This window comes from Pedobacter sp. MC2016-15 (assembly GCF_026239695.1).
Lineage (GTDB): Bacteria > Bacteroidota > Bacteroidia > Sphingobacteriales > Sphingobacteriaceae > Pedobacter.
This window is the reverse complement of the sequence record NZ_JAPIVS010000002.1, coordinates 171834-229504: the sequence shown is the minus strand read 5'-3', so window position 1 is coordinate 229504 and position 57671 is coordinate 171834. Positions and strand designations below refer to the sequence as shown.

The 57671-nt window shown below is 43.8% G+C and carries 41 protein-coding genes and 1 tRNA gene (2 of these 42 cut by a window edge); 22 read left to right on the top strand and 20 right to left on the bottom strand.

The window, feature by feature from the left end:
- The 3 genes in view from OQY15_RS05710 to OQY15_RS05700 are tightly spaced (at most 57 nt apart) and all read left to right on the top strand, a layout consistent with a single transcriptional unit that may run on beyond the window.
- A protein-coding gene (locus OQY15_RS05710) for a RagB/SusD family nutrient uptake outer membrane protein (protein WP_265788841.1) crosses the window boundary here: on the top strand, positions 1 to 695 show its 3' portion. The gene continues 940 nt to the left of window position 1, outside the view; 695 of the gene's 1635 nt are visible here — the last part of the coding sequence; the start codon falls outside the window, past its left edge; it ends in the stop codon at positions 693 to 695.
- A 57-nt stretch (positions 696 to 752) separates the two neighbouring features.
- Positions 753 to 1430 carry a basic secretory protein-like protein gene (locus OQY15_RS05705; RefSeq protein WP_265788839.1) on the top strand — a complete coding sequence of 226 codons (678 nt, stop codon included), beginning with the start codon at positions 753 to 755 and terminating at the stop codon, positions 1428 to 1430.
- A 14-nt stretch (positions 1431 to 1444) separates the two neighbouring features.
- A complete protein-coding gene (locus OQY15_RS05700; RefSeq protein ID WP_265788837.1) occupies positions 1445 to 3733 on the top strand; it encodes a GH92 family glycosyl hydrolase in 2289 nt (762 codons plus the stop codon).
- Positions 3734 to 3806: 73 nt separating this feature from the next.
- Here the strand turns inward: OQY15_RS05700 and OQY15_RS05695 are convergent, their stop codons facing one another.
- Positions 3807 to 5612 (bottom strand): glycosyl hydrolase family 65 protein, encoded by a 1806-nt coding sequence (locus tag OQY15_RS05695; RefSeq protein WP_265788835.1) that lies wholly within the window; start codon positions 5610 to 5612, stop codon positions 3807 to 3809.
- Between the two features lie 137 nt (positions 5613 to 5749).
- Here OQY15_RS05695 and OQY15_RS05690 point away from each other — a divergent pair, with 137 nt between their 5' ends.
- Positions 5750 to 6757, top strand: a complete 1008-nt coding sequence (locus OQY15_RS05690) for an SDR family oxidoreductase (RefSeq protein ID WP_265788833.1) — start codon at positions 5750 to 5752, stop codon at positions 6755 to 6757.
- Between the two features lie 87 nt (positions 6758 to 6844).
- On the top strand, positions 6845 to 8257 hold the full coding sequence (locus tag OQY15_RS05685) for an MATE family efflux transporter (RefSeq protein WP_265788831.1): 1413 nt from the start codon (positions 6845 to 6847) through the stop codon (positions 8255 to 8257).
- An 80-nt stretch (positions 8258 to 8337) separates the two neighbouring features.
- Here the strand turns inward: OQY15_RS05685 and OQY15_RS05680 are convergent, their stop codons facing one another.
- Positions 8338 to 9792 carry an RtcB family protein gene (locus OQY15_RS05680; protein WP_265788829.1) on the bottom strand — a complete coding sequence of 485 codons (1455 nt, stop codon included), beginning with the start codon at positions 9790 to 9792 and terminating at the stop codon, positions 8338 to 8340.
- 95 nt (positions 9793 to 9887) lie between these two features.
- Here OQY15_RS05680 and OQY15_RS05675 point away from each other — a divergent pair, with 95 nt between their 5' ends.
- From OQY15_RS05675 to OQY15_RS05665, 3 genes are all read left to right on the top strand, one after another.
- Positions 9888 to 10937: a WYL domain-containing protein gene (locus OQY15_RS05675; protein ID WP_265788827.1), complete on the top strand. Its 1050-nt coding sequence runs from the start codon at positions 9888 to 9890 to the stop codon at positions 10935 to 10937.
- A 75-nt stretch (positions 10938 to 11012) separates the two neighbouring features.
- Positions 11013 to 11732 (top strand): GDSL-type esterase/lipase family protein, encoded by a 720-nt coding sequence (locus OQY15_RS05670; RefSeq protein ID WP_265788825.1) that lies wholly within the window; start codon positions 11013 to 11015, stop codon positions 11730 to 11732.
- Positions 11733 to 12108: 376 nt separating this feature from the next.
- The gene (locus OQY15_RS05665) at positions 12109 to 12777 is read left to right on the top strand and encodes a DUF6624 domain-containing protein (RefSeq protein WP_322973295.1); all 669 of its coding nucleotides are present in this window, start codon (positions 12109 to 12111) and stop codon (positions 12775 to 12777) included.
- A gap of 552 nt (positions 12778 to 13329) precedes the next feature.
- Here OQY15_RS05665 and OQY15_RS05660 read toward each other — a convergent pair.
- From OQY15_RS05660 to OQY15_RS05650, 3 genes are all read right to left on the bottom strand, one after another.
- Complete coding sequence (locus tag OQY15_RS05660; protein ID WP_265788821.1) at positions 13330 to 14592, bottom strand: HipA domain-containing protein; 1263 nt, start codon at positions 14590 to 14592, stop codon at positions 13330 to 13332.
- The gene (locus OQY15_RS05655) at positions 14592 to 14882 is read right to left on the bottom strand and encodes a helix-turn-helix transcriptional regulator (protein WP_265788819.1); all 291 of its coding nucleotides are present in this window, start codon (positions 14880 to 14882) and stop codon (positions 14592 to 14594) included. Before OQY15_RS05655 ends, OQY15_RS05660 begins: the two co-directional genes overlap by 1 nt.
- Before the next feature lie 361 nt (positions 14883 to 15243).
- Positions 15244 to 18294 carry an ATP-binding protein gene (locus tag OQY15_RS05650; protein WP_265788816.1) on the bottom strand — a complete coding sequence of 1017 codons (3051 nt, stop codon included), beginning with the start codon at positions 18292 to 18294 and terminating at the stop codon, positions 15244 to 15246.
- A 438-nt stretch (positions 18295 to 18732) separates the two neighbouring features.
- Between OQY15_RS05650 and OQY15_RS05645 the strand changes: the two genes are divergently transcribed.
- Together OQY15_RS05645 and OQY15_RS05640 are read left to right on the top strand one after the other, a co-directional pair.
- Positions 18733 to 19053 (top strand): type II toxin-antitoxin system RelE/ParE family toxin, encoded by a 321-nt coding sequence (locus OQY15_RS05645; protein ID WP_265788814.1) that lies wholly within the window; start codon positions 18733 to 18735, stop codon positions 19051 to 19053.
- A 53-nt stretch (positions 19054 to 19106) separates the two neighbouring features.
- Entirely contained in the window at positions 19107 to 20213 is a 1107-nt protein-coding gene (locus OQY15_RS05640) for a HigA family addiction module antitoxin (protein WP_265788812.1), read from the top strand.
- A gap of 106 nt (positions 20214 to 20319) precedes the next feature.
- Here OQY15_RS05640 and OQY15_RS05635 read toward each other — a convergent pair.
- A tRNA-Arg gene (locus OQY15_RS05635) sits at positions 20320 to 20391 on the bottom strand.
- A 6-nt stretch (positions 20392 to 20397) separates the two neighbouring features.
- On the bottom strand, positions 20398 to 22506 hold the full coding sequence (metG, locus tag OQY15_RS05630) for a methionine--tRNA ligase (RefSeq protein WP_265788810.1): 2109 nt from the start codon (positions 22504 to 22506) through the stop codon (positions 20398 to 20400).
- A gap of 40 nt (positions 22507 to 22546) precedes the next feature.
- Between metG and OQY15_RS05625 the strand changes: the two genes are divergently transcribed.
- Positions 22547 to 23449: an LD-carboxypeptidase gene (locus OQY15_RS05625; RefSeq protein ID WP_265788808.1), complete on the top strand. Its 903-nt coding sequence runs from the start codon at positions 22547 to 22549 to the stop codon at positions 23447 to 23449.
- A gap of 47 nt (positions 23450 to 23496) precedes the next feature.
- Here the strand turns inward: OQY15_RS05625 and OQY15_RS05620 are convergent, their stop codons facing one another.
- From OQY15_RS05620 to OQY15_RS05590, 7 genes are all read right to left on the bottom strand, one after another.
- The gene (locus OQY15_RS05620) at positions 23497 to 25125 is read right to left on the bottom strand and encodes a RagB/SusD family nutrient uptake outer membrane protein (RefSeq protein WP_265788806.1); all 1629 of its coding nucleotides are present in this window, start codon (positions 25123 to 25125) and stop codon (positions 23497 to 23499) included.
- Between the two features lie 11 nt (positions 25126 to 25136).
- Complete coding sequence (locus OQY15_RS05615; protein WP_265788804.1) at positions 25137 to 28277, bottom strand: TonB-dependent receptor; 3141 nt, start codon at positions 28275 to 28277, stop codon at positions 25137 to 25139.
- 251 nt (positions 28278 to 28528) lie between these two features.
- Complete coding sequence (locus OQY15_RS05610) at positions 28529 to 29848, bottom strand: SusD/RagB family nutrient-binding outer membrane lipoprotein (RefSeq protein ID WP_265788802.1); 1320 nt, start codon at positions 29846 to 29848, stop codon at positions 28529 to 28531.
- Positions 29849 to 29889: 41 nt separating this feature from the next.
- A complete protein-coding gene (locus OQY15_RS05605) occupies positions 29890 to 33141 on the bottom strand; it encodes a SusC/RagA family TonB-linked outer membrane protein (RefSeq protein ID WP_265788800.1) in 3252 nt (1083 codons plus the stop codon).
- Between the two features lie 243 nt (positions 33142 to 33384).
- Complete coding sequence (locus OQY15_RS05600; RefSeq protein WP_265788798.1) at positions 33385 to 34851, bottom strand: SusD/RagB family nutrient-binding outer membrane lipoprotein; 1467 nt, start codon at positions 34849 to 34851, stop codon at positions 33385 to 33387.
- A gap of 15 nt (positions 34852 to 34866) precedes the next feature.
- Entirely contained in the window at positions 34867 to 38091 is a 3225-nt protein-coding gene (locus tag OQY15_RS05595; protein ID WP_265788796.1) for a SusC/RagA family TonB-linked outer membrane protein, read from the bottom strand.
- A gap of 390 nt (positions 38092 to 38481) precedes the next feature.
- Entirely contained in the window at positions 38482 to 40959 is a 2478-nt protein-coding gene (locus tag OQY15_RS05590; protein ID WP_265788793.1) for a M14 metallopeptidase family protein, read from the bottom strand.
- Between the two features lie 102 nt (positions 40960 to 41061).
- Here OQY15_RS05590 and murF point away from each other — a divergent pair, with 102 nt between their 5' ends.
- On the top strand, positions 41062 to 42363 hold the full coding sequence (gene murF, locus OQY15_RS05585; protein ID WP_265788791.1) for a UDP-N-acetylmuramoyl-tripeptide--D-alanyl-D-alanine ligase: 1302 nt from the start codon (positions 41062 to 41064) through the stop codon (positions 42361 to 42363).
- On the opposite strand, the gene OQY15_RS05580 is transcribed toward murF, so the two are convergent.
- Genes OQY15_RS05580 through OQY15_RS05570 form a run of 3 tightly spaced genes read right to left on the bottom strand, consistent with a single transcriptional unit; the run spans position 42364 to position 45453 of the window.
- Positions 42364 to 42852: a gliding motility lipoprotein GldH gene (locus OQY15_RS05580; RefSeq protein ID WP_265788789.1), complete on the bottom strand. Its 489-nt coding sequence runs from the start codon at positions 42850 to 42852 to the stop codon at positions 42364 to 42366.
- Positions 42839 to 44302 (bottom strand): regulatory iron-sulfur-containing complex subunit RicT, encoded by a 1464-nt coding sequence (gene ricT, locus OQY15_RS05575; protein WP_265788787.1) that lies wholly within the window; start codon positions 44300 to 44302, stop codon positions 42839 to 42841. The genes OQY15_RS05580 and ricT overlap by 14 nt, the downstream gene beginning before the upstream one ends.
- A gap of 2 nt (positions 44303 to 44304) precedes the next feature.
- Positions 44305 to 45453 (bottom strand): hypothetical protein, encoded by a 1149-nt coding sequence (locus tag OQY15_RS05570; RefSeq protein ID WP_265788784.1) that lies wholly within the window; start codon positions 45451 to 45453, stop codon positions 44305 to 44307.
- Between the two features lie 39 nt (positions 45454 to 45492).
- On the opposite strand from OQY15_RS05570, the gene ruvX reads away from it, so the two are divergent.
- The 9 genes from ruvX (at position 45493) to OQY15_RS05525 (ending at position 53446) form a co-directional block, all read left to right on the top strand.
- On the top strand, positions 45493 to 45909 hold the full coding sequence (ruvX, locus tag OQY15_RS05565; RefSeq protein WP_265788782.1) for a Holliday junction resolvase RuvX: 417 nt from the start codon (positions 45493 to 45495) through the stop codon (positions 45907 to 45909).
- A gap of 7 nt (positions 45910 to 45916) precedes the next feature.
- Positions 45917 to 46552, top strand: a complete 636-nt coding sequence (locus OQY15_RS05560) for an O-methyltransferase (protein ID WP_265788780.1) — start codon at positions 45917 to 45919, stop codon at positions 46550 to 46552.
- Positions 46553 to 46556: 4 nt separating this feature from the next.
- Positions 46557 to 47267 carry a glucosaminidase domain-containing protein gene (locus tag OQY15_RS05555; protein WP_265788774.1) on the top strand — a complete coding sequence of 237 codons (711 nt, stop codon included), beginning with the start codon at positions 46557 to 46559 and terminating at the stop codon, positions 47265 to 47267.
- The gene (locus OQY15_RS05550) at positions 47267 to 48103 is read left to right on the top strand and encodes a glucosaminidase domain-containing protein (protein ID WP_265788752.1); all 837 of its coding nucleotides are present in this window, start codon (positions 47267 to 47269) and stop codon (positions 48101 to 48103) included. Before OQY15_RS05555 ends, OQY15_RS05550 begins: the two co-directional genes overlap by 1 nt.
- A 50-nt stretch (positions 48104 to 48153) precedes the next feature.
- Positions 48154 to 48906 carry a hypothetical protein gene (locus OQY15_RS05545; protein ID WP_265788750.1) on the top strand — a complete coding sequence of 251 codons (753 nt, stop codon included), beginning with the start codon at positions 48154 to 48156 and terminating at the stop codon, positions 48904 to 48906.
- Positions 48903 to 49226, top strand: coding sequence for a hypothetical protein (locus OQY15_RS05540; RefSeq protein ID WP_265788748.1), 324 nt, complete (start codon positions 48903 to 48905; stop codon positions 49224 to 49226). Before OQY15_RS05545 ends, OQY15_RS05540 begins: the two co-directional genes overlap by 4 nt.
- 89 nt (positions 49227 to 49315) lie before the next feature.
- The gene (locus tag OQY15_RS05535; RefSeq protein WP_265788746.1) at positions 49316 to 50338 is read left to right on the top strand and encodes a DUF3078 domain-containing protein; all 1023 of its coding nucleotides are present in this window, start codon (positions 49316 to 49318) and stop codon (positions 50336 to 50338) included.
- Positions 50339 to 50445: 107 nt separating this feature from the next.
- The gene (ffh, locus tag OQY15_RS05530; protein WP_265788744.1) at positions 50446 to 51786 is read left to right on the top strand and encodes a signal recognition particle protein; all 1341 of its coding nucleotides are present in this window, start codon (positions 50446 to 50448) and stop codon (positions 51784 to 51786) included.
- A 121-nt stretch (positions 51787 to 51907) separates the two neighbouring features.
- On the top strand, positions 51908 to 53446 hold the full coding sequence (locus OQY15_RS05525) for a YifB family Mg chelatase-like AAA ATPase (protein ID WP_265788742.1): 1539 nt from the start codon (positions 51908 to 51910) through the stop codon (positions 53444 to 53446).
- A gap of 3 nt (positions 53447 to 53449) precedes the next feature.
- On the opposite strand, the gene OQY15_RS05520 is transcribed toward OQY15_RS05525, so the two are convergent.
- Both OQY15_RS05520 and OQY15_RS05515 read right to left on the bottom strand, forming a co-directional pair.
- Positions 53450 to 53710, bottom strand: coding sequence for a hypothetical protein (locus tag OQY15_RS05520; protein ID WP_265788740.1), 261 nt, complete (start codon positions 53708 to 53710; stop codon positions 53450 to 53452).
- A gap of 12 nt (positions 53711 to 53722) precedes the next feature.
- On the bottom strand, positions 53723 to 54304 hold the full coding sequence (locus tag OQY15_RS05515; RefSeq protein ID WP_265788738.1) for a TlpA disulfide reductase family protein: 582 nt from the start codon (positions 54302 to 54304) through the stop codon (positions 53723 to 53725).
- A gap of 81 nt (positions 54305 to 54385) precedes the next feature.
- On the opposite strand from OQY15_RS05515, the gene OQY15_RS05510 reads away from it, so the two are divergent.
- Positions 54386 to 56464, top strand: coding sequence for a S9 family peptidase (locus OQY15_RS05510; protein ID WP_265788736.1), 2079 nt, complete (start codon positions 54386 to 54388; stop codon positions 56462 to 56464).
- 58 nt (positions 56465 to 56522) lie between these two features.
- On the opposite strand, the gene htpG is transcribed toward OQY15_RS05510, so the two are convergent.
- Positions 56523 to 57671 carry the 3' portion of a molecular chaperone HtpG gene (gene htpG, locus OQY15_RS05505; protein WP_265788733.1) on the bottom strand. 741 nt of this gene lie beyond the right edge of the window, so only the last 1149 of its 1890 coding nucleotides appear in the window; its start codon lies off the right edge, out of view; its stop codon occupies positions 56523 to 56525.

Sequence of the window (57671 nt, the reverse complement as noted above, 5' to 3'; positions counted from 1 at the left end):
GTGGCCGCAATGGAAACAATGGTGTAGTAGTCGTACCGGGAAATTATACAAAATTTGAAAATACTGACCTTCGGAAAACTACCTGGTTAAGCATTGGCCCGCAGGTAAAATTTGTAGATGGGAAATCTCCGGTTTTAGCTTCTGAAGAATATAATGGACTTCAATTAACCTTTGTTGACAACATCCAGAAGAATAAAAATAACTCTACGCTGTCAAATATGAGCGAAGGTGAAGAGAACAGCGGTGTACGCTTTAACAAATACAAATTGGGAAATCAGTTTGCCGGCCCTGGGGGAGTTCCTGCAATTGATCCGCAGTATAACAATACTGACTGGAACGTGTACCGCCTAACCTGGATCTACTTCGCAAAAGCTGAAGCCTTGATGCGCAAAAACGGTGGTACGGCCACTGCCGATGCACTGGCGCTGATCAATACTTCAAAACAACGCGCTTATACTGCCGGAACTTATGTTCCTTACACTGCAGCTACGCTGACAATGGATGAGCTACTGACAGAACGCGGTCGCGAGTTTATCTTCGAAGGATTCAGAAGAGATGATATGATCCGCTTTGGTAAGTTCACTACAGGCACCTGGTGGGATCATACCGCATCAACAGCTACAAAAGCACTTTATCCAATACCACAGCAGCAAAGAGATTTAAATGTCAACCTGCAGCAAAACCCAGGTTATTAATTTTACAGGAGAGGCCTTTCCAAGGGTCTCTCCTTTTTTTATGATACGTTAATTGATATGAGAAAAAGAACCCGTTTATCGCTCCTGGCATGCTTAGGCCTGGCCCTTACAGGCACACAAATCCATGCCCAGGAAGTTATTAAAAAAGGAAAGTACACGCTTACTTATGAGAGCAATGATCAAACTTTTGATCCGGCACTCAAACAAAGGTTAATCGCCACATTTTTTGAAGTATATCCCAAACTGGCTAAAGAGTACAACCCAAATACCCTGAAAGAAGTAAAATTCTTTATTGACACCGCCTATAAGGGCGTTGCCGCTACTTCGAATGGCGTCATCGTTTACAGCCCTGTCTACATGAGTAAACATCCTGGCGACATAGATGTAGTTACCCACGAGGGAATGCATATTGTTCAGAATTACGGAAGAAGCGTAGGTCCGGGATGGCTTACAGAAGGTATCGCCGATTATGTACGATACAAATTTGGAATTGATAATGCCGGTGCCAAATGGACACTTCCTGAGTTGAAACCAGAGCATAGTTATAAAAACAGTTACCGCATCACTGCCAGGTTCTTTGTCTGGATGGAGAAAACGGTTAAACCAGGAATCATTAAAACGATAGACAAACAACTGCGCGACCATACTTATACTGCTGAAAGCTGGAACAAACTCACCGGAAAAAACCTGGATGAGCTTTGGGCGGCGTATGTGCAGAATCCTTCAATTAGTTAAACACATAACACACAATGAAAAAATTAGTACTGGCATGTTTGAGCATTGCTTTTTCCTCTGCTTTTGCCCAAACGGCAAAAACGATCAGCGATCCCGTTGAGTACGTTAATCCAATGATGGGCACAATGTCCAAGCCCAGCCTCTCCACAGGAAATACCTATCCTGCAATTGGCTTACCCTGGGGAATGAACATCTGGACACCCCAGACAGGAAAAATGGGCGACGGATGGGCTTATACCTATGACGCTGATAAGATCCGTGGTTTTAAACAAACGCATCAGCCTTCGCCATGGATGAATGATTACGGGGCATTCAGTATCATGCCTGTCACCAAATCTCTGAAGTTTAAAGATGATGAACGTGCCAGCTGGTTTAGCCATAATGCCGAAATCTCCAAACCATACTATTACAGCGTTTATCTGGCAGATGCCGATGTAACAACAGAAATTACACCTACAGAACGCGCTGCACAGTTTAGGTTTACGTTCCCTCAGACAGACAGCGCATTTGTAGTGGTAGACGCGCAAAACAAAGGTTCTTATATCAAGATCATTCCAAATGAGCGCAAGATTATCGGTTATACCACCAAGTATGCCAGAGGTCCGCTTCCTAAAAACTTCAAAAACTATTTCGTCATCACTTTCAATAAGGACTTTGTGCTCACAAAGACATTTGAAGGTGCTGCACTGAACAACCAGCTGGAGCTCACCAGTGATCATAGTGGTGCCGTAATCGGGTTCAAAACAGCCAAAGGTGAAAAGGTAGTTGCTAAGGCAGCCTCATCTTTTATCAGTTTTGAGCAGGCAGAACTCAACCTGCAAAGAGAACTCGCAGGCGATTCTTTTGATGCTACAAAAGCCAAAGGTAAAGCGATCTGGAACAAAACCTTAAGCAAAATCTCCGTAGAAGGTGGCACTACAGATCAACTCAGAACTTTTTACTCCTGCCTCTACAGAACATTGTTTTTCCCTAACAAACTCTACGAGCTTGACAAGGATAACAAAATCGTTCACTGGAGCCCTTACAACGGAAAAATACTGCCGGGATACATGTTCGCAGGCACAGGCTTCTGGGATACCTTCAGGGCCTTGTATCCATTCCTGAACCTGGCTTATCCTTCCATCAATAAGGAAATGCAGGAAGGACTGATCAATGATTATAAAGAAGGCGGCTGGCTGCCTGAATGGAGCAGTCCGGGTTATGCCAATATCATGGTTGGAAATAACTCCGCTTCGGTAGTTTCCGATGCGTATATCAAAGGCCTGCGTGGCTATGATATCAATACCCTCTGGGAGGCGCTTAAACACGGTGCGAACAATGAAGGCCCGATGGAAGCTGTCGGACGTGACGGGGTAAAGTATTACAATGAACTGGGTTACGTTCCTTTTGATGTAAAAGTAAGGGAAAATGCAGCCAAAACATTGGAATATGCTTATGACGACTTCACGATCTACCAGTTAGGTAAGGCTTTGGGCAAACCAGCTTCAGAGACTGATATCTACAAAAAAAGGGCAATGAACTATAAAAACCTGTTCGACCCGGCATCAGGTCTGATGCGCGGAAAGAATGAAAATGGTACTTTCCAAACACCATTTAAACCATTTTTATGGGGCGGTGCCTTTACTGAAGGTAACAGCTGGCACTATACCTGGTCGGTATTCCACGATGTGGACGGACTGGCAAAGCTGATGGGCGGATCTCAGAAGTTTGTACAGAAACTGGATTCTGTATTCTCTATGCCTCCGATATTCGACGAACAAAACTACCGCAGTGTCATCCATGAGATCCGCGAAATGCAGATCGCCAATATGGGTCAGTATGCGCATGGTAACCAGCCTATCCAGCATATGATCTACCTGTACAATTATGGTGGTGCGCCCTATAAAACGCAGTACTGGGTTAGAGAGACCATGAACAGGATGTACAAAGCTATCCCGAACGGCTATTGTGGCGATGAGGATAACGGACAGACTTCGGCATGGTATATTTTCTCGGCCATGGGCTTCTATCCTGTAACGCCGGGTGTAGACCAGTATGTGCTTGGTGCTCCATTATTCAAAAAGGTGACGATCTCACTTGATAATGGTAAAAAAGTGGTCATCAATGCTCCGGCTAACAGCGATGATAACCGTTATGTGCAGTCGCTGCAGATCAATGGCAAAGACTATTCTAAAAACTGGATCAGCCATAGCGGATTGCAGAACGGGGCTGTGTTGAACTTTAAGATGTCAGCAACGCCAAACAAAGCAAGAGGTGCAGAACCTTCCGCATATCCATATTCATTATCTATAAACGACAAATAACCTGTCGCAAAAATTTTTGGTGTCGTAGTTGTGGCCAATAGTTGTAAAAGACTATTGGCTTTTTTTATCATTATTACAAAGAGATCTCCAGTCCATCGGATAAGTTTTCGGTACTTCCTGCCAGCTTTTGGTCTACCCACACACAGAGTTTGCTTTGGTCTCCCGGCTCATCCGGCATCCAGTCCTTTTTCCAGATGATATCAATGTCGTGACCGTGGTATCTGATGTTGCCCAGGTAAAAGTGATCCCATTTGTTTTGGGGCAACAGCGGTTTGATGCTAAACTGGTTGTTATGCATCGATTTGAAACCCAGCAGGTCTTCGATAATGATATCAGGGAAGGTAGAATGAAAGTAGTCAGATTCTCCCCCAAAGTTCTTCCCATTGCTGGGGATATACCATTCGCCAATATTTGGCTGCTCACCATGCATCTTTGCCAGCTTATCAATGTAATCATACAGCAGTTCTTTCTCTGCTGCGCTGCTTGTCTTTTTATAATCCCGCAGATAGTTCGCATATCCTTTGTAGACGATGGAGTTTTCAAATGGCCATCCGCGTCCGTTCCAGGCATAGGCCTGCTCATTGTAATAGGGATGCTGCTGCTCTGCCGTGGTCATGCCGGAGGTATGATAAAAACCTTTGCGGGATGATAACATCTCCCATGACTTGCTGTAGTTTTTATATTCTCCTGCAGGGATCATATCAAAATACCACGGTGTATAACCTACAGATTCCCTCACTCTGGCTTCATAATCCTGGATGCCATATTCATTATCCCCGGCACTATAGGTATTAAAAAAATTGTCCTGTTTGTTCCAGAGCAGTTTCAATGTCTTTTGTTGTATCGCTGTCGCCTTTGTTTGATACGCCTGTGCTTTATTGGGGTTATCAAGTTTATATAGATTGGCCAGTGATTGCAGGTTTCCGAAGGCATAGCTGTTGATCGACGGCCTTACCAGGTAAAAGTCCGGATATCCCTTGCGGAAAGCTTTCGGAAAGTCTTTAGCTTGTTGCGATTTCGCGGCATTGTCGGTCGTTTCCCAGCCCAGGTAGTTTTTTCTCCAGCTGTCCTTGGTATACAGGCTATATGCTCCTTTGCTCTCAATCAGCCCCAGCACGGCCGACAAACTAAATTCCATCCCGTCGTACAGGTCGAGGATTTTATACATGCCCTGTGTTTTTGCAGCTGGGTTTTTTACGGTAAATAAGCTGTCCCACACTTGCTGATGTTTCTCCATCGCTGGCAGCATCTCATGGAGCCACTGTTGATCAGGATGTACTTTTAGAAATGCTTCGACACCGTTTACCATCCAGCTTGAAAAGTGGTGACTTTCCGGGCGACTGAGGTAGGTCAAAAAGTTCCCATTCTCCCGCTGGTTTAACCTGGATGCTGAACCACGCATGAAATAATCTGCGTATGACTTCAGGTATTTATCGTCTCTGAGCCAGCGCACATCATAAAACTGCTGACCAGCGGGACAAGTGATCGCTCCACTCAGCGAAGCCCAGGGTTTTACACCAAAAAATTCCGTTACTACCCAATAGTTCTTTTTATCCTGCGGATCGTAGTATTCTTTCAGGTGCTTGCTGATCATCCACCAGCGGTAGTTATACACTTTGTTGATCATGCTGTCAGAACTGGAAAACAAAGGAGCGTTTTCCAGCAGAAATGCCTTGTTATTGGATGAGTTATAGGGTCCGTCAGAAGCCGGACGATTTTTATAGCTGTTAAATTCATCAACCTGCGCTCCCAGCTGTGTGCCTGCATCAGCTTTTACCTTTTTAAGTTCAGCATCATATACTGACGATTTCGTACCCGCACAGGAATTGAGAAGTGATACGATTGTTATGATGGAAAAGCCTTTGATAATTTTTTTCATAATTATTGCCCTCTTAATTTATACCTGGTGCATTTCAATAATTAAAAAGCAAGATATCAATTTCTGGGCTGTCTTTTTTAAATAGTGAAAACCATAGTAAAAGGAGGAAGTTATAACTATACCTAGAAAAACATATCATGAATGAGAACAACAAAATGAGCAGAAGATCAGCTCTCAGCGGTCTGAGTCTGGCAGTGGCGACAGTTGCAGCCGCACCGATTTTAGGCAGAGCGTCTACAACTGAAGGAACTTTTTACGGACCTACAGATTTACAGGACCCTACGACCAAATACCCTGGTCCCCCGTTTATACATCAAAACCAGCCATGGCCTGCACTGGCAAATAAAATGGACCCTAAGCCAGACCATGGTGAACAGAGCTACAAAGGTTCCGGTCGGCTGCAGGGCAGAAAAGCATTGATCACCGGCGGTGACTCCGGAATGGGCCGTGCTGCTGCTATTGCCTATGCAAGGGAGGGTGCCGACGTGGCTATCAACTACCTGCCCCAGGAGGAATCTGATGCCAAAGAGGTGGTAGAACTGATTAAAAAAGCAGGGCGGAAGGCTGTTGCCATACCGGGCGATTTGAGGGATGAAAGCTTCTGTCAGAAACTGGTACAGCAAGCGGTGAAAGAACTTGGCGGACTGGACATCGTCATCAGTAATGCTGCCCGCCAGCAGTCTAATGCCTCGGTTCTTGATATCACCAGCGAGCAGTTTGACTGGACCATGAAAACTAATATCTACGCGCCATTTTGGATTATCAAAGCAGCATTACCACACCTGAAACCAGGCTCTTCAATTATTGGCACTACATCCGTTCAGGCAACAGATCCATCGCCTGATCTGTATGATTATGCGCAAACCAAAGCCGCTACAACGAATTTCGTGAAGTCTTTGGCGAAACAACTCGGACCAAAAGGAATCAGGGTGAACGGTGTGGCACCAGGCCCCATCTGGACACCTCTTCAAATGGGCGGAGGCTCAACACCGGAAAAACTCAAAGAATTTGGTAAAATGACACCTCTGGGAAGACCAGGTCAACCAGCAGAACTCGCCTCTATCTATGTTCAGCTTGCTGCTAACGACGCCAGTTATTCTACAGGACAGATTTATGGTGCAGCAGGTGGAAGCGGTCAGCCTTAATTTTTGATTAGCAATTCAAGGATTTGTGTACATTTATAATTAAAGTTATACTGTCACCAATTTTTGTCACCGAGACGCACCACCGTTATGCCCTTATCTGAAAAAACGCTGTCCTTTTTCTCAGTTCTGAAAGAATCCTTAAGTGGTCGGGAAGTAGATCTGACTTCGATCAGTATCAAGCGGGCAATCGTCCTGCTGGCGATTCCTATGATGCTGGAAATGGCCATGGAGTCTGTTTTTGCACTGGTAGACCTTTATTTTGTGGGTCACCTGGAAAATAGCAGGGTGGCTATTCAGACTGTGGGACTGACAGAATCGGTGCTTACAGTAATCTATTCGCTGGCAATTGGCTTAAGTATGGCTGCTACAGCTGTCGTTGCCCGGCGCATTGGTGAAAAAGATCCTGCAGCCGCAGCAAAGGCCGGAATGCAAACGATTATTATCGCTTTGGTGATCAATATCGTGATCAGTATTGCGGGCTTTCTGCATGCCAGGGATATCCTGCTGCTGATGGGCGCGTCCACAGAAACGGCCGATCATGGAACTGATTTTGTACGCATCATGATGAGCGGAAGCATCATCATCGTCCTGTTGTTTTTAATCAACGGAATCTTCAGGGGCGCCGGCAATGCTGCCATAGCCATGCGCAGCTTGTGGATAGCGAACATCGCCAATATCATTTTGTGCCCGATCTTTATCCGCGGACTGGGGCCAATACCCGCCTTTGGCTTAACAGGTGCAGCAATAGCCACCACCATTGGGCGCAGCCTGGGTGTAGGTTATCAGATTTACTGTTTGTTTAATGGCAGGAACATTTTAAAGATCCATCTCAAATATTTTATCCCTGAATGGGAACAGATCAAAGCAATCGCAAAAATTGCAGCGCCCGGAATCTTACAGTTTGTGATTGCAAGCTGCAGCTGGATTTTCCTGGCGGAGCTGGTGGCTACTACAGGTGGAGATACAGGTTCTGCAGGATACCAAACCTCGCTGCGGCTCATGATGTTCTTCCTGCTGCCAGTATGGGGCTTAAGTAATGCTGCGGCAACATTGGTTGGCCAGAATTTAGGCGCCGGTCATGTAGACAGAGCTGAGCAGTCGGTTTATCAAACAATAAAATACGCAGTGGTATTCTTAGCTGTGGTAAGTGTCTTATTCTTAACCTGCGGACAGTTATTTGCTTCATTTTTTACAGAGGACCAGGGGGTGAAGGAAGTTGCGTCGCTCTCTTTGAAGATCTTAAGCTTTGGCTTTATCATCTACGGGATGGGGATGGTGCTGACGAGTGCCTTTAACGGTGCCGGGGATACCTCTACACCCACTAAAATCAACCTGTTTACGTTCTGGGTGTTTCAGATACCTTTTGCCTACCTGTTAGCCAAATATTTTGAAATGGGACCCAAGGGTGTTTTTATTTCCATTCCCACCGCAGAGATTGGCCTTGCTATCGCTGCGTATATTCTATTTAAAAGAGGAAAATGGAAAAAGACACAGGTGTAAATCAGAAAGCTATGAATACACAAAAGCTCAGTAGTACCTAACTACTGAGCTTTATGGTAATCGGAGAGTTACCATCTTTATTAATCTTCAGGTTTCTCCCTTGGATCTGCCATTCTCACAATCCTTGGCTCAAACTTCGCGAGTACCTCAACGAGATCACCTTGCGCAGCCATTACAGCATGGATATCCTTATAAGCCATTGGCGCTTCATCCATATCGCTCCCCATGAGGGTAATACGCTTGTCGATCAGGTTAGCGGCAATCGCAGCCTTATCCAATGTCTTAAAAGCTGCACTCCGGCTCATTAACCGTCCCGCACCATGACTCGCAGAGTTAATGCTGGTCATGTCACCTTTTCCACGCACCACAAAGCCCGGCGTACTCATTGATCCCGGAATGATCCCCAGGACACCTTCACCGGCCGGTGTTGCTCCTTTCCTATGGACCATCACATCAGTTCCATCCGCAAGTTTCTCCTTCCAGGCAAAGTTGTGGTGGTTCTCAATTCTCGTAATCGGGTTTAACCCCAGAGCTTTTGCAATTTTATTGTGTATCTCATGGTGGTTTGCACTCGCATATTCACCAGCAAGATTCATGGCGATCCAGTATTCCTGTCCTTCCTCTTTATCCAAATCCAGCCATGCCAGGTGCCTGGCTTCATGAGGCAGCTTTGTTTTGGTCATCGCGACCTTGCTGTAATGATCTGCAATAGCCCCACCAAATCCCCTGGAACCGGAGTGCGACAACAAGGCGAGGTACCTTCCGGCAGGAATACCCTCCAATGCGCCATCGGCAATGGTCAGTTCACCCCATTCCACAAAGTGATTCCCTGTACCGCTGGTTCCCAACTGCGCATAGGCTTTGTTTTTAAGCGAGCGTATCACCTTAGTTTCGTCCCATGTGCTGCTATCAAATAAGGAGCTATCGAAATATGATTGGGTTTTACAGCCCATACCGAAGTAAGTATTGTCCACCAGGATGTTTTTCAACTTCCCGGCTTCAGTATCCACAGATTCTGCAGGAAGATCGAATATACTCAGGCACATACGGCAGGCAATATCCACACCTACAGCAAAAGGAATAATCGTATTCGCCGTGGTAGCCAGGACACCGCCAATTGGCAAGCCATATCCCTGGTGTGCATCAGGCATAAGGGCGCCCGCAACAGCAATAGGCAATTGTATTGCTGTTCTCATCTGTGCAAGTGCGCCCACCTCAATGTGCTCTAATCCCCATACCGGGAAATCTGCTATATCTTCTTTCAACTTAAAGTTGCTGCGCTCCTGTTTGATAAACTTACCTTCCTTGCGCATACTGATAACGCTTTCAGCAAGGTTCTTAAACTTCCCGCCTTTTTTCAGAGCGTAAGGCATCGGATCGTCAATCAACGCTTCCAGATTAGCCAGGATCTCGGGCTTTGCCATTACGCCATGTTTAAGTAAGCCATTCGCCACGCGACTAAAACTTACCAATACTTCCAGATCGTTGATACCTAAGGTGCTCAACTCGCCATTGCTGATCTTTTCTTTTTCCATGATCGTTGTTATTTAATGATACAAAGGAATATAGCTCCTGCGCAGTCTATTTGCGCAGTGAAAAATAATTCATAAATTCATAAAAATATTTGCAGATGCCAGTAAACCGAAATGCCCTGATACGCTACCGAACCATCGACCAATGTCTCCGGAACCGCTTTAAGAAATGGACATTGGACGATCTGATGGAGGCTTGCGGAGATGCGCTGTATGAGTACCAGGGTATTAATACGGGGGTTAGCCGCAGAACTGTTCAGGCCGACCTGGAAATGATGAGGAGCAATAAACTAGGGTACGAAGCGCCAATAGTGGTTGTTGATAAAAAGTACTACACGTACGCAGATAAAGATTACAGCATCACCAACAGTCCGCTCAACCATCAGGATATGCAGGTATTGACGGAGGTTTCTGACTTGTTAAAGCAGTTTAAAGGTCTGAGCCACTTTACTGACCTCAACGAGATGGTGAGTAAACTGGAGGACAAAATCTACACGCAGAAAACGCATAATACTCCGGTAGTAGATTTCGAGAAAAACGATAGCCTGAAGGGTCTGGAGTGGATTGAAGTGATACGTAAAGCTATAGTGGCTAAGAAAACGATCTGTATCACTTATCAATCTTTTAAAGCCAGACAAGCGAGTACGTTCTGCTTCAGCGGATACCTGCTCAAAGAATACCGCAACCGCTGGTTTATTCTTGGCTTGCAACATGGGAGGAGTCCAAAGATCCTGAACCTGGCGCTGGACAGGATACAAACTATCGAAGAACATGATGAGGGTTACAGGGAGAATAGAACACTTGACCTTGCTACTTATTACGACAACTGTATCGGCGTAACAAAATCTCCGGGACAAAAGAGTGCTGAAGTGGTATTCTGGGTAGATCATGATAATGCGCCCTATGTGATCACAAAGCCGATTCATCATACTCAAAAGCTGTTAAAGACAGAGGCTGACGGCAAAATCTTTAGCATTAACGTGATCTTGAATTTTGAGCTGGAGAGGGAACTATTGGGTTTTGGGGCGAAAATGAGGGTATTAGGGCCAAAGATTTTAGTGAAACAGATCAGGGCCCACCTGAATAAGTCGCTGGAAAGATATACTGTTAACGTTATGAAAAGTAGCATAGAATACGGGAATCCGTAATCAATAAACGTTGATAAAGTTCAATTTTGCGATGGCGGTTTATTTTATCAAATTCATTCCGGAGCCGCTGATATTATGAAAAAAATTAGCGCTTTCCTCATCATCTCAGTTCTGATAAATATAGTGTTGTTTACTTTCAGCGTCCGGTTAGTCAACGGAATGGGTGGACTAGCATATTTTAAATCACGCGCTAAGAAGAAAATGCAAAAATCTTATCAGAATGCTTTTTCTTACAGGCAGAAGGTCAGTATATTCAATAACCTCCCTCACAGGTCAAATGAGATTATTTTTATAGGGGACAGCAATATTCAGTATGGTGAATGGAGTGACTTGCTTGAAAACAACCAAATCCGGAATAGAGGTATCTCAGGGGATGATATTGAAGGCGTTACAGCCAGATTAAATGATGTGTTATCAGACAACCCCAAAAAGATATTCTTAATGGTGGGTATCAATGACCTTATTAACAAGCATGATGATGAACGTAATGTAGTATCCGGTTATGAGAATTTAGTTAAGCAGATCAGCTTAAAATCTCCCGGCACACAGTTATATGTTCATAGCTTACTGCCAACACATAGCCAGGAGCCCGGTATAAATAAGCAGATTGATTATATCAATGGTAGGCTGAAGCAAATATCAAAAGATAACAATGTAACCTATATAGATCTTTACAGTTCTTTTCAAGATGCTAATGGTAATCTGAGTGATCAGTACTCATTTGATGGAATTCATCTCAATGGAGTAGGATATGGCGTCTGGAAAGAACATATTGAGAAATTTGTGAAACGCTGATTTTCTTAATGTTTTTGGCAGGCATAAGAAGATCTTTACCTGACTCTTAAATCATTTTGAAAAATGGCTGGCCCTGCATGGCACTGGGTTTGGTTAAGTATGAGTTCGTATAAGGTTCGAGATTTCCCTGGCTTTAACCTATCTTTTCCCTAGCTTTCCCCTAGCCTTTCTATACCCCCCCGATAGTTTTGAGCTGGATAAAAGATGGGCCAAGGCGGAGCTAAACTTAGAGGAATCTCGAACGGTACCTTAACTCAACTCGGACTATGTCCGAACGGAGTTGTCATGAAGTGTTTTTTAATAGTTTTCTGATTATTACTGAAGTTATTACACATGTAATCAACAGATTGACTATTAATTTATGCATCTTTATTAAATGAAGATCTTGAATATCTTAAGTCTGCTCATTTTTTCTTCTTTCATTTCAACCGGTCAGGTAACCAGTTTTAGCATTGACGACTCAAAATTGAATAAACCATTAGCTGATACTTTAGAAGCTATTTATAAATCGGATCAATCGACGAGAATGGCATACATTCAAGCCAAACAGCAGAATAAAGATTCCAATATCATCGATAGTCTCGCCTGTGTGATGAAAAAAACAGATCAGCAAAACCTGACAACAATAAATGCAATTATCAAAATGTATGGTTGGCTAAGTCCTCAAAAAGTTGGTCTTAATGCAGCACAAGGCTTATTTTTAGTGATACAGCATGCCGACCTGAAAACACAGGAAGATTTTTTACCAATGATCAGAGAAGCTGAAAAAAAGGGCGAGATCTTGTCGAGTAACCTGGCAATTCTTGAAGATAGGATTTGTATGCGAAAAGGGAAAAAGCAAATCTATGGAAGTCAGGGATTTACTGATAAGGAAACTGGGGAAAAGTATATCTATCCTATCAATGACATTGATGGTCTTGAAACAAGACGTAAAGCGATGGGCATGCCGCCAATGCAGGATTACGTGAGTGGATGGAATGTTGAAGCATACAAAAAAGAACTACAGAATATTGAAGAAATAGTGAAGAAACAAGATATCAGATAAAAATTTGAGAGCAAGTGCTTTACCCTTATAACTATAGCTGACCTTAAAAAATCGATTTTTTAAGGTTAGCTCATTTTTTAACCTCAAAATAATACTGCAAAATTAGGTTCACCTTAAAATACCATTCATTTTGAGGCGAGTTGATTTTGACCTCGGCGTTAAGATTTGGATCACTGTGCTTATCCAATGCTACAAATTTTTCCGATTATACTTGGGTAAAACTGGCTTAGTTACAAATTTTTCATACTATAACGGCTAAAATCACAAATTTTTCAGATTATAACTTAATGACGCCTCAAGGTATATGCTGATGGAAGTAGCTATTTTAAGAGTGTATTGATCTTTTTTAAATGTGAACACATTCTTCAAACTTTTCTCATAGCATTGGATTAGCTCAAAATTTAAATAATATTTGATGCTTTGGCAAAAAAAAGCTCACCCTAAGCGCGCTGTTCTGTGGGAAGCGGGGTAAGCATGTTTACACAAAGTTGAACAAAATAAATACATTCAAAAAATTAACTTAATGTTTTTCATCCAGATTTACATTATCTTTCAGGAGTTCGCAAGTTGAAAGGCGGGCGACATAATTTCCTGCTCAGCCCTGGAAATGCCGATATCCTTTGCTACAACTCTCCATTCTTTAACCGCCGAAATTACTTGTTCAATAATTTTTTCCATCTGGGCATCCTGAAGTTGAAAATAAGGACCAACACTCCTAGCAAGATCCAGATCTAAAGCATTATTATGCGAATCGACATTAATTGCAAGACCAGCTTTATCTGTCGATGGATTGAGGTCATAAGCAGGAGAAAGTCTCCATCCATCAGTGTTCAGAAGGAACCCATGATTTCTAAGATGATCGTCAGTATTTGATATTGTCATATTAAATATTATTCGTCGCCATAACTGGTGAAGATCTGCCTCAATATTTTTACCTCCCGAATACTGAAGGAATTCTGCTATATCTAGATAGCTTGGCGTTGAATCTCGGATCAGGTCTTCATTATTTCCGGTCATAGTCATTGCAGATGCAAAATGTATCCTTTCATCTCCAGAACGATCAAATCTTCTGGACAAAAATGTATGATACGGTCCATGTACTTTAATGAGTTCACAAGATGGAAGAGTAAGGCCTGCCTTTAGGCCTAAACGATAAGCTAAGTATTCCCATGCGGCCTTGTCTGTAGTATCATTTTTTGATGGGAATTTTGCTATACATAGATTGCCATTCGTATCCACTATATTGGCTTTCGGCCGTGCACCGCCTAATGAAGATCCAGGGGCAATTAGCATGTGCATCCATTTGTCTGCATATTTACCATCCTCATCCATTTCATATGCCCTGACACTTTCTTGTAATGCTCGTATATGTGCTATTGGTGGAGCAGGAGTATCACGATCATCATCGAGAAACGGGCCATCAGGATCTAATTTGAAACGGAGAGCTCCCATTCTTGTGACATCATGAACTCCAAGCAAATAATCAAGTTCATATAAAGAGGGCACTGGTTGCTTTATCTCTAATGCTTTCTGAGCAGCCCTTCGTTGCATAAGCCGTCTTCCCCAGGTATCCGGCATAGAATCCATAAATACACCAAAGTTGTCTTTACCACTTATATATTGTTGACCCGTCACCCAATTAATATCCGGATCTAACACGAATCTGTCTTTGGTGCCCAACCAATCTCTATCGTAGGAAAAACTAAAAACCTTACTGCCTTTGCTCTGTTGGGCAGATAAAATCCCTATACATTCCGGCACTACCATTCCCTGCCAGTGTGCGTAGATCCAGATGTCCGTTTTGTTTACTGCCATTATGATAACAGATTAAGATCCTGTAATTTCCTGCCCAGTTCATCATCAACACCTAGCTTAAGAAAATCTTCATGTAGGTTAAGTGCCCTTAACACATTAAAATAAGCTCCCATTGATACACTGGGATCACCACGCTCAATTTTGCGAAGTGTTAACCGCTCTATTGCCGCACGTTCAGCAAGCTGAATTGCCGTGATGTTGCGTCGTTTCCTGGCTAATTTAATATTCTCACCAAGCTGGTCCCAAATCTTCTGGTATTTGGGAAAGACAACTACCTGCTTTGATTTCATAATGGATATTATTATATCCAAATATAGCAAAAATGGATATAATAATATCCTTTTTTGTAGCAATGCAAACATAAAATTAAAGAACCTTTAAGTAAGGGTGTGTAATATAAAAAATGGTTAGCTTTAAAAAATAGATAACGAATAAGCTTGCCTCATAACTTTTATTAAACGGCTAGAATTTTGTTATAATAGACTTTAGCTGTCCTCATTGCTCAATTGATTGATTCCCCTTACCAATTCAACATAATATTTGAAAATAGATGTCGACTTTGATTATAATATGGTTGGCCATTTACACAAAAATCCTCACAGGCTCCTTGCATTAGATGATCTCGAACCATACAAAGTATCTGTATCAGTCCTAAGCTCTGTATAGTTCTTTTGCTAACTCGTTGAAATAATTACACTGCTTCCATAAAGTTACATTTCCAATTACATACAACCGTTTCTTGGCCCTTGTTAGAGCTACATTAAGCATGTTTGGTTTCCTTGATGCCCAAGCCCTGGCATCAGTTTTAGTTGGACCACTTCCTAAAACCAGAAATACTATATCCGTCTCCTTACCTTGAAAAGTATGGATCGTACCACACCGAACCAACCTATTGCCTCTGAATATCTCAGCGCATCTGTCTGCTACTGATTTAAATGGGGAAATAACAAATATTTCTGATCTTGTATTTTTCAACAGTGTAATCTTTTCCAACAGGAGATTCATTTCTTCCTCAATTACGTGTTTATTCTCTACTATTCTTCCCTTAACGTCAAACCAGGAAGAATCACCCAGTTCGCAATCAAAAAGAACATCAGACATAACTTTTACCATTTGCCCGTCATAGGCGATCTTGTTTGCTATTTCGAACATCGGGTTGTTACATCTTCGGTGAGCACGTAACGGAAAGCCTGTCCATACAGGGTTCTCTTCTTGTTCACGAAGCCAAGATCCAAAAGGAGATACACGATCGGCCAAAGTCTGAACAGAATTGTGGAGGGGTGACCATACTAGATCGGCATGGTAGGTTTCGCTCAGCATTTTTACCAGCCTGGAATTAACACTTAATACGGGTTCTATCTGTAAGGGATCGCCAATTATAATGTTCTTTTGACAACGACTAATAATTCCCGCTGCCGATTGTGGTGTTGCCTGTCCGGCTTCATCTATTAGAAGCCAACCAATACTTTCTTTTCCCATCGATTGAAACAACCTTGAGACAGATGCTAATGTAGTGGAAACCACAGGAACACAAAAAAAGAATGTCTTCCATAGGCTTTCTGCCACATCAGCACTAACAATAACCTTTCCGTCTAGGTATTCCATAAACAGATTCAGGTTGTTCCAAAACGGTTTTGCATGGCTTAGTACAGCATATTCATGCAGTTTAAGACTCTGAAGGAATATATTGGAACGGAGTGTATTAATTTTTACGCTCGACCAGGGTGTGGTTTTGTGGAAGGCATCTTTGTCATGGAAATAGTCTTGAACCACTTTTTCATCAGGAATATGCTCAAAAGGAATTTCGTAATGCTCATGAAATTCTCTTTTTAGATTTTGATATTCAGCCAGCCGGTTTTTGATTGTTTCTACAATCCCTTCTTTTTTGAAAATTTGCTTGACTAATGACCTAAGGTTTTGCACAATACTATCAAGCTCTTGCTGTAGGCTTATTAGTTTTTGGGTATTGGTGGCAAGCCCGGATAGATATAGTACCTCTGTTTCTTTCCATTTTCTGTAAGCAGGGGTTTTTAATAGCTTTTGAACAAAAAACCAGCTGGGTTTGGCCTTCTGATGTAGAGCAAGACTTTGTTGTAAGGAGAGAATGCGGTTGCTTATTCCCTGAAGATCATTGTTTAAAGTTTCTTCTATTCCATCGAGCTTTAACTTGTTCTGTTTATGATCATCAAGTATCTTCTGTTCGATCTTAAGCGATTGAAGATCTTCAAGGTACTGGCCTAATAAGGCATGTAACTTCATTGCCTCATTTCTGAATTTTTCAAACTGATCAAGCAACTCAATTAATTCTTTTGCTGTGTTGTCAAACAGCTCACCGTTTTCAAGAGTTTTATCGTTTTCTTTATTATATTGGAGAGACAGAAATTTCATGAATCCTATTCTATCTTCACCTGGATACCAGAATTTTTTCTTAAAATTCTGCTTGTTTTCTGCATTACCAAGGGCTGAAGCAAGTAACCCCCAGCTGTCTCCTTCGATGAGATCTTTTGACTGATCTGCAAAATAACCAGCCTGCGGAAAATAATGTGTATCTATCTTGCCTGTCGAAGGCAACTCTTTCGAAATATTTTCTACGGCTGCGTTGTTATTGCTCGCGACAACAATGCCAGCATCCGAAAAGATATCCGCATTGGGTTCGTAAAGGTGGAACGTGAAATCGGGCCTTTCTATTTTCTGCCATTTTCCAAAAAGCTTTTTGTTACCTTTTTTCAGCAGTCTCTTTGCTCTGACTACAACTACTTCAGCAACAATATCCGACAGTAGTGTTGTTTTTCCCGTACCAGGAGGCCCATTAATGCCTATCAGGCCGTTGTTATTTTTCAGTGTGGACAGGCATGTGGCTACAGCTCCAAGCTGTGCACTATATAGGCCATAATTAGGATTGGAAGGCCATCTTCCTGCAGGTATATCCTTTGGGTTGAGCTTTTCCCAAAAGGCGTCCGCATCTTTCAGAAGGTTTATCCTTTTAATGCCGGAAATATCTATAGTCAGGAATTGTTGCAATCCTTCTCCATACGCCTTTTGAGTTGTGATAAGGTTATTAATATCTTTAAGATAAAAGCTATTTAGAAAGGCTGTATCTGGTTTAGCATGTTTAGACAATCTAAATGATTTAATAAATACAAGTGGTTCCCAATCAAGACCTTGAATTTCCGCTTCTTTTAAAACCTCTAGCTCTCTGTCCAAATGGCCCCAATTGATTGTTACGGTTTGCAGGTCTTCAACGCGTTCAGCTACTGGATTTATACTGAACCTATCTTGGAAGGCTTTCTGTCCCTTTTCTAATTCATCGTCAATAAACGATAGCGGCTTGTGTTTTTGAAGACATAATAAACCATGAACATAGGAGGCTTGGATATAGCCGTTGACTGAACTACAATGTCCCTCTTGATCAATTACCAATGCTGCCAGACATGTATTTCCGCTTATCAAGTCTTCCAATTTTTCTTCTTCCGAGGGAACATAGGATGTTGCCTTTTCAATTTCAGCAGTAATGTCCTGCTTGGAAATCCTCCCCAAAAAGAGAATGTGATGCCACCTGAGATCTTTCTCATTTTCATTTGGCAGCTCCCAAGGCAGCGATATACCAGCTTGGAAAAGTTTTGCTTCCGTTGGGAGATCCGGAAGACTAAATATCTCGATGGCTCTCCAGAAATTTAATATCGTTTTTTGGTCTGCTTTCATAAAATATGACCTTGCCCTAGTAGGTATAAAATATTATTCGAAATCGCGTTAGACATCCAAAAGAATGCCCTATTAATAATTTAGAATGCCTTATGCCGTTAAGTTAAAAGTAATAATTTTTTTCAATAAAAAAATAATCGGAAGCTGTTTGGTTCCTTTTGATGTAACTTTGCTATTGCATATAATTATAGTTAACAGTACACCCAAATTAATTAAGTCTTCGCAGTTGAATTCGGGTTAGGAGCATGAAGATGATGCTTACAACATTTATTAGTGATTGTAAACTTCTTCTACTTTATAACTTGCCAACCTAAATCTGAGTTCCAAATAGCAATTAACACACTCAATATCAACACACAAAATAATTAATTCATGATATTTATTCACTAATTAGTGAATAATAATTCTTACATTTGTTAAACATTTAGAGACTATTAAATGGAGATAAGTTTTAAAACTCAATTATTAGCGGATTTGTATGAGGGAAAGAAAGTAACAGATAAAAACTTTAAATCTAATCCTTCACTGGTTTTACAGTATATCAAAACTATAAGAAAATTAGAATCTTTAAGTAATATAGAACAAGCCTATCAATATAAATCACTTCGGTACGAGAAACTTATTGGTGATTTAAAAGGCAAGAGCTCAGTTAGTGTTAACATGCAGTTCCGGATTATTTTTGAAGAAATTGCTAGTGAAAATGAACCTTGTGAAATTATTTTGTTATCAATAGAAGAATTGAGTAAACATTACGAATAACAACAATTAACCTTATAAAGGAGTGCTACCTTTAAAAAAACGAGCAACAAGCCATGTCAATCAATATCAAAACCCTAGTTCCGGCAAAAGCCATACATCCAGGCGAAATTTTAATTGATGAGTTAAAGGATCGTGCAATAAGTCAAAAGGATTTTTCACAACAAACAGGCATTCCCATTACTCAATTAAATGAAATTATTAAAGGGAAGAGAGCCATTAATGCAGATATAGCACACTTAATTTCGAAGGCTTTAAAAATGGATGCGATACTTTGGATGAATTTGCAATCCAATTATGATCTGGATTTAGAAAAAATCAGAGAGAAAACACAGAGACAATTAATAGCAATGGATAAATGGGATATGATTAAAGATCATATCCCATTACCTTTTTTCAAGAAAGAGAAGATCATTACAGGAAATCCTACAGTAGATATTCCTAATATTTATACCATATATGGTGTTAGAAATTCAGATGAACTAATTGCAGTGTACAGTATGCCAGCTTATGCAAGGTTTCGTAAATCTGAAAAGCTAGCAATTGACAAGTTAAATGTAATTGGCTGGGTTAAACTTGTACATTTTAAGTCTTTACAAATAAAGGTCAATCCATTTAACTTAGCCTGCAAAGAACCCTTAATTGAGGAATTAAAACAGATTTTTAAAGCCAACAGGAACACTGTCGAATCAACAAAAAAGATTTTGCTGAAGTATGGTATCAAGTTAGTTATTCAGCCACACCCAGAAAAATGTGCTGTTGATGGGATTGCTTTTTGGAGTGATGGCAACCCGGCTATCGGCGTAAGTCTTAGGCATAAAAGAGTTGATAACTTCGCCTTCACTATTCTACATGAACTTGGTCATATTTTTTTACATCTAGTGAATAATAATAATGCTGAATTTATTGACTTGGATAGTGAAACAGAATATGGACAAAGTAGTGAGGAGAAGGAAGCCAATAACTTCTCGAAAAACACCTTAATACCTTTAGCAGAGTGGAAAGAATTCATGTCAAAAAAGTCTTCAAATATACACAAGGAGAAAGTAGTACAGGATTTTGCAAATGCACAAAATATCCACCCAGCAATAGTTTATGGTAGATTTTCTATCGAAACAGGTATTTACAAGATCAGAACTAAAATTGAAAAGTCTCTAAATTAGGTATTAATACAAATTGCATACATCTGCATTTAGCAATAAAATAGTGAACTATCAGAAAGGCACAAACTAAAAAGCTCGGTAGTACTTAAGTACTACCGAGCTTTTGTGGTCCCGACGAGAATCGAACTCATATCTAAAGTTTAGGAAACTTCTATTCTATCCGTTGAACTACGGGACCAAAACCTTACCTGATCACACTCCCATTTGCATGGTTTTGCAGAGGTGCCACAAAAGTAAGTTTTCCATCTGAATTTTCAGACATTAAAATCATTCCCTGAGATAAAATTCCTTTAATTTCTCTCGGGGCAAGATTTACAAGCAGACTTACCTGCTGTCCAATCACCTCATCTGGCGTAAAATACTCAGCAATACCCGAAACCACTGTGCGCTGGTCAAGACCAGTATCCAGTGTAAGCTTCAGCAATTTCTTGGTTTTTTCTACCTTTTCTGCAGCAATGATCGTAGCTACACGGATATCCATGGCACTAAACTGCTCGAAATCTATATTTTCCTTAACAGGAGCTACCACAGCATTGGCAAGCGTATTATCAACCTTACTCTGATTGAGCTTATCAATTTGCGCCTGCACCTCCGCATCTTCGATCTTATCAAACAATAACACTGGCTGATCAATGATATGATCAACTGGTAATAAGTCGATCTGACCTGCATCTTCCCACAAATGACCACTGAAGTTCAGCATATTCTTCAATTTATCAGCAGTAAATGGCAGGAAAGGCTCAATCAGCACCTCAAGGCTCGCCACAATCTGCAAGCTGAGGTTTAAGATCGTGCGCACACGGCCTTCGTCAGTTTTGATCACCTTCCATGGTTCTGTCTCTGCCAGGTACTTGTTCCCTAAACGCGCCACATTCATCACCTCCGTAAGCGCTTCCCTGAACCTGTAGTTCTCAATAGAGGCACTGATTTTTGCAGGGTAAGCCGCAAGTTCATCAATCACCTCCTGATCCTGTGCTGTGATCTCCGTAATCGCAGGAACCTTGCCATCAAAATACTTATGCGTCAGCACAACCACCCTGTTGATAAAGTTACCCAGTACGGCAACCAGCTCATTGTTATTTCTGGCCTGGAAATCTTTCCAGGTAAAATCATTGTCCTTAGTTTCGGGAGCCGTGGAAGTAAGTACATACCTCAACACATCCTGTTTATCTTTAAATTCAAGAAGATACTCATTCAGCCATACCGCCCAGTTTTTGGACGTAGAGATCTTCTGTCCTTCAAGGTTCAGGAACTCATTTGCTGGAACGTTATCCGCTAGTGTATAATCGCCATGCGCCATTAACATCGCAGGGAAGATGATACAGTGGAACACGATATTATCCTTTCCGATGAAATGCACCAGTTTCGTAGACTCATCCTTCCAGTAATCTTCCCATTTGCCCTCTTCAGCCCCATTCTGACGAATGTAATACTCTTCAGCTTTAGGATTCCATACGTCCAGTCCTGCATAGGAGAACAACTCCTTTGTCGCCGAGATATACCCTATCGGTGCATCAAACCAAACATACAACACCTTACCTTCGGCATCCTTTACAGGAACCTTCACACCCCAGTCCAGGTCGCGCGTCATCGCCCTTGGCTGCAAGCCAGCATTCAGCCAGCTTTGGCACTGACCGTAAACATTTGGTTTCCACTCCTTATGACTTTCGATGTAGCTTCTCAGCTGATCTTCATATTTCTCCAGTGGCAGAAACCAGTTTTTAGTTTCCCTTCTTACCGGAGGTTCGCCAGATAGAGTCGACTTAGGATTGATAAGATCAGTAGCATTTAAGGTACTTCCGCAGTTTTCGCACTGGTCGCCATAAGCATTTTCGTTTCCACACTTAGGGCAGGTACCGGTGATGTATCTGTCGGCAAGAAAAGTCTGCGCTTTTTCATCATAATACTGCTCAGTTACCTCTTCGGTAAAAACACCTTTATCGTACAACGTTTTAAAGAAGTCAGACGCTGTTTCGTGGTGAGTTGCAGATGAAGTACGGTGATAGATATCAAAAGATACTCCGAATTCTTTAAATGAATCCCCGATGATTTTATGATACTTATCAACTACAACCTGTGGGGTAACACCTTCCTTTTTAGCCTTCAGCGTAATAGGAACTCCGTTTTCATCGGAGCCACATATAAATTTAACATCTCTTTTATTTGAACGGAGATAACGCACATAAGTATCCGCAGGTAAATAAACACCAGCTAAATGTCCGATGTGCACAGGGCCATTTGTATAAGGCAATGCCGCCGTAACGGTATATCTTTTTATTTTACTGTTATCCAAAACTATTTTTATTAATTTGTCAAAGATAAGTGTTTTACCAATGATTAAACAGCCGGCCTACCTAAAAAAGGGAGACAAAATCGCTATTGTTTCTCCAGCAAAAAAACTAAAGCAATCTATAGACTATGGAATAGCATTGCTTGAAGGCTGGGGACTGGAAGTGAGTATCGGTAAAAGCGTTTATGCCGCACATCACCAGTTCGCCGGGAACGACACCCTGCGGGCAGAAGATGTACAATCTTACCTGGATAACGACGAAATCAAAGCCATTATTGCTGCCAGAGGCGGATATGGTACCGTCCGCATCATTGATGCACTGGATTTCTCCAGGTTCAGCGATCATCCAAAATGGATTGTAGGTTTCAGCGATATCACTGTACTGCTTTCACACATCACCGGAACAGAACAAACGCAAAGCATCCACGGACAAATGCCGGGGACATTTGATGACGCCTCACCAGAATCTATAGAATCCCTCAGAAAAGCGCTTTTCGGTGAAGATCTCAGTTATACTTACGAAAGCACACACCCTAATCAGCCTGGCGAAGCCGAAGGTATCCTCATTGGTGGAAACCTGAGCATCCTGGTGGCTCTTGAGGGCTCATCCTCCGCGATGGACTTTAAAGATAAGATCCTCTTTCTGGAGGATGTGGGCGAATACGAATACGCCATCGACAGAATGATGCGTATGCTGAAACGCGCCGGAAAACTGGCAGAGCTGAAGGGTCTCATCATCGGTGCCTTTAACCACATCGACCTGGAAGACATCCCCTTCGGGCAAGGCCCCGAAGAAGTTATCGCAGAGATCGTGAGTGAATACAACTATCCTGTATGTTTTAACTTCCCCGTAGGTCATATTGAAGACAACAGGGCGATGGTACTCGGCAAGAACACCACACTGAAAGTAGATCAGCATCAGGTGACCTTTCAGCAGGCCCATTAAAAAAGGATGCGCCTTGCGGCACACCCCTTCCATTCGTCAGCTCTGTTTTAATATCCCGGGTTCTGCGCAATATTTGGATTTGCATTCAGCTCATCCAATGGTATTGGCCAGATATAGTGAATATCTGTATACGGCAGCGCCGCTTTTCCTGAAGCTGTCACAGGACGCGTCACTACATTGTATCCAGATCCGTCAGTTGCAATATTCGCTTTGAGCACTTTTGCAGGAATACCTCCGCCGGCAACGGCGAAACTCGCTTCCTGTGATAACCTCGTGATATCAGGCCACCTTCTTCCTTCTCCGGCAAACTCAATCCTGCGCTCGTTCAGGATCGCCTGCGTAAGCGCATTCTGCGTTAAGAAACTGGCAATAGTAAACTGGTTAGCCACCGGCACAGCCCTGTTGCGTACCGCATTCAGCAGGTTTAATGCACGGGTACTCAAAGCTGCTGTTCTGGAATAGGCTTCGGCAACGTTTAGCAACACCTCCGCATACCTGATGATCGGCGCATAGTCGGTACTGTTCAACGGGTCACGGTATTTGTAATTAAAGAAATAAAAAGCATTGGTGGTGGTCTGCTGAATTTGCAGCAAGGACCTTCTGCTATCTCCTGTTACCCAGAAAGAAGCATTATATAAATTCGGATTGGTAGCCACCAGATTCCGTCCAACCAAAGCATTGATGGCATTTTTCGCCGGGCCAAACATATTTGGCAGTGCCCCGTTGGTACCCCCATTGGATGCCGAACCGTTCTCGATGGAAAATATTGATTCTGTATTGTTGCTGAAACTGGCAAAGGGCCCATCGGGCGAAGCTGTCAGTGAATATGGACCAACGGTACTGGTATAAGGACCTGCCGCAGCAGAAGTACCCAGCTTTGCCCCCTCGGCAATAACCCCTGCCCAATCGGCCATATGCTGTTTCACACGCGTCTTCAGTGCAATTGCTGCTCCCTGCGTGGCCCTGGTGATCTTCAGCGATGAACGCACTGCAGGTAACTTGGACTCCGCATAATCAAGGTCGGCCAGAATATTCACATAGTCCTGTGCTACCGTTCCCCGTGCTACAGAAACGCCCTGTTGTGCCTTGCTGATACTGGTGATAGCTACCGTACGGTAAGGAACACCGGGATTACTGCCATTGCCATCCACATAAGGCCTGCAGAAATCTATGACCAGCTCATGGTGTGCAAGCGCCCGCAGGAACCTCGCCTCGCCCGCATATTGCTCTGCCATGGCCGTAGTGATTGTCCCGCTCGCGGCAGCCGCTGTAACGCCCTCAATCAGCACATTACACTGATTGATCAGCGCATACAGATTGCTCCACATGTTCACATTATTTGCTGTGCTGGCTGTAATCGTAGATTCATAGGTAATCTGGTAGAAAGCTTCCAGGTTCACCATATCTTCGCCACGCATCTCCGCCTGCTCAATGGAGGCAGCACCAAAAGGGTAGCCCCTGCCCGTAGTTCCGTTATATGTACCTACAGTTGCCGCATTGTAAACTCCCGCCATCACCAGCTCTATACTGGCGGGCGTGTCAAATGCTGTTGATTCAGAGAAGGAATTGATGGGGTTCAGCTCTGTATATTTTTTACATGACGTAGCAGAAAACACTGTGATCATCGTGATCAGCAGGGCGGCCTTCGTCAACATTCTGTTTCTTATCGTTTTCATCTTGATAGCTATTAAAATCCTACATTAATACCCAGCACAAAAGTCCTTGGTAATGGGTTCGTATTAAAATCAACTCCGGCCTGCGTGTTCGACTGGGTGTTCGACTGAGTGGTAGGCGCAAATGCCTGGATGAGCTCCGGATCAAGACCTGAATATTTAGTGATCAGAAATGCATTCTGTACCTCCGCATAGATCCTCAGTTTGGTCAGGCTGGCTTTGCTCAGCATCGCCTTTGGCAGCGAATACCCCAGTACGATATTCTGACCGCGGATAAACTTACCATCCTCCACATAGCGCGACACCGCACTTGAAGTCTGCATGGTAAAGGCATCCCTGCCATACCACAGCTTAGGGATATCCGTTACCTGTCCGGCGGTTGTCCACCTGTTCAGGATTTCCGTGCCATTGTTCAGAAACTTCTGGTTGAGCAATCCTTCCTGCTTGGTCACGTTCATGATCTTGTTGCCCCCCGAGAATACCAGGTAGATATTGAAGTCAAACCCTTTATACGTAACCGAGTTGTTAAAGCCTCCGAAGTACGTAGGACTCGCATTGCCAAGGATTTTCCTGTCGGACGCCGCCAGCGTATTCGCCGTAGTCAGTGCCGTTGGATTTGCCGGATCATAGTTGAAATAAGTTTGCGTAGCAATGTTCCCCTGGATCAGCTGCCCATTCGCCTTTACATACAAAGGGTTCCCGTTTGCAGGGTTCACTCCCGCTGCTTCATATCCGTAAAGCGAGCCTACTGATTCCCCTACACGCAGGATGTTATAAGGGTAAGTCACATCGGTATTGTTATTGGCCAGCTGGGTAACTTTATTTTTCACCAGCGTCAGGTTGATGTCTGTCGACCAGCTGAAGTCATCCTTTTTGATGTTCTGCGTGTTCAGCGAGAACTCAAACCCCTTGTTGGTCATCTTTCCGATGTTCGTATAGATACCATTCAATGGCGCCCCCAGCGAAGGTGCCACCGGCGCAAACAGGATCAGGTTGTCCACATCGTTCTTAAAATAATCTGCAGTGAGGTTAATGCGGCTTTGCAGAAAGGAAATATCCAGTCCCGCGTTGATCTTCTTGCTCGTTTCAAATGAAAGATCAGGGTTACCTACCTGGTTGTAGCGTACACCGCTTTGCGTTCCGTAGATTGATGCAGCAAAGATACCCGCGTAAGGATAACTGCCGATATCGGTATTACCCACTTTCGCATATCCTCCGCGAAGTTTCAGGTCGTTGATAAAGCGTAAAACCGATGAGCCCATAAAGAAATCCTCCTTGCTGATTCTCCAACCGATAGATGCTCCCGGAAGTTTAGCCATCTGATTGCCAAAAGGCAGCGAAGAGATCTTATCAGAGCGATAGGTTGCGCTGAGCAGGTACTTATCCTGGAAGGAATAGTTACCCCTGATGAAATAGGATTGATACGCCTGCTCTGTCACCCCGCCACCAATGGAATAAGTAGACTGCGTGAGAGAGCTGCTGATAATATTTTGTCCTCCGAAGAACACATTCGACAAGCCGCCGCCCTGGGCAAAGAAGAATCTGTAGCGTGATTTCTGGTACTCCTGACCAATAACAGCGCTGATGGAATGATCGCCCATAGTTTTTGTATAGTTCAGCGTATTGGTCCAGATGTACCTGAAGCTTGGGATGTAGTACTGTTGTTCCAGTCCACCCTGACTTCTGCCATCACCATGAATTGGGTTCCAGTACAGGTAATCTTCCCCAAAAAGCGCATTGGTAGACAGCTGAGTCTTCACATCCAGTCCCGGAAGAATGTTCACGTTTGCGAAGGCATTTCCCTGTAGTGTCACGTTCTGGTTTCTGTAAATATTATGGGCCAGCACATAGTCGATATTCGTGTAGTTATCATCAATATCCCTTCCGTTAGTTTGTCCGCCCAGCCTGCTGCCGTCAGAACTGAAGTTAGGAGTGCTGTCGGCATTGTAAGGCGTTACGTTAGGAAGTGCCCGGATGGCATTGGCAATGTTGCCCGATAAAGCGTTGGTACCTACATTGAGGCCGAAATTGCGGATATATGATACATTGCTGCTCACACCCAGGGTAAGCCTGTTATTGAAGGCTTTCTGTTCAACCTTGCCCAGTACCTGATACTTGGTTTGCTTGTTGGTCCTGATGATTCCCTTCATATCTGAATACCCCAGTGAGACATAGTAATTGGACTGAGGCGTGGCTCCGCTGACAGACAGCGCATGGTTTTGCTGGAAAGCATTTTTGTTAAAAACCAGATCCTGCCAGTCGGTATTTACTGAGGTCCCCGCAGCCCTGCCGGCACTTACCAGTGCAGAGGCATTCGTCAGTTTCTCATTGGCTATCGTGACAAAATCAGCCGCCTTCAGCAAATCGAACTTTTTTGCCGGCGAGGCCGAACCAAACCAGGCATTGTAATTCACTTTGGGTGCGCCAATCACTCCCTTTTTTGTAGTAACGATGATAACACCTCCGGAAGCACGCGAACCATAAATGGCTGTGGCAGCACCGTCTTTCAGTACGTCAACGCTTTGTATGTCATTGGGATTGATATCTCCCAGAGGATTGTTCCCCGTGGTGAAGCTACTCTGGTTGCCGGTGATGATAGGCACCCCATCAATCACATACAGAGGATCTGAACCATTGGAGATACTGTTTGTACCCCTGATCCTGATCTTCGGCGCAGAGCCCAGCACCCCGCTGGAACTGGTTACCTGAACTCCCGTTACGCGACCGGCAAGGGCCTGATCGAAACTGGCTACCGGGCGATCGGCAAGTACAGCCCCACTGACACTTCCTACAGAGCCGGTCACCTCTTTACGTTTTACCGTTCCGTAACCGATCACCACTACATCACTTAATGTCTTTGAATCACTCAGCATGATCACATTGATGATATTGGAACTGCTGATCGTACGGCTTTGCTCGATGTACCCGATAGAGGAGAACTCGAGGACGCTCACTGTTGATGGCACTTTGACAGAGAACTTACCATTACTGCCCGTTTGAGTGCCGCCTGCAGCACCTTTGAACCGAATGGTCACACCGGGTATCGGACCATTGTCGTCCTTCGATGTAACGGTACCTGTGATTGTCCGTTCCTGGGCATTAGCAGCCGGTGCAAAAAGCGCTAAAATGAACAAACATTGTAAAAGTCTTTTCATAAAAATAGATTAGGTGAATTGAATATCAACACACCGAATATAACAGCTTTGATACACCAGAAAGGGCTTTACACATCTTTATGTGTCTTTTTATCAGTGTAGTTACGGAATATTTTTATGATTAATCGTTTTAGTGAAGAGAGCCATTTTTGGAAACCGCTGAAAAAAAACAATCCATTTAAAAAGTAAAATGCCCCTATAAAGTCTGGTGCTTTGTAGGGGCATTTGCAGCAAAACTGCGTGCTCAATTTCTATTGAACATCCCAGTTTACACGTCTGAGCATGCTCGTGTTTTTGGGTGTATTTGGATTATATCTTTGTTCACCGATAGGATAGAGCAAGCTACGGGGTAGTGCTCCCCCTAAAGAACTCAGAGCAGGCGCAAGCAGGGTCGGCAGTCCCGTCCTCCGGTAGTCTGTCCACACTTCGGGATTCAGAAATAATGCAAAATATTTTTGCGTCATAATATCGTTCAGCGTGATATCAGCAGCAGTTTTGGCAACCGTGGCAGCATACGAGGTGTTTTTTACCGTTCGTGTCAGGTTTGCTGCGACAGCCGTGTTGTAAGCGCTGGCGGCAGCGGCTTTATCGGTCTGGAAATACGCCTCGGCTTCAATGAACTTCAGCTCATCATAACTCATCAGGTATACCGTAGAGTTAGCACTGCCATAAAGCGGGCCCAAAGAGCCGTCTTCTGCATTCTGGTATATTGCCAGCCTTGGGTCTCCGGCAGCCTTCAGCAGCGTATACATCGTACCTGTAAAGCCTATGTCGCCCCGCTGGGTATTAAACTGGTACCATGGATTTTGTGCTGGCTCACTTGTTCCGGCGAAATTTACTCCTGCATTCTCCGTTGCCTTGAAGCCCTGCGCTGCTTCTGCCAGTGCCCTGGAATAGTTTGAAGGATCTTTCTTCGCAAGATGAAGGTAGAACTTCGCTTTCATTGAATGGGCAAATCTCGACCATAAATCCAGATCTCCACTGAACAGGATATCATCCGCTCCGGGAGCGATGGGGCTCCCATCCGCAGTACTCAGGCTGGTAATTGCCTCGGTAAGCAACTGGTCTAGCGCAGTATAAATATCCTGTTGGCTATCATATTTAGGCTGCATATTTTCCTTACCCCTAAAGGCCTCTGCATAAGGAACATCACCCCAGAGGTCGGTAGTCATTCCCAGGTTATATGCCTGAAGAATCTGACCTATAGCCGCATAATGGCCTTGTCCTTTCTGCTTTGCCAGTTTAATCATTGCATCAGTATTACCCATGATGTTATAGAAACCCGCCGACCACATATTGTCGACGTCACCCGCCGACACCTCATACCTGTTGATGAGTATCGCCTGGTTGGCCTGTCCGACTGCCTGCTGCATAAAAATCGCAGGGAATCTGGATGCATCCCCGCCGATGAGATAACCTGTACTTTGGATGATCCCCGGTAAAAGACTTGAGGGTACCGGACTTTGCAGTTGTGAAGGATCTTTATTAAGATCATCATTTAAAAAGCCCTTTTTACACGAAGAAACAGACAAGACCGTCAATACAAACAGCAGCAGATAACTTCTCTTCATTCTATCTATAATTATAAATTTCATGTCGTTTTTAAAATAGGTTAAAACTTAAATTTCAGGTTCAGTCCATAGCTCGAAGTCCCTGGGTTATTAAAATAATCCAGTCCCTGAGCACTGGAAGCGCCCGTTAAGCTGGTCTCAGGATCGATACCATGATAGGGCGTCCAGATAATGATGTTGCGGGCATAAAGTCCGGCTGTCATGCTTTTGATAAAAGGTTTGCTGAACCTGGCAAAGACTTTCTTGAAGTCGTACGACAGTGAAACTTCCCTTAACTTAATGTATGAGCCATCTTCCACAAATGACTCGCTAAGGTTCCCAAAGCCACCGCCATTGCCGGTGTACCAGGCTTCATCCAAAGGAACATTCTTGGTATTTGCAGCTCCCGCACCAGGAACTTCAACACCCGAGCCATCAAAATGCACCAGGTCGCCATTGGCATTCAGGTGACCAGATACCCCCTTGAATACCTTGTTAGATCCTCTGTCATTCGTCAGATCAGAAGTACCTATCGCCGCAAGCGAGCCTCTGGTACCATTCCATACATCACCTTTGAATTTCCAATCGAACAAAGTATACAAAGACAGTCCTTTATAATTCAGCGTATTGCCTAAGCCCATTAAAAATTTCGGATTTGGGTTTCCTATACGTTTTTCGTCGCTGGAATTGATCACTGGATATCCCGCATTGGTACCTGGGCGGTCATCAATCACGATATTTCCACTTTCATCCCTCGTATAACCCGTGCCATAGATCGCCCCTGCCTGTTGTCCCGGAAGCTGCGCGATCACTACCCCCGTAAATCCGTTTAGGGTAATTTGTTGCACCCCATCCGCCAGCGCCAGCACTTTGCTGCGGGTCATGCTGTAATTCAGGAAGGTGCTCCACTCGAAATCATTCGTCTTCAATGGCGTTCCAGTGATCTGTAGCTCCAGCCCCCGGTTGCTTACTGAACCAGAATTCAGGGTGATAAATTGATATCCGGTAGAGCCCGCAATAGGTGACCTGACGATAAGGTCTTTACCTTTACTATAATATCCTGTGACATCAAAACCCAACCTGTTTTTGAAAAACTGCAGCTGTGTTCCCAGTTCATATGCCGTAGTTTTCTCGGGCTTCAGGTCAGGATTGCCCAATATGATATTTTGTGAAAAACTCGGTATCCCATTACTCGGGAAGGAAATACCGGTGGTGTAGCCATCCTGGAAAGTAGTGGGCACAAAGAATGAATTGGTGAGAAATGGCGAAGGATCTTTACCCACCTGGGCTACTGAGGCACGTACTTTCCCAAAACTCAGCACATTGCTCCCTTTCAAGCCTGCGAGTTCAGAGAAAACAAAACTTAAGTTTGCCGAAGGATAAAAAAACGAGTTGTTGCCTTTCGGCAGCGTTGATGTCCAGTCATTTCTGCCGGTAGTTTCAAAGTACAGCATATTGTCGTAAGACAGATTAAGGTCGTAATACAGCCCCTCTTTTCTGTAAGGTACAATCAGGTTTGCTGATTTGATACTGACGGCATTATAAATATTATCATAACCCGGCGAAGCCAGTCCGTCACCCTGAACGTACAACTGGTTCACCTTCCTGCCATAAAGGTTGCCTCCTATCTTGGCATCAAATTTCAGCTTCTGACTAATCTGTCTGGTATAAGTCAGGATCAGATCGCTGTTCAAGCTCCTGTAAGTATAGCGGTCATCATATATCTTTCCGCCTGGCGCCTCCCCCGACTGAATCTCATAATACTGATGATGGTTATCCTGGTAAGTATCCAAACCAGCCCTGTAAAGCGCACTGAAACCTTTTCCCAGATTATAATCCAGCTGCAGGTTCGCCAGTAACCGGCTCAGATACGTGGTATATGGATTCTTGTTGATCGTCCAGTAGGGGTTATCATAAATGCTGTTCCTATAAGAACGTACCTGACCATTGGGCAGAAGAAACGCAGAAGGATCATCTGCAGACTTTGCGCCATTGGAGTTATCAAAAGATATCGGCGTTCTGGTCAGCCCAAGCATGATCCCGGAAGCATTACTACCCTGCTGGGGCATATTGCCATCACTTGTAATGTAATTCACACTACTGCCGATCTTTAGCTTTTCGGAGATCTTGAGGTCGCCTGCAAACGCAACAGAAGTACGCTGAAAATGCTGTAGCGGTACGATCGAGTTCGAATAATTATTGCTGATGGAGGTTCTGTAGGTGGCCCTGTCATTCCCGCCGCTCAAAGCTACAGCGTTAGTGAAGGTTGATCCTGTTCTGAAAAAGTTGTTCAGGTTGTCATATGGTACAAAAGGAATCTGTGCCCGGGGATCTGTGTTCAGCACCAGATCTCCATGCGAATCATACTGGTTGGACACTCCGGTCCAGGAAACATCTTTAACATGCGGTCCCCAGGAAAATCTGTTGGTTGAGCTGAATGGGGCAAGCACACCGCCAGAACCCTTTACCCATTGATTTTGCAGCTTGGGCAGGCGGTTGACCACATCAAGGGATATACCGGTATTAAATTCTACCTGTGTTAGCCCGGCCTGGCCTCTTTTTGTAGTGATGACAATCGCTCCGTTAGCTGCTTCTATACCATAAATCGCTGCTGCAGCCGGACCTTTTAAAATTGTGATACTCTCAATATTGCTGGGGTCTATATCAGATCCCCTGTTGGAATTGCTGGCGCCTGTTAGCAGATTATTACCTCCGGAAGCAGGATCTCCCGAAGCATTTTGGGAGTTGTTGATTGGATTACCGTCAATCACAAATAGCGGCTGGTTGTTTCCGGTCAGGGAATTTGCTCCCCGTAACTGGATATAACTGGCGGCACCAGGAGTTCCTGAGGAAGAGGTAACCTGCACACCGGCAATTCGTCCTGACAGTGATTTGAGCACATCTCCCTGGTCGGCCTTGGTCAGGTCACTCCCCTGCACGCCCTGTGCAGCATAGCCCAGAGCTTTAGTTTCACGCCGGATGCCCAGCGCAGTGACTACCACTTCACCCAGCTGCCTTGAATCTTCCACCAGCAGCACGTTCAGCACACTTAAGTTTTCAACCGGTATAGTTTGAATGACATATCCTACAGAGGTAAATACTAAACTCTTTGTGTCGTCGTTTATTATTATAGTAAAAGCCCCAGTGCCATTTGTGGATGCCCCGTTAGAACTACCGGCAGCTTTCACTGAAACTCCGGGCAGAGGCTGCCCGTCGGACCGCGCCTTGACCGTACCAGAAATTGTTCTGGTCTGAGCCACTGCGCCGAGAGCAATACACACCCAAAATAAAACTAATAGTAGATTTTTTTTCATTGAAATTCGATTTATGTTTGACAATCGACAAACATATCGAAACTTCTTTCCTCAAAGTATCACCATAATCGGTGATAAGAATAACCACTATCGGGGATAAGACTAAGGCCCAATACAGAGATCTACAAAGAGAAATAGAATCAAATATGTAGCGTCATAAGCAACAGGCATGAACCTTAGGGCATAAAAAAAGACCGGCTCCAAATGGAACCGGTCTTGTTGAAAAAGGAATTTATTTGTGACTTATTTATCCCACCAAACTGGCGTATAAATAAGTTGGGTACCTGGGTAATTACCGTTGGTAGTGATCTCACTGTTTGGATAAATCATTCTCAGCGCTACTCTTGTATTTGCACCTAACACTGAAGCAGCAGATCTAACCAGGAAGTCAGGATAACCTGTTCTTCTCCATTCAGTCCATGCTTCAAAGCCCTGGAATCCACACATAGCGAAATATTTCTGAGTGATAATCTTCTTAATCTGATCAGCTGGATCGGTAGTTAATTGCGCAGCAGGGGCAGATGCAAGATAAGCAGCAGCCTGAGTAGCAGTTAAACCTACAGAAGTAAAGCTGGTCGTAACACCTGTATTAAATAGAGCATTCACAGATCCTGTGGCCCATCCTCTTGCTACAGCCTCAGCTTGTAGGAAAGCACTTTCAGATGCAGACATCAGTTTCACTGGAGCAACGGCAGATGCATCATCAACCGCAACACCACCTACTAAAGTAGAAGGTGTAGAAACACGCTTTGTCGAGTTAGAAGCATATGTACCCTGGTTAATGTAAGCAATAGTATCTGTTGATCCGCCGCTTACAAAATTATAGAATTTGAATGCTCTTGGGTCATTGTTTGCTTTAAATGCTTTAACTGCAGTACCGCTGGCGACAAGGTTTTGAGTTCTGCCCAATGCAACCATCTCATTATATAATGGGTTTTGGTTACCACCGGTAGTAGTGTATTTCATTGAAGCATCTTCAGCAAGGAAAGCTGGAGTAGCTGCATAGATAGCTGCAATACCTGCCTGCGCTTTTGATGCATTTACCTGTGACAATCTCAGGTATGCTTTTAGTTTCAGCGTAGTTGCAAAGGCTTTCCATTTAGTGGTGTTACCCTGGAAAATCATGTCCTGAGCACCAATAGCCGGAGCAGTAGGTGTATTTAACAAGGCAATACCTTTATCGATGTAGGTAAAAACACTATCATAAACAAGTTCCTGGGTTGAATATCTCGGGCTTGAATACTCAGTACCTTTCAATGCTTCTGCCAATGGAATATCTCCAAAAGCATCTGTAGCTACCTGGAAAGTATAAGCCTTCAACACATAGGCCATACCTTTTGCATATGGGCTGTTCACCTGGTTATTGATGATCAGCTCAGCATTGATCAGGGCATTTCTATAGATCGTAAGCCAGGCCCTGTCGTAACTTGCATTGGTAGGATTATATTGATCCAGTGTTCTGTACTGTGAAGCCGTTGGCGACTGAGTCCAGTATTGTGCCCAAAGACCTCCATTGATCTGGAAGCTGTTACCAACCAGCTGACCAACCGATGCCTCCACTGTTGGAAGTAATAATGCCGGAGTAGCTGAATCCGGGTTGTTTGGATTATCATTAACATCTAAGTACTTTTTACATCCTGCCAGGCTGATTGTGCCTGCAAGAAGAAGAAGCATAAGTTTCTTAGCGCTAAACATATTTTGATTTCTCATATGAGTTTAAGATTATTAAAATGAAACTTTAAGGTTGATACCATAATTTCTTACAGATGGATTTGCAGTAAAGTCAAATCCCTGAGCATTTCCAGCACCAGCAGAGTTTACTTCAGGATCTGCATAAGCATTTTCCTTTGGTGTCCATAGGAACAAGTTGTTACCGAACAGACCAATTGTTAAAGCACCGATACGGCTGCTGTTCAATTGCTCTTTGCTGAAGGTATAAGAAAGACCTGCATTTCTCAATTTCACAAAAGAAGCATCAACGATGTTGTTACCGTCTGCATAAGAAGGATAGTAATCCTCTTTGCTGTAAGTTACGCTGGTATTAGGTACACTTTGTCCATTTACGATAGTAACTGAATTCGGGAATACTGTACCAAATCTCTGGCCACCGGTTTCTGCTGATGTACCATTGAAAGCCATGATGTCTTTTGTTCTTGAGAAGAACACACCACCATGTTTAGTATCAAACAATACGTTCAGTGACCAATTTTTGTAATTGATGTTTGTTCCCAGTGAAGCCTGGTATTTAGGGTTATAACTACCCAGGTATTGTGCTGTTGCAGTTTGCAGAGGCAAACCAGTAGTTGGACTCACAATAGTACGGCCTTGGTCATCAGTCTGGTTGGTTACCCCATAGAACTCGCCATAGCTACGTCCTACAGCAGCCACAATGCTCATACCAGAGAATCCACCAACACTAACCTGAGAAATTCCTGGCAACAGAGAAACAACTTCACTATTGTTTTTGGTATAAGTACCGAAAAGTTCCAACGAGAAATCTCTTGCTTTAACCACTGTACCTCTTAAGCTCAGCTCCACACCTTTATTTTGGATTTCACCAGCATTTACAACACTGAATCCGTAACCAGTTGAGTTTGGTGTAGGAATTGCCAAAATTTGGTTTTTAGAACTGTTTGCATAGTAACTGAAATCTACACTCAGACGGCTTTTGAAGAAACCTAATTCTGTACCAACTTCAAATGAGTTGGTTTTTTCTGGCTTCAGATTAGCATTTCCGATTGTGCTACCAGCCATTAGGGCTGCAACATTTCCGAAAGGGAAAGTTGTGCTACCAAAACTACCCAGAATCTCACCTCTTGAGAAGGTACTTAACAGTTGGTAAGGATCAGTATCATTACCAACCTGAGCATAACTTGTTCTTACTTTACCATAGCTCAACCAGTTAGCAACAGACGATTCTTTCAATAATTCTGAGAACAGGAAGGAAGCACTAACGCTTGGATAGAAGAATGAATTGTTATTTGTTGGTAATGTTGAAGACCAATCATTACGAGCAGTAGCTTCTAAAAATAACATGTTTTTGTAAGACAGGTTTAAATCTGCGTACAAGCCAACTAATCTTCTTCTGCTGATATTATCTGACTTCACATCTACCGGACCATTACTATTAGCCAGGTTATACCATCCAGGTACAACTAAACCTCCGCTTGCGTTGGTTGCTGTATTCACTGTCGATGTGTAACGCTGACGAATGTTATTACCAATCATTAATGATCCCTGGAAATCTTCATTGAATTTATGAGTTGCAGTAACCATTAAGTCGTGCACAAACTCATTCACATTAAACTGATTAATCTCGTAAGCTCCGTTGTTGGTTTGAACATTGTCTGCTGAATAGTTGCCAGCTTCATCTGCAGGCAGAAAAGAATATTTCGGAGTTTGTAATCTTCTACGCTCAGAATAACTATCAATACCCACACGTTCTTTAATATCTAACCATGAAGTTGGTTTGTAACCAACATTGAAGTTACCGGTGATACGGCTAACATCATCATAATTATTATAATTATCAATTATCCAATAAGGGTTCATAGTATAAGCACCATAGTAGCCATATTGACTACTTAAAATACCATCAGCCTTAGTAATGCCGTATCCATTGTATTTATTGTTAAGATCTGAAAGTCCTGTGATATTGATATCACGTGGTGTCTGTAACAAGTTGTTATAAATTGATCCGGATGCTTGTCCACCTGCAGGTTGGTTAGAGTTGACTTTTGAATAGTTTACCGATACACCTGCATAAAAGTTATTACTGAATTCAGTTGTCCCGTTAAAACGAACACCGTATTTGTTATAAGTATCTTTGTTTCCAGGATTGATTCCATTAGAGTTTACAGAGTTGATACCCAAGAAAAAGGTAGATTTATCACCTCCGCCGGAAAGCGACAGGTTGTTTGTAGTAGCAAAACCTGTTTTAAAGAAGTCACGTACGTTATCTTTAACAGCTGAATACGCTTTTTCCTGTCTCACACCATCAATTTCCTGACCCCAAGGCTGTACCTGACCTGTGAATGGTGCACCCCAGCTCCAGTTTTCCTTTGGATCATTTTCATAAGAAACTACACCATTCTCATCAATATCCGTGTGATAACCCTGACCGTATTCATTTTGGAAATCAGGTAATTTTAAAACTGAAGAGAAAGCATTGTTGCTCGTAAATGTAATCGATGTTTTAGCGCTTTTAGCACCAGTTTTAGTAGTGATGATCAAGGCACCATTAGATGCTCTTGCTCCATAAAGTGCAGCCGCAGCTGGGCCTTTCAGTACAGTTACTGAAGCAACATCCTCAGGGTTAATATCATTACCCCTGTTACCAAAATCCACACTTGCTAAACTTGAAGAACCACCGATTACACTTGAGTTGTCGATTGGCACACCATCTACAACTATCAGCGCCTGGTTGTTTCCTGCAATAGATGAACCACCACGTAAAACGATTCTGGATGAACTACCAGGAGCGTTTGAAGTAGTTGTAATGTTCACACCGGCGATTTTACCAGCCAGCGAGTTGGTTACACTTGAATTTTGTCCTTGTCTCAATTCTTCAGTGTTTAACGTAGGAGCAGAGTAACCAAGGGTTCTTTTCTCCCTTTTAATCGCATTTGCAGTTACTACGATCTCGCCTAGTTCTGCTGCATCTGAAGCTAATGTTACGTTTACAGTGTTAGCACCTGCAGGAACCTCTTTGGTTGTATAACCAATGAAAGAGAATACCAATACAGGGTTGTTTCCTGAAACTTGAATAGAGTACTTTCCTGATACGTCAGATTGAGCACCAGCCTGACCGCCTTTTAATCTGATGCTAACACCAGGTAAGGGCTGGCCATCATCCTGGCCAAGAACTGTACCAGTTACAGTCCTGTTTTGTGCATTTGCCGCGAATACGGCAAACATGAGGACGAATAAACTTAGTATAAGTTTTTTCATAAAGAAATAAAATTAGATTAGTTAATAATTAATTAGTGTTGATAGCGTTATTGTTAGAGAAATGAATACTGGTTCCTGGCTTAACGGAAGGAAAAGCTGTGTTTAGCACACACAGGCCAACATGCATTTTTAAAAGAGTATGATGAACAAGGATCGCGCATTTTTAATGAATTCCGCAACGCGCAAAAGGAGGTACAAACCCGGGAAAGGGTCCCTCAAAAAAAGATTGTTTAAGTAAATAATCAGTTAATAATAGTCTAAGGTAATCCAAAAAATTAATGGCCACAAATTTTTATTTTTACTAGCCCACAACTTTTTGGGGTAAAAACAAATAAAAACGGGCAAAAACCTCATTAACGCATATCTAAACCAAGGATTGTAACTAAATCGTTAAATAATTAAAAAAATAGCATTGGTAAACAAGAGTTTACCACTTTCCCAAAAAGAGCGGAACAAAACATTGGTAGAAAAGTAGATGATACTACCCTTTTCTGCAGGCTGCACTCCAAATACCAAACCACTGCTCAGTTTTTTCTGGATATTTCGTCCAACGACACCCGCCATTAAAGCATTTGGCTTCAAAACACCAACATTCCAACCTTTGGGAAGCAATTCATAAATTTTATCATCCGTTTTGAGGGTATAATAAAACTCACCCAGTCCACGTGTGAGCGGATGTGTATGATCCAGGTTTACTTTATAGATAGCCCCGGGAATAGCATCCGCAGTATCATCCTGATCTTTTTGTTTATACATTCTCACCAGGTTATCACTATCCGGCGGTACAGGGAACTCCTTCTTTTTGATTTCAAAAGGTTTGATACCGATGACACTAGAGATGGCTTCCTCTATAAGGATTACCTTTCCGCCACGGTGGATCCAGTTTTCCAGTTTCTCTATATTTTTTCGCAGGTATTCTCCGTCAGGGAGGATCAGCACATTAGTAGTTGACAATTCCAGGTCTCCCAGGTCATCCTCATGGATAATATTTAAGGGGTACTTTAGCTCCTGTTCAAAGAAATGCCATATTTCACCCGCACTGGAGGCAGAAACATCCTCATCAGCGACCATCGCCACTTTCGGAACAGTCAGCAGCGGATAAACTGTCGACCCAAAATCTTTCCCATTTTGCACAAAACCACTGGAAATACTCGCAAAAGCCCGGTTATATTCCTTCGAAACTGCCGAAACCTTATCCGATATCTCCTTATTTACCTTTTCATTCTCTATCCTGTAAATCAACAGCGAACCTGCCGGGTATACCTTTGTGCCAATCGTGAAAGCCTGTTCTGCCATACGTACCTTGATACCCAGGCGCTGTAGTGCAATCAGGATTTTTGCATCCTCCAGCCCGTTCCAGGCTAAGATCCATGCATACGGTTTTTCGGCTACATCCGGAGCATCAGCCTGTTCGTCAAGCGCCGGAAAAGCACCAGTAACATGTTCTTTGGTACCAAAAGCCGTCAGCCCATAAGCATAGGGCAGCGCCCATGCTGTGATATCATAGGTATTGGAATCCGTTACTTTCGTTTCAGGTTCAAAAAGCACATTCGCCAGTACTGCTGCCGGCTGCTTCAAATTAACCACAAGGTCATTCCGCTGGATCTTAAAACTGGCCGTCTGTTTCGTATCAAAACTGTACCCGTTCATTGTTTTCCCCCCGCCAAAGGCGTACTCAATATGATTTTTGGAGAGCAGCTCCGCCAATTTCCTAAGTCTGTTCAGGTTATCGGCCTTTACCACATAGGATTTATAATTTCCCGGGGGAGTGGCAGCAGCATGTTCAAAATACTTTGCGAACTGGGAGATCAGCAGTCCGGCATGACCGGAAACAGTCTCCAGTGTGGCCATACCCGTAGTAAAATGGTGGCTGATCCTGTCTTTTAATGTCAGCGTATCACCGCTTGCCACCCGCACCGCCAGCCCTGCATTGATCCCGCCCTGCTCATAAGTCATCCCAATGGCTCCACTATATAAAGGATAGGTATCTCCATAAGAAGGATATAAAAGGTCAAACCTTTCTTTTGTAAAATACTGCCATCCGTTTTCATCAAAATACTTGGCATTGTTCTTCCCCGCTATAATCTGGAATTCGCGCTGGAAAGGAGTGATATCCTGGTGTACAGGCTCCGCAGCAGGAGCAAAATAATACGGATCATTGTAACTCTGCTCATGGAAATCAATATGCACTTCGGGCATCCACTCGTGATACAGGGCAAGGCGCTGCTGCGTTTCTATCTGCGTTTGCCAGGCCCAGTCGCGGTTAAGGTCAAAATAGTAATGGTTTACCCTTCCGCGTGGCCAGGGTTCATTGTGTTCCCTTGCGGCGGGATTAGCATTCGGTTTCGCCGCTGCTACGGAGTTATAAAAATTAACATAGCGCTCCCTCCCGTCAGGATTCAGACAGGGGTCAATAATGACTACCGTATTTTCAAGCCATTCGCGGCTGCGGCCGAAAGATGTTTCTGCAAGAGTATATAAAGTTTTCATGGCCGTTTCTGAGGAGCTTGCCTCATTGCCATGCACATTATAGCTCATCCACAAAATAACAGGTTGCTTAGCTGTACTAACCTCACCCTTACTTATACTCAGGTTTTGTTTTCTGATTTCCTCCAGTCTGCTCATATTGTCAGGACTGGAGATCACAGCAGCCATCAACTCCCTGTTTTCATAGGTTTTCCCATAGCTGATCAGCCTGATATTCTTGTGGCTTCCTGCCAGATATTTAAAGTATGCAACAATCTGGTGATGCGGTGTGAACTTAGTTCCCAGGGGGTATCCGAGGAAGTCATCAGGAGATTTTATTTGCGCGCGCAGGCCAGTAACCGCGACCAGTAAAAAGGAGATAGAGAGCAAAAGTCTTTTCATTACAACGGCTTTATCTTTGGCTAAAGAATAAATGTAATCAGAATCTTTTTAGTATGTAATCCATAGTGTAATTTTAGCAATTATAATCACAAGAAATCAGCTATGTCCCAAACCGAATTGATCTATCAACATTATTTATCTTACCCGACCATCTCTACAGACACCAGGAACATTACACCCGGGTGCCTGTTTTTTGCACTGAAGGGTGAGAATTTTGATGCCAATGTTTTTGCGCGTAATGCATTGAACCTGGGTGCGGCATATGCTGTGATAGATAACCCTGAATATAAGTTTGACGACCGCTGCATTTTAGTTGATGATGTACTGACAAGCCTGCAGGAAGTGGCAAAATACCACCGCAGTCAGTTGCGCATACCTGTTATCGGACTTACCGGCAGTAACGGAAAAACGACCACCAAGGAGCTGATCAACGCCGTCCTGTCAGAGAAATACCGCTCTTTTGCCACAAAAGGAAATTTAAATAACCATATCGGCGTCCCGCTTTCAATCTTATCCATCAAATCGGATACTGAAATTGCAGTGATCGAAATGGGTGCCAATCACCAGAAGGAGATCGAATTTCTATGTACGATTGCACAGCCTACCCATGGGCTGATCACCAACATCGGCAGGGCACACCTGGATGGTTTCGGAGGATTTGAAGGAGTCAAAAAAGGAAAGGGAGAGCTATTCTCCTACCTGAAAAAGGATAATGGTACAGCCTTTATCAACCGCGACAATGCCCTGATTACAGAGATGAGCAATACCGCCAAACTGGATCACATGATCTATTATGGAACCGAAGGGGAGAACTTTATCACGGGGCAGCTTGTAGCCTCAGACCCACTGATTGCCCTCAACTGGAAGGGCAGGGATGAATACTTTTCCGTGCAAACAAACCTGACTGGTGCCTATAATTTTGAAAACATCCTTGCGGCCATCTGTATTGGCGCATTCTTTAATCTTACCGTAGCCCAAATCAACGAAGGACTGGCGGGCTATGCACCCAAAAACAACAGGTCGCAGTTAACAAAAACAGAAAGCAATACTGTTATCTGTGATTTTTATAACGCTAACCCCAGCAGCATGACCGCAGCACTGCAAAATATTTCATCGCTGGCTGCAGAAAATAAGGTTGCCATCATTGGCGATATGTTTGAACTGGGAGATGAATCTGCTGAGCAGCACGAAGAGATAGCCGCCCTTGCAGCACAGTCGGGATTAAATACCGTAATCTTCATAGGAAGCCATTTCTATGCGCTGAAAGAGCTGTATCAGGGAGAGTTTTTCAACAGTCCTGCTGAAGCGATGGAATGGATAGAGGCCAATCCGGTAAAAGACAGCCTGGTTTTGCTGAAAGGTTCCAGGGGAATGGCACTCGAACAGCTGCTGCCGGTATTGTAATTAATGTGGGATTGTACTGCTTCCGGCTACAATTACCCCTGCATCGCTGATTTCTCGCAGGGGATTATCACGCATATTCTGCTCAATCTCGATGGTATAATTGCCCGTTTGAGGGAAATGATATTCTGAAAGCAGGGGAAGCACATATGTATAAAGGTTCCCGGAACCTGTACCCAGCCATTGCCCGTCAGATTCTGCGAGTTTATATTCATAGCGGCGGGTAATCTTTGGCAAGCCCGGGCCACTCATATGCATCAGGATATAGATATTGGAATACCGGTAATCTGCGGTATGCCTCAGTTTAAATTTGAGGGCAAAGGCCTTTGTGTTATCTTTAATATCCACAATGGCCTTTACCTTTTCTGCATAGCCCCAGTTACGTGAAGGCATTTCAACATTCGTGTCAATCAGATTATTGGTATTGCATCCGGCAGTTCCTGAGATCAGGAATGCACATACCAGCCACACAAAAAGATTAGTTCTCTTCATTTTTTGGTTTATCCGATGGTTTGTTACGTCTGCGGTTATTCCTGCTCCTGTTATTTCTGCTTGCCGATGGTGCTTTAGCTTCTCCACCATCTTCTGTTTTAACTACTTCAGGAGCCTTTTTTGCTTCCGGTCTTTTTTGATCGGCAGTTCTTTGATTCGGCTGTGCCGCTTTTTGTCCCTGCTGATTCTGTTTCGGACCCTGCTGAGGTTGTCTCTGACCTTGCTGTGCCGGTTTTTGTCCGCCTTGTGCCTGTCTAGGCCCAGACTGACCCGCTTTTGGCGAACGCTCACGCTCTGGTCTGTTTCCTCCCGCAGGTTTATTTCTGTTGTTCCTGTTGTTCTTATTTCTCTTCTCGTCGAGACGTGTTAAACTATCCTGACCAACTACGTTTTCGTAATCGTGAACCTTCTCAATCACTACCGGAGCAGCAAGCTCTACAGCTTCATCCTTCAGGTTACTTGGTTTCTGACCCTTTTTATTCATGGCCATGATCTCTTTCACACGGTCCACTTTCAAAGGAATCCAGTCCTCCTGGTTAGGATAGCTGAACCACATCAGCTTTTTGAAAATATCTGTTTTCTGGTGACGGGCAGTACCAATTTCCGTTTGTAAATTATCTACACGGTCAGGAATATCCTTAAGTGCATCCAGGTAAGTATCCAGCTCATAGTTGAGGCAGCATTTTAACTTTCCGCACTGTCCTGCCAGTTTCAGCGTATTTAGGGAAAGGTTCTGATACCTTGCCGCAGCTGTAGACACCGTTTTAAAGTTTGTTAACCAGGTTGAGCAGCACAATTCACGTCCGCATGAACCGATACCACCGAGGCGTCCCGCTTCCTGGCGCATTCCGATCTGACGCATTTCGATTCTGATACGGAAAGTCTCAGCCATCTTTTTAATCAGCTCCCTGAAATCTACCCTGCCTTCGGCAGTATAAAAGAACGTCGCCTTGGTTTTATCTCCCTGGTAATCTACATCACTGATCTTCATCGACAGACGCAGGTCCAGTGCCAGTGTACGGGCTTTATGCATCGTCTCCCATTCCAGGTCTTTTGCCAGCTTCCATTTGTCAACATCAGCCTCCGTAGCCTTGCGGTACACCTTACGTGTAACCTGATCAATAGGCGTTTTACGGCGCTTCATCTGCATACGTACCAGCTCGCCCGTTAAAGAAACATGCCCGATATCGTAGCCACCTGTAGAACCTTCTACAGCTATAAGTTCACCAATTTCAAGATAAATATTGTCTGCATTCAGGTAAAATTCCTTCCTAGCGCCTTTAAATTTAACTTCGATAACCTGAAAAGGTTTATAATTTGAGGGCATGTCCAAATTAGACAGCCAATCGTAAACTTCCATTTTCTGGCAGCCTCCGGTAAGGCATGAGCCATTACTTTTGCAGCCCGAGGGGGCGCAACCGCCACCGGTAGAACAACTTCCACATCCCATAACTAATTGTATATATATTGAGTCCCTTTCGGGAGCGTTTTAAACTTAATAATTTTTACCAATTGTAAAGATACATCTAAAAATAGGATTTTAGGGTTTGCGTTCCGTTCAATGTGGTAATGTGCTTGTTCCAACTCCGAAATTATAGCCGATGCCATGTTCAGGTCGAGCACATGTTTACATAGCTTCTGTGCCGTGTCTAAGGTCCTTAAAGGCAGTTTTACCAGGCTATCTGCCCCACTCAGGATCAGGCTGCACTCCCGCAGAAAGCTAATTCCGTACTTTAAAAAATTCTTTTGATTTTCTCTGCCCCAGCCTGCTGCCTGATCTGTAAATGCGACCAGATCCAGCCCCTTGTTACCATATCCCATGCGCAGCCATCCCGCAAAAATCTCAGCATTGTCATTGTGTGCCTGCGACGCCATAGCTTTAGCTTCGATCAGGTTCCCGTCAGAAAGAAAACTATATGTTGAAGCCTGCTCTTCAGAAAGATGGTGCTTCATCATCAGGTATTCCTCTACGGTTTCCCCCGGGAGCTTGGGAATCTTTACAATTTGTGTGCGCGACAATAGTGTCGACAGGATATGCTCCTGGTTATGGGCTACCAGCAGGAACAAAGTATTTGCTGGTGGTTCTTCGATAATCTTCAGCAATGAATTCCCTTCTTTCTCCAGATACTCCGGCAGCCACATGATCAGAACCTTCGTCTCTGCTTCAAAAGCTTTATAACTAAGTTTCTTTATAATGTCATGACACTCGGCGATGTTGATGTTCGCCTGTTTATTGTCGGCATTTAGCTGCGCCCGCCAGATATCCAGGTCTACATAAGGGTCAGACAGCAGCATAGTGCGCCACTCCTCCAGCACATCTGTAGCAATTTTAACATCCTTCGAAGCAAAAAAGGGATAAGAGAAATGTAAGTCAGGATGGATGTACCTCTCATACTTACGGCAGGAAGAACAGAGGCCGCAACTGTCTGTTTCTGTCCGCTCAAGACAGTTGATATATTGCGCATAGGCGATAGCCAGAGGCAAAGCTCCGGTACCTTCCGCAGAGAGAAATAACTGGGCATGACTCACCCTGTTTTCAGCAACGGTCTGCACCAGTTGCCGCTTAATTTCCTCCTGACCTACGATCTCTTTAAACTGCATTTGGTGCAAAATAGTAAATTTATAACAATCTTTGCAGCCATGTCACGTATTATCGCATTTGATTACGGCACCAAACGTATCGGCATTGCCGTTACAGATCCACTGCAGATTATTGCTACCGGACTGGACACCGTACACCCAAAAGATATTATTGATTATCTCAAGAAATACCTGCTTACAGAGCCCGCAGCGGCCTTTGTAATAGGAAATCCAAAGCAGATGGATGGTTCGCCCTCAGAATCTGCGCAGCATGTAAAAGGCTTTTCTACCCTCCTCAAAAAGAGCTTCCCGGAGATCCCCCAGCACTGGGTGGATGAACGGTTTACCTCCAAACTTGCACATGAGGCCATCATGCAAAGTGGCTTAAAAAAACAGGATCGAAGGAACAAAGAGAGAGTAGATACCATCGCTGCAACGATTATTTTACAATATTTCATGGAAGAACACCGTTTATAGAACATCAATGAGCCTGATCAAAGAAGATTTACAAGATTTACTGCTGAAATTCTGCGAACCGGAAAGCGGCTTGCTGCAGCGGATCGACAGAGAAACTCACCTCAGGGTGCTCATGCCCCGAATGCTCTCCGGACACTACCAGGGACGGGTACTCAGCATGCTCAGCAAACTCATTACTCCAAAACGTATCCTTGAAATCGGCACCTTTACAGGTTATGCCACACTTTGCCTCGCCGAAGGTCTGGCCAATGATGGAATCCTCTATACATTAGATATTAACTTAGAACTGGAAGACAGGGTCCGCGGATATTTTGCGGAATCGCCCTACGAACAGCAGATAAAATATATACTGGGTGATGCCACCCAAACAGTAAACGATCTGGACGAAGTATTTGACCTTGTCTTTATCGATGCTGATAAAAAAAATAATGGAACTTATTACGACCTTATCTTTGACAGGGTAAGGCCAGGGGGACTCATTATAGTAGATAACGTCTTGTGGAGCGGAAAAGTACTCAGCAACCAACAAGACAAAGACACCAGAAACATCAGTACATTTAATGATAAAGTTGCAGCAGATGACCGGGTAGAAAAACTCATTCTGCCCGTCAGAGATGGCTTGTTTATCATCAGAAAAAAGTAAAACAATGAATTTAAAAAACTTATTCCTTAGCTTCCTGACTTTAATTTTACTGGGCACATCAGCCCAAAGCCAGACGATCCAGGACTATGTAGAGGAACACACTGATCACGCACAGGAACTCATGCGCGAATACGACGTCCCGGCAAGCGTCATCTTAGCAGTAGCCATTCATGAATCTGCCGCGGGAAAAAGCAAAGTAGCCCGCCACCTCAACAACCACTTCGGCATCAAAGGTTCCAACAGCAATACAGAAATCAATTCTTCTTACCGCGACTATGAGTCTGCAGACGAATCTTATGACAACTTTGTAGAAGTTTTGCAGAACAGATCATCATTCAATAAACTATTTGATAAGTGCGACCAGTATGATTACGCTGCCTGGGCAAAAGGTATTCAGCGTGGTGGATATGCTGCCAGCAGAACCTGGGCCAAACAGGTAATCGCCATCATCGATAAATATGAACTTTACCAGTATGACGACAGGCCATCAGATTACGCAGAGCCGGTAAAGGTTGCTCCTGTAGCAGTAAAAAAATCACATTACCGTTCGCACGCAGCCAAACGTCACCGCTCTTCTGCCAGGATGTATACAGTTAGAAAGGGTGACAACCTGAACAGGCTCGCCGAAGCACGTGGCACAACAGCAAAAGCATTGATGCGCAAAAACGGATTGAAAAAATCAGCATTGCAACCAGGTCAGAAAATCAGATTCTAATGAACAAATTCGTATTACCGCTCGCCATAGCCATCATTTTCCTCGCTTCCTGTAAGTCGAGACAATACCACAGGAACAACAAGAAAATTGAAAGCGCAGCAAATAAGGCTAATCCTAATTTTAAGGATTTTACGACTCTCACTTATATTGACACCTTTAAAGGGGTAGCGATAGAAGAGATGAATACCTATGGTATTCCCGCAAGTATTACGCTGGCACAGGGAATCATAGAGTCTGGCAGCGGTAACAGCAGTCTTGCAAAATATGCCAATAACCACTTCGGCATCAAATGTACATCGGAATGGAGAGGCAAAGCCTACTATAAGGATGACGACAAAAGCAATGATTGTTTCAGGGTATACAAAGATGCCCGTGATTCTTACAAGGACCATTCGGAGTTTCTAAAGAGAAAACGTTACAGTGCTTTGTTCGAGCTGGATAAAAACGATTATGTAAACTGGGCCAAAGGATTGAAACAGGCGGGTTATGCCACCAATCCAAAATATCCGGACTTACTGATCAATACGATCGAAAAATACCAGCTGCACCAGTACGACCAGCCGGAATCAGAACCTGATAAGATCAAACGTGAGGACAGGGTATTTACAGAGATCAATGCCAATATCCCTAAGGAGACCAAGAAATTCACTCCCGTAGAAACGCCACCCTCAAAACAGGTGATCAATACGACAGATCCTAACTACACTGTTCAGAAAGGTGATACGCTATACAATATTTCCAAAAGATACAACATGACAGTGGATGAGCTGAAAGCATTAAACAACATACAGGATGAAGGCATAAAGATTGGCCAGAAACTTGTAGTAGTTAAATAATGTTAATGTCGCCGCTTTAAACGGGGTCTATTTGTAATTTTACCGGTCAAATGAAACTGTTCAGCCTGTTACTTTTCCTTTTCGCTTTTGCCGGTATTGCCACAGCCCAGAAAAAACCTGTACAGGGCTTTGTCATAGACAGAGAATCCAAGCTGCGCCTGGCAAAAGTATATATTTATAACTCACGCAATGACGAGGGCTTATACAATAATAACAAGGGCGAATTTGCTACTCAGGCTTCAGTAGGTGATACGCTGTTTGCGGCTCTCGAAGGGTATGGAATAGATACACTGATTTACAAGGGCAACAATGCGATATACTTTCAACTCAGGCCTCTGGCTATCCGCCTGCGGGAAGTAGCCATCTTAGGCAAAACGCTTGATCCGCAGCAGCGCTATGAACAAAGGCTGAAAGACTTCAAATATGCTACCGACCGCGGTAGCTCCAAAGATCTGCTCAATATCAGCAACAGGGGCGCCGGACTGGGCATTGATGCGATATACAACCTGCTGAGCCGTAAAGGCCGTAACGCCCGTCATCTGCAGGCCATCCTGGAAAGAGATTATAAGGAAGAGCTGATCGACTACAGGTACAATGCGAAATTCGTTGGCCGCGCATTGAGGATCAAGGATTTTGAACTCGAAGACTATATGCAGCAGTACCGCCCGAGTTACGATTTTGTGCTTACAGCTTCAGATTATGCCTTTATCGTGTTTCTACGCAATAATTACGCTTCGTACAAACGTAATCCAAGGGCATTGAGGCTCAAACCTCTGCCACAGATAAAAATTGAGAATTTATGAGATACTGGGCTGTAACCTGCAGGAGTCTTCCGGCAAGTGCCATGGCCCTGTTCCCTTTTATGCTGTTTAAAGATCCCGGTCAGAAAACACATCCCATCCTGATCAATCACGAAAAAATTCACTTTGTACAGCAGATTGAACTGCTCATTATTCCATTCTATATACTATACTTCTTTTTTTATCTGATCAACCTGATCAGATATAGAAATCACGCTAAGGCTTATTTTAATATCTGTTTTGAAAAGGAAGCTTATGCAAATGAAAGGAATCTGAAGTATTTACAAAATAGAGGATTCTATGCCTGGTTAAGATGTTTCTAAAGGTGATTTTTAACAGATAAACCATTTAGCACTAATATTTTTATATCAATTTAGAGTCTGGTAAGAACATTTTTCTTTTCTTTGTATCAATGAGAGGTCTATATGTAAGTTTATTTTTATTATTCGCCGTTTCTGCACAGGCTGTCGCACAGGAAGTAGATTCAATCCCCGTTAATATCAGGGACATGGATCTTAAACTTAAAAAAAGTCCTCTACCTTCATTAAGGGGGAACATTAACTTCAGACCCGTTGAAATCAATCCCGTAGTGATCAGTTCAAAAGTGAATTACTGGAGAACGACAACTTCCATCGGACTGAACATCAATCAGGCCTCTTTCAGTAACAACTGGACAGGTGGTGGGGTAAACTCCGTTGCTGTTGGTGGACTGGTAAACTACAGGGCTGATTATGTAAAAGATGATTACAGCTATACCAGTGAGCTCAACCTGCAGTATGGTAAAATAAAAAACAAAGACCAGTTACAAAAGAAAAGCCAGGACAGGATATTCTGGGATAACAAGGTCGCCTTTCAATTGTCGAGAACCTGGTATTTCTACGGGGCCTTAACTTTTGAGTCGCAGTTTGACAATGGTTTCTCTTACGATACTGATCCCCTTGGCAACGAACGGGCCACGCTCATCTCTAAATTCATGTCACCTGGATACCTGACAGAATCTGTCGGTCTTGAATATAAACCAGTGAAGTATTTCTCTACAAGGATCGGTTTGGGTACCGCAAAACAAACCTTTGTGCTCGACAATGATAAGCTTGTGGCTGCAGCACTGGCAAGAGACTCCAGTGCTAATATCACTGATAACTACGGCGTACCTGTGGGTGATACCTTTAAAAACGAGGCCGCTTTTCAGCTGACCGCCAACCTGGATAAAGACATCATGTCTAATGTAAACCTGAAACTTAGGTATAACCTTTTCATGCCTTACAATGAGATCGACTATACTTCTCACCGTCTGGATGTAACGCTTACCGCAAAGGTTAACCGTCTGATCAATGTATCAGTTACGGGTGTTGGACTGTACGACAAAAACATTACATCAAAAATCCAGGGAAGTCAGGTTCTGGCCATGGGATTTGCCTTTGTATTCCCTCGCTAAACAGCCGGATACATCAAATTTTAATGTTTGATTGTTATCTAAAATGTTTGCAACTTTGTATACTACTATCATTACAGATTAAGTCATTGACTATCAATTAATAAAACATGTTTGAGAATTTACAGGATAAACTAGACCGTGCGTTTAAGGTTCTAAAAGGACAAGGAAGCATTTCAGAAATCAACGTGGCCGAGACCATGAAAGAAATTCGTAAAGCTTTACTGGATGCCGACGTAAATTATAAAACTGCCAAATCCTTCACTGATGATGTAAAGGAAAAAGCGTTAGGCCTTAACGTACTGACAGCAGTGTCTCCGGGACAATTGCTGACGAAAGTCATGAACGATGAGCTTACTGCCTTAATGGGCGGTGAGGTTACAGAATTAGATCTTAAAACCAATCCTACAATCATACTCATTGCCGGCCTCAATGGTGCGGGTAAAACTACTTTCTCCGGAAAGCTGGCGAACTTCCTGAAAAGCAAGGGTAAAAAACCATTGCTGGTGGCTGGCGACGTATACCGCCCTGCGGCGATCGATCAGTTACAGATCCTGGGCGAGCAGATCGGCGTGCCGGTGTTTGCCAACAAGGACTCTAAAGATCCGGTAGCGATTGCGCTGGAAGGTATTGCTCAAGGTAAAAAAGAACACAACAATGTGATCATCATTGATACTGCCGGTCGTTTAGCGATTGATGAGCAGATGATGAATGAGATCGCAGATGTTAAACTACATACTAAACCGCATGAAATCCTGTTCGTAGTTGATGCCATGACCGGACAGGATGCGGTTAATACTGCAAAAGCTTTTAACGACAGACTTGATTTCACAGGTGTGGTGCTGACCAAATTAGATGGTGATACCCGCGGTGGAGCAGCCCTATCTATCAAATCTGTAGTGAACAAACCGATTAAGTTTGTAGGTACCGGTGAGAAAATGGAAGCGCTGGATGTATTTTATCCAGACAGGATGGCTTCACGTATCCTGGGAATGGGTGATGTGGTTTCCCTGGTTGAACGTGCTCAGGAGCAGTTTGACGAGAAGGAAGCTGCCGAGCTGCAAAAGAAGATCCGTAAGAACAAGTTTGATTTTAACGACTTCTACAATCAGATCCAGCAGATCAAGAAAATGGGTAACATGAAAGACCTGATGGGCATGATTCCCGGCGTAAGCAAAATGATGAAAAATGTGGAGATTGAAGATGATGCTTTTAAGAATGTAGAAGCCATTATTCAGTCGATGACAAAATTCGAACGCGAAAATCCTGACAGCATCCAGCAAAGCAGACGCATGCGTATCGCTAAAGGCTCGGGTAATAAAATCGAAGAGGTAACTAAACTGATCAAACAGTTTGAGGATATGCGTAAGGTGATGAAACAATTCTCTAATCCTGCCGCTGCTGCCAAAATGATGCGCGGAATGCCTAAAATGCCACAGGGAAGAATGTAAAATCTGTCTTCAAAATAATTTAAATCCCGGTTCTTTAACGACCGGGATTTTTTTTGTTCATTTTTTAATTAACAAACAATTTAATATTGAGTTAAATTAGCATCCTATAGATTAACCAGATATGCTGATAAAAACTTATGGCAGCGCCCTTACAGGTGTTGATGCGCTCACAATAATGATCGAAGTAAGTGTGGGTAGCGGGAACAAATATCATATTGTCGGGCTCCCGGACAATGCCGTCAAGGAAAGCCTGAAAAGGATTGAAAGTGCAATACAGTCTTCAGGGCTGAGAATGCCCAGACAGAAAATTGTAGTGAACCTCTCCCCGGCGGCTATCAAGAAGGAGGGTACTGCATATGACCTGCCTATAGCTGTGGGCATATTAGCCGCTTCAGGACAGATACAGACGCAAATGACAGAGCAATTCATGATTGCCGGAGAACTTTCCCTGGACGGCTCTTTACAGCCTGTAAAAGGAGCCTTGCCGATGTCCGTCCAGGCAAAGGCTTCCGGGATAAAGGGCTTTATCCTGCCGGTTCAAAACTCAAGGGAGGCAGCCGTAGTGGAAGGGATGGTTGTTTACGGAATGCAGAGCCTCACAGAGGTCATCTCTTTCTTCAATCAGAAAACTTCGTTTGAACCTACGATTGTCAACACTAAACACGAGTTTCTTAAAAACCTGAACCGGTATGAGCAGGACTTCTCGGATGTGAAAGGGCAGGAAAATATCAAAAGGGCACTGGAAATTGCCGCAGCAGGCGGACACAACATGATCCTCATTGGTCCTCCCGGAGCCGGAAAGACGATGCTGGCCAAGCGGCTGCCCACGATCCTGCCGCCTTTAAACCTGCAGGAAGCATTGGAGACCACAAAAATCCATTCTGTAGCGGGCACACTCAGCGTAGCCGATGCCCTGATGACGGAGCGCCCATACCGCAGTCCGCATCACAGCATTTCTGATGTAGCACTTGGCGGCGGGGGAACAAACCCACAGCCGGGAGAGATCTCCCTGGCACATAATGGCGTCTTGTTCTTGGACGAGCTTCCGGAGTTTAAAAGGACTGTGCTGGAGGTGATGCGTCAGCCATTGGAAGACCGCCGGGTAATAATCTCCAGGGCCCGGCAGAGCGTAGAGTATCCCGCGAGCTTTATGCTGATTGCTTCCATGAACCCCTGCCCATGCGGCTTTTACAATCATCCGCATAAAGAATGCAGCTGCCCGCCGGGGGCAGTTCAGAAATACCTCAGCAGGATATCAGGCCCGCTGCTGGACAGGATCGATCTGCACGTGGAGGTAACACCCGTAGATTTTAATCAGCTTTCTTCGCTGCAGCCCTCCGAAAAAAGTGCTGTCATAAGGAAGCGTGTAATTAAAGCGAGAACATTACAGGATATTCGTTTTGCAGCTAACCCTCAACTGCATTACAATGCACAGATGAGCCCAAATATGGTACGGCAGATTTGCCAGATCAGTACCGAGGGGCGAACGCTGATCAGGAAAGCCATGGAAAAACTGAGTTTATCCGCCCGTGCTTACGACCGGATCCTGAAGGTGTCCCGCACAATTGCGGATATTGAAGGTAGCAGCACGATACAGCTGGAGCATCTGGCAGAAGCGATACACTACCGCAGCCTGGATAGGGATAACTGGGCAGGCTGATGGTTATTCTTCCTCAGCCTCTTCGTCCTCATCTTCAACCTCAGGAACGTAGGCCAGAATCTCTCCGCCGATAGCATTGATCTCTTCATCTTCTTCAAAAAGAGGCAGCGCTGTTTCGGGATCGAGTTTCAGCCATTGCGATTCTGTATCCTTTTGGATCTGGACATACTCTTTGCCGTCTTTAAAAACTACATAGGTATCGTTTCCTTCAGGAAATATAGCGTAGTCAATCTCTCCAATGGTAATATCAAATGGCTCTTGCATACTGCAAATATACTATTTCATCGTTTTTAGCCTGTCAATAAATTCGATAAATTTCTGACTGCCGTAGTTTGCTGCACCAGCTTCATTATACATGATCCTCCCCTGCTTGTCAAAAACAATGGTCGTCGGTAATGACCCCTGAAACAGCACTTCCGGAATTTCACTCGCCACAGCGTGTACAGGTAAACCAAATTTCTTTCTGCCCATAAATTTCTGCGATTTCAGCAAATCCCCATCGGCATCGGCCAGGATAAACACCACATCAGCGTCATTCCTGAATTTCTCGTGAAGCTTATTTACACCCGGCATTTCTGCAATACAGGGTGGGCACCAGGTAGCCCAAAAATTCAGGAAAACCACTTTCCCTTTTAAATCTCCCAGATCGATGATCTTTCCGCTGGCATCTCTAAAGCGGATACCCCTGAGGTCTTTTATCACTGGTACATCCACAGCAGCTGTATCAGGTGAAAATAGTCCTACTTTCATCAGCCCCTGCAACACCATGGCTTTGGCTGTAGGGACAAAAATTATGGCTACAAAAACTGCGATCAGCAATGCATTGACTATATTTTTAACATTAAAGCTTTTTCTCATCTCCGGGCAGCGTTTCTAAAATTAATCTTAATTTGCAATTGCCCAGCCTGGCTGCAGGCTGTAAAAAACAAAGATACGAAAATGAAGAAACATACATGGCCGGCGGTTCAGCCACCGGTAGCAGAACTGATTCCCCAGAAAAGAACTATTCACGGTGATACGGTAACGGATAACTATTACTGGATGATCGACTATTTTAAAGAGGGTCCTAACAGTGAAAAAACGATAGATTATATCAAGTCAGAAAACGCTTATCTGGAAGAGATGATGAGCGGAACGACAAGTTTGCAAGCCGATCTTTTTAAAGAACTGAAAGGCCGTATCAGGGAAAAGGATGAATCTGTACCTGTATTTAAAAACGGCTACTACTATTACTCCAGAACCGAGGAAGGCAAGGAGTATTCTAAATACTGCCGCAAAAAAGACACGCTGGAGTCACCTGAAGAAATCCTGCTGGATATTGATGAATTAGCCAAAGGACACGCCTATTATTCTGCCAGGGGGTATAGTATTAGTCCGGATAATCAATTGCTGGCCTATGGGGTGGACAATGTATCCAGACGTCAGTATACGATCTATATAAAAAATCTCGCTACCGGCGAACTTACAGGTGATGCGATTCCTAATACCGAGGGCGACCCGGTATGGGCAGCAGATAACAACACGATCTTCTATACGGCAAAAAATCCTGAAACGCTGCTCAGTGAAAAGATTCAGAAACACCGTCTGGGAACCGATGCGGGCACTGATCCGGTAGTTTATGAGGAAAAGGATAAATCCAATTACATCGGTCTGGACAAATCAAAATCCGGAAAATATATCTTTATCTACTCCCAGGCTACCCTGTCTTCTGAAGCAAGGATGATCCATGCAGATCAGCCGGATGCAGAATTTAAGGTGTTCCAGCCCCGCACAAAGGATGTCTTGTATTCAGTTGTAGCTCTGCAAGACAAGTTCCTCATCGTGACAAACTGGGAAGCGCAAAACTTCCGCCTGATGGAATGCCCGCCAAATCAGACAGAAAAGGAACACTGGAAAGAGGTAATCCCCCACCGCAGCGATGTGCTGCTGGAGGAAGTAGAAGAATTCAGAGATTTTATCGTGATCTCGGAGCGTAAAAATGGCCTCGCACAGCTGCGCATACGTAACCTGAATGGCCCGGAGCATGATATCGATTTCGGCGAGCCGGCATATACGGCTGCCATCGGATCAAACCCTGACTACAACAGTAAAACGCTGAGGTATATCTACACCTCCATGACTACCCCGGTATCGGTTTATGATTATCACATGGATACAAGGGCAAAAACACTGATGAAACAGCAGGAGGTTGTAGGCGGATACAACAGGGAGGAATATACCACTGAGCGCCTCTATGCTACAGCTACAGATGGCACACAGGTTCCAATCTCGCTGGTCTATAAAAAGGGGCTTAAAAAGGACGGAAACGCGCCTCTGCTATTATACGCCTATGGTTCCTACGGCCACAGTATGGATGCCTCTTTTTCCAGCAATAACCTGAGCCTGCTGAACAGGGGATTTGTGTTTGCCATCGCACATATCCGCGGCGGACAGGAAATGGGCCGCCAGTGGTATGAAGATGGAAAGCTGATGAAAAAGATGAACACCTTTACGGATTTTATCGACTGCGGTAAATTCCTGATTGCTGAAAAATATACAAGTGCTGAACATCTGTATGCCCAGGGAGGAAGCGCAGGTGGCTTGCTCATGGGGGCAATCATCAATCTGCAGCCGGATTTATGGAATGGCGTAATTGCGCAGGTTCCTTTTGTTGATGTGGTAAACACAATGCTGGACGAAAGTATACCACTGACGACCAATGAATTTGACGAGTGGGGAAATCCTAAAAATGCTGATGCTTACCACTACATGAAAAGTTATTCTCCCTATGAAAACATAACAGCAAAAGATTATCCGAATATGCTGGTGACAACGGGACTGCATGACAGCCAGGTACAATATTTTGAACCTGCAAAATGGGTGGCAAAGCTGCGTGCTACAAAGACGGGTAAAAATGTGCTGCTGTTCAAGACAGACATGGATTTCGGCCACGGCGGCGCGTCCGGCAGGTTTGATTACCTCAGGGATATTGCCTTGAACTACGCATTCCTGCTGACACTCGAAGGTATCGGTCAGTAAAAGAAAAAGGCTGACCTCTTTAAAAGAGGTCAGCCTTTTTTGATCAGCAGATATCTGATTAGATCAGCTCAACGCTGCGGTTTACAAATGCTGTTAACTCGGCACCTGTAAGCATCCCCTGCGAAAGCAAGGCTAAATCTACAGCCTGTTTAGCCAAAGCACTCTGCTCCGTAGCATCTTCAGTCTGCAGGATGCGGTTAACCAGTTTGTGGTTTCCGTTAATCGCAACTTTATAGTTGTCAGGCATGCTGCCGTAGAAGCCCATACCGCCACCCATGGCAGCCATATCCTTCATACGTCGCATAAACTCGTCCATCGTTACTGTAACCGGGAACTCTTCAGGGTTAAGGCCAACAATCTCCACCTGGAAGCCTGGCTTAACAATTGCCTTTTCAAAAACTTCTTTCACTTTTGCCGACTGCTCCTCTGTCAACACAGATTCTACAGCTTCATCTTTTTCGATCAGCTTGCTGGCTACGCTTGAATCCACACGCTTCATCAGGGTTTTCTCCAGCTTCTGCTCCAATGAGCTCACAAAGTGATTATCGATAGCTGAGTTCATCAACAATACATCGTAATCTTTTTTGGCGGCCGACTGGATAAAGCTATCCTGCTTTGCAGGATCATTGGTGTAGATATAAACTACCTGTCCGTTTTTATCGGTTTGTACAGGCGCTACTTTCTCACGGTATTCTTCCAGCGTAAAGTGTTCGTTTTTAGTATTAGTCAGTAAAGCAAAGTCTTTCGCTTTATCATAGAACTTCTCTTCGCTCACCATTCCGTATTTTACGAAAAGACCAATATCTCCCCACTTCTCTTCATAAGACTTACGGTCTTTATTGAACAGTTCAGCCAGTTTATCGGCTACTTTCTTGGTGATATAGCTGTTGATCTTTTTAACGTTGCTGTCGGCCTGCAAAAAGCTTCTTGAAACGTTCAGCGGGATATCCGGTGAATCGATTACACCATGCAGCAACATCAGGAATTCAGGTACGATATCTTTCACCTCATCAGTGATAAATACCTGACGGCTGAACAACTTGATTTTGTTGCGTTGCATATCGAAGTCGTTTTTCACTTTCGGGAAGTACAATACTCCTGTCAGGTTAAAGGGATAATCTACATTCAGGTGAATCCAGAATAACGGATCTTCAGAGAAAGGATAAAGCTGTTTGTAGAAATCAAGATAATCCTGGTCTGACAAATC

Coding starts and splice junctions, on each gene's coding strand:
- OQY15_RS05680 (WP_265788829.1), bottom strand. CDS start 9,792: ATGGAAAAAGAAAAGATCAGCAATGGCGAGTTGAGCACCTTAGGTATC.
- OQY15_RS05640 (WP_265788812.1), top strand. CDS start 19,107: ATGTCAATCAATATCAAAACCCTAGTTCCGGCAAAAGCCATACATCCA.
- OQY15_RS05555 (WP_265788774.1), top strand. CDS start 46,557: ATGAATTTAAAAAACTTATTCCTTAGCTTCCTGACTTTAATTTTACTG.
- OQY15_RS05670 (WP_265788825.1), top strand. CDS start 11,013: ATGAAAAAAATTAGCGCTTTCCTCATCATCTCAGTTCTGATAAATATA.
- OQY15_RS05595 (WP_265788796.1), bottom strand. CDS start 38,091: ATGAAAAAACTTATACTAAGTTTATTCGTCCTCATGTTTGCCGTATTC.
- OQY15_RS05665 (WP_322973295.1), top strand. CDS start 12,109: ATGAAGATCTTGAATATCTTAAGTCTGCTCATTTTTTCTTCTTTCATT.
- OQY15_RS05560 (WP_265788780.1), top strand. CDS start 45,917: ATGAGCCTGATCAAAGAAGATTTACAAGATTTACTGCTGAAATTCTGC.
- OQY15_RS05510 (WP_265788736.1), top strand. CDS start 54,386: ATGAAGAAACATACATGGCCGGCGGTTCAGCCACCGGTAGCAGAACTG.
- ruvX (WP_265788782.1), top strand. CDS start 45,493: ATGTCACGTATTATCGCATTTGATTACGGCACCAAACGTATCGGCATT.
- OQY15_RS05615 (WP_265788804.1), bottom strand. CDS start 28,277: ATGAAAAGACTTTTACAATGTTTGTTCATTTTAGCGCTTTTTGCACCG.
- OQY15_RS05580 (WP_265788789.1), bottom strand. CDS start 42,852: ATGAAGAGAACTAATCTTTTTGTGTGGCTGGTATGTGCATTCCTGATC.
- OQY15_RS05620 (WP_265788806.1), bottom strand. CDS start 25,125: ATGAAAACGATAAGAAACAGAATGTTGACGAAGGCCGCCCTGCTGATC.
- OQY15_RS05660 (WP_265788821.1), bottom strand. CDS start 14,592: ATGGCAGTAAACAAAACGGACATCTGGATCTACGCACACTGGCAGGGA.
- OQY15_RS05520 (WP_265788740.1), bottom strand. CDS start 53,710: ATGCAAGAGCCATTTGATATTACCATTGGAGAGATTGACTACGCTATA.
- ricT (WP_265788787.1), bottom strand. CDS start 44,302: ATGGGATGTGGAAGTTGTTCTACCGGTGGCGGTTGCGCCCCCTCGGGC.
- OQY15_RS05550 (WP_265788752.1), top strand. CDS start 47,267: ATGAACAAATTCGTATTACCGCTCGCCATAGCCATCATTTTCCTCGCT.
- OQY15_RS05610 (WP_265788802.1), bottom strand. CDS start 29,848: ATGAAGAGAAGTTATCTGCTGCTGTTTGTATTGACGGTCTTGTCTGTT.
- OQY15_RS05690 (WP_265788833.1), top strand. CDS start 5,750: ATGAATGAGAACAACAAAATGAGCAGAAGATCAGCTCTCAGCGGTCTG.
- ffh (WP_265788744.1), top strand. CDS start 50,446: ATGTTTGAGAATTTACAGGATAAACTAGACCGTGCGTTTAAGGTTCTA.
- OQY15_RS05695 (WP_265788835.1), bottom strand. CDS start 5,612: ATGAAAAAAATTATCAAAGGCTTTTCCATCATAACAATCGTATCACTT.
- OQY15_RS05700 (WP_265788837.1), top strand. CDS start 1,445: ATGAAAAAATTAGTACTGGCATGTTTGAGCATTGCTTTTTCCTCTGCT.
- OQY15_RS05625 (WP_265788808.1), top strand. CDS start 22,547: ATGATTAAACAGCCGGCCTACCTAAAAAAGGGAGACAAAATCGCTATT.
- OQY15_RS05705 (WP_265788839.1), top strand. CDS start 753: ATGAGAAAAAGAACCCGTTTATCGCTCCTGGCATGCTTAGGCCTGGCC.
- OQY15_RS05525 (WP_265788742.1), top strand. CDS start 51,908: ATGCTGATAAAAACTTATGGCAGCGCCCTTACAGGTGTTGATGCGCTC.
- OQY15_RS05605 (WP_265788800.1), bottom strand. CDS start 33,141: ATGAAAAAAAATCTACTATTAGTTTTATTTTGGGTGTGTATTGCTCTC.
- OQY15_RS05645 (WP_265788814.1), top strand. CDS start 18,733: ATGGAGATAAGTTTTAAAACTCAATTATTAGCGGATTTGTATGAGGGA.
- OQY15_RS05535 (WP_265788746.1), top strand. CDS start 49,316: ATGAGAGGTCTATATGTAAGTTTATTTTTATTATTCGCCGTTTCTGCA.
- OQY15_RS05655 (WP_265788819.1), bottom strand. CDS start 14,882: ATGAAATCAAAGCAGGTAGTTGTCTTTCCCAAATACCAGAAGATTTGG.
- OQY15_RS05650 (WP_265788816.1), bottom strand. CDS start 18,294: ATGAAAGCAGACCAAAAAACGATATTAAATTTCTGGAGAGCCATCGAG.
- murF (WP_265788791.1), top strand. CDS start 41,062: ATGTCCCAAACCGAATTGATCTATCAACATTATTTATCTTACCCGACC.
- OQY15_RS05675 (WP_265788827.1), top strand. CDS start 9,888: ATGCCAGTAAACCGAAATGCCCTGATACGCTACCGAACCATCGACCAA.
- OQY15_RS05590 (WP_265788793.1), bottom strand. CDS start 40,959: ATGAAAAGACTTTTGCTCTCTATCTCCTTTTTACTGGTCGCGGTTACT.
- OQY15_RS05540 (WP_265788748.1), top strand. CDS start 48,903: ATGAGATACTGGGCTGTAACCTGCAGGAGTCTTCCGGCAAGTGCCATG.
- OQY15_RS05570 (WP_265788784.1), bottom strand. CDS start 45,453: ATGCAGTTTAAAGAGATCGTAGGTCAGGAGGAAATTAAGCGGCAACTG.
- OQY15_RS05515 (WP_265788738.1), bottom strand. CDS start 54,304: ATGAGAAAAAGCTTTAATGTTAAAAATATAGTCAATGCATTGCTGATC.
- OQY15_RS05600 (WP_265788798.1), bottom strand. CDS start 34,851: ATGAGAAATCAAAATATGTTTAGCGCTAAGAAACTTATGCTTCTTCTT.
- OQY15_RS05685 (WP_265788831.1), top strand. CDS start 6,845: ATGCCCTTATCTGAAAAAACGCTGTCCTTTTTCTCAGTTCTGAAAGAA.
- OQY15_RS05545 (WP_265788750.1), top strand. CDS start 48,154: ATGAAACTGTTCAGCCTGTTACTTTTCCTTTTCGCTTTTGCCGGTATT.